General features: G+C 64.9%; 39 protein-coding genes, 1 tRNA gene and 1 pseudogene (1 of these 41 running past the window's edge). 21 read left to right on the top strand and 20 right to left on the bottom strand.

The features are described 5' to 3' along the window. On the top strand, positions 1-347 hold the end of the coding sequence (gene hutC / locus A0U87_RS01240; RefSeq protein WP_048936533.1) for a histidine utilization repressor. The gene continues 364 nt to the left of window position 1, outside the view; the window shows 347 of its 711 coding nt (coding positions 365-711); its start codon lies off the left edge, out of view; the stop codon is at positions 345-347. A gap of 126 nt (positions 348-473) precedes the next feature. On the opposite strand, the gene A0U87_RS01235 is transcribed toward hutC, so the two are convergent. Both A0U87_RS01235 and A0U87_RS01230 read right to left on the bottom strand, forming a co-directional pair. Further along, positions 474-2,120 carry an amidohydrolase family protein gene (locus A0U87_RS01235; protein WP_048936532.1) on the bottom strand — a complete coding sequence of 549 codons (1,647 nt, stop codon included), beginning with the start codon at positions 2,118-2,120 and terminating at the stop codon, positions 474-476. Between the two features lie 72 nt (positions 2,121-2,192). Further along, complete coding sequence (locus A0U87_RS01230; RefSeq protein ID WP_048936531.1) at positions 2,193-5,111, bottom strand: TonB-dependent receptor; 2,919 nt, start codon at positions 5,109-5,111, stop codon at positions 2,193-2,195. Positions 5,112-5,557: 446 nt separating this feature from the next. On the opposite strand from A0U87_RS01230, the gene A0U87_RS01225 reads away from it, so the two are divergent. After that, the gene (locus A0U87_RS01225) at positions 5,558-6,880 is read left to right on the top strand and encodes an amidohydrolase family protein (protein ID WP_048936678.1); all 1,323 of its coding nucleotides are present in this window, start codon (positions 5,558-5,560) and stop codon (positions 6,878-6,880) included. A gap of 42 nt (positions 6,881-6,922) precedes the next feature. Here A0U87_RS01225 and A0U87_RS01220 read toward each other — a convergent pair whose 3' ends face one another. After that, a complete protein-coding gene (locus A0U87_RS01220) occupies positions 6,923-8,476 on the bottom strand; it encodes a peptidase S10 (protein WP_048936530.1) in 1,554 nt (517 codons plus the stop codon). A gap of 105 nt (positions 8,477-8,581) precedes the next feature. Between A0U87_RS01220 and A0U87_RS01215 the strand changes: the two genes are divergently transcribed. After that, entirely contained in the window at positions 8,582-9,661 is a 1,080-nt protein-coding gene (locus tag A0U87_RS01215) for an alpha/beta fold hydrolase (protein WP_048936529.1), read from the top strand. 72 nt (positions 9,662-9,733) lie between these two features. Here A0U87_RS01215 and A0U87_RS01210 read toward each other — a convergent pair whose 3' ends face one another. The 4 genes from A0U87_RS01210 to A0U87_RS01195 all read right to left on the bottom strand — a co-directional run bounded on the left by A0U87_RS01210 (position 9,734) and on the right by A0U87_RS01195 (position 15,998). Continuing rightward, a complete protein-coding gene (locus tag A0U87_RS01210; protein WP_048936528.1) occupies positions 9,734-11,236 on the bottom strand; it encodes an oligopeptide:H+ symporter in 1,503 nt (500 codons plus the stop codon). After that, positions 11,233-11,664: a nuclear transport factor 2 family protein gene (locus A0U87_RS01205; RefSeq protein WP_048936677.1), complete on the bottom strand. Its 432-nt coding sequence runs from the start codon at positions 11,662-11,664 to the stop codon at positions 11,233-11,235. The genes A0U87_RS01210 and A0U87_RS01205 overlap by 4 nt, the downstream gene beginning before the upstream one ends. Before the next feature lie 37 nt (positions 11,665-11,701). Then, positions 11,702-13,504 carry a DUF885 family protein gene (locus tag A0U87_RS01200; RefSeq protein WP_048936527.1) on the bottom strand — a complete coding sequence of 601 codons (1,803 nt, stop codon included), beginning with the start codon at positions 13,502-13,504 and terminating at the stop codon, positions 11,702-11,704. An 85-nt stretch (positions 13,505-13,589) separates the two neighbouring features. Continuing rightward, positions 13,590-15,998, bottom strand: coding sequence for a glycoside hydrolase family 127 protein (locus A0U87_RS01195; RefSeq protein ID WP_234415556.1), 2,409 nt, complete (start codon positions 15,996-15,998; stop codon positions 13,590-13,592). A 115-nt stretch (positions 15,999-16,113) separates the two neighbouring features. Between A0U87_RS01195 and A0U87_RS01190 the strand changes: the two genes are divergently transcribed. Continuing rightward, on the top strand, positions 16,114-17,130 hold the full coding sequence (locus tag A0U87_RS01190; RefSeq protein WP_170978338.1) for an Ldh family oxidoreductase: 1,017 nt from the start codon (positions 16,114-16,116) through the stop codon (positions 17,128-17,130). A 15-nt stretch (positions 17,131-17,145) separates the two neighbouring features. Here the strand turns inward: A0U87_RS01190 and A0U87_RS01185 are convergent, their stop codons facing one another. Both A0U87_RS01185 and A0U87_RS01180 read right to left on the bottom strand, forming a co-directional pair. Then, a complete protein-coding gene (locus A0U87_RS01185; RefSeq protein ID WP_048936524.1) occupies positions 17,146-18,348 on the bottom strand; it encodes a Xaa-Pro peptidase family protein in 1,203 nt (400 codons plus the stop codon). A gap of 3 nt (positions 18,349-18,351) precedes the next feature. Then, entirely contained in the window at positions 18,352-19,602 is a 1,251-nt protein-coding gene (locus A0U87_RS01180) for an FAD-binding oxidoreductase (RefSeq protein ID WP_170978337.1), read from the bottom strand. Positions 19,603-19,671: 69 nt separating this feature from the next. Here A0U87_RS01180 and A0U87_RS01175 point away from each other — a divergent pair, with 69 nt between their 5' ends. From A0U87_RS01175 to A0U87_RS01160, 4 genes are all read left to right on the top strand, one after another. After that, complete coding sequence (locus tag A0U87_RS01175; protein ID WP_122928039.1) at positions 19,672-20,586, top strand: dihydrodipicolinate synthase family protein; 915 nt, start codon at positions 19,672-19,674, stop codon at positions 20,584-20,586. Continuing rightward, entirely contained in the window at positions 20,586-21,593 is a 1,008-nt protein-coding gene (locus A0U87_RS01170; protein ID WP_048936521.1) for a 4-hydroxyproline epimerase, read from the top strand. The genes A0U87_RS01175 and A0U87_RS01170 overlap by 1 nt, the downstream gene beginning before the upstream one ends. Positions 21,594-21,678: 85 nt before the next feature. Beyond that, positions 21,679-22,329: a GntR family transcriptional regulator gene (locus tag A0U87_RS01165; RefSeq protein WP_048936520.1), complete on the top strand. Its 651-nt coding sequence runs from the start codon at positions 21,679-21,681 to the stop codon at positions 22,327-22,329. 51 nt (positions 22,330-22,380) lie between these two features. Further along, the gene (locus A0U87_RS01160) at positions 22,381-23,826 is read left to right on the top strand and encodes an amino acid permease (protein ID WP_048936519.1); all 1,446 of its coding nucleotides are present in this window, start codon (positions 22,381-22,383) and stop codon (positions 23,824-23,826) included. Positions 23,827-23,878: 52 nt separating this feature from the next. Here the strand turns inward: A0U87_RS01160 and A0U87_RS01155 are convergent, their stop codons facing one another. Beyond that, complete coding sequence (locus A0U87_RS01155; protein ID WP_048936518.1) at positions 23,879-25,744, bottom strand: gamma-glutamyltransferase; 1,866 nt, start codon at positions 25,742-25,744, stop codon at positions 23,879-23,881. 80 nt (positions 25,745-25,824) lie between these two features. Then, entirely contained in the window at positions 25,825-28,884 is a 3,060-nt protein-coding gene (locus tag A0U87_RS01150) for a TonB-dependent receptor (RefSeq protein ID WP_234415760.1), read from the bottom strand. 529 nt (positions 28,885-29,413) lie between these two features. Between A0U87_RS01150 and A0U87_RS01145 the strand changes: the two genes are divergently transcribed. From A0U87_RS01145 to cobA, 10 genes are all read left to right on the top strand, one after another. Beyond that, the gene (locus A0U87_RS01145) at positions 29,414-31,303 is read left to right on the top strand and encodes a gamma-glutamyltransferase (RefSeq protein ID WP_122928042.1); all 1,890 of its coding nucleotides are present in this window, start codon (positions 29,414-29,416) and stop codon (positions 31,301-31,303) included. A 13-nt stretch (positions 31,304-31,316) separates the two neighbouring features. Continuing rightward, on the top strand, positions 31,317-34,271 hold the full coding sequence (locus tag A0U87_RS01140) for an amidohydrolase family protein (protein ID WP_048936515.1): 2,955 nt from the start codon (positions 31,317-31,319) through the stop codon (positions 34,269-34,271). Between the two features lie 74 nt (positions 34,272-34,345). Continuing rightward, positions 34,346-34,927, top strand: coding sequence for an ANTAR domain-containing protein (locus A0U87_RS01135; RefSeq protein WP_010339138.1), 582 nt, complete (start codon positions 34,346-34,348; stop codon positions 34,925-34,927). Next, the gene (locus A0U87_RS01130; protein WP_048936514.1) at positions 34,924-36,138 is read left to right on the top strand and encodes a CmpA/NrtA family ABC transporter substrate-binding protein; all 1,215 of its coding nucleotides are present in this window, start codon (positions 34,924-34,926) and stop codon (positions 36,136-36,138) included. The genes A0U87_RS01135 and A0U87_RS01130 overlap by 4 nt, the downstream gene beginning before the upstream one ends. A 219-nt stretch (positions 36,139-36,357) precedes the next feature. After that, positions 36,358-37,602, top strand: coding sequence for a nitrate/nitrite transporter (locus A0U87_RS01125; protein ID WP_048936513.1), 1,245 nt, complete (start codon positions 36,358-36,360; stop codon positions 37,600-37,602). 82 nt (positions 37,603-37,684) lie between these two features. Beyond that, a complete protein-coding gene (locus A0U87_RS01120; protein ID WP_048936512.1) occupies positions 37,685-38,890 on the top strand; it encodes a hypothetical protein in 1,206 nt (401 codons plus the stop codon). A gap of 211 nt (positions 38,891-39,101) precedes the next feature. Continuing rightward, on the top strand, positions 39,102-41,615 hold the full coding sequence (gene nirB / locus A0U87_RS01115) for a nitrite reductase large subunit NirB (protein ID WP_048936511.1): 2,514 nt from the start codon (positions 39,102-39,104) through the stop codon (positions 41,613-41,615). Then, positions 41,612-41,980: a nitrite reductase small subunit NirD gene (nirD, locus tag A0U87_RS01110; protein WP_004212514.1), complete on the top strand. Its 369-nt coding sequence runs from the start codon at positions 41,612-41,614 to the stop codon at positions 41,978-41,980. Before nirB ends, nirD begins: the two co-directional genes overlap by 4 nt. Continuing rightward, positions 41,980-44,589, top strand: coding sequence for a nitrate reductase (locus tag A0U87_RS01105; RefSeq protein ID WP_137405186.1), 2,610 nt, complete (start codon positions 41,980-41,982; stop codon positions 44,587-44,589). Before nirD ends, A0U87_RS01105 begins: the two co-directional genes overlap by 1 nt. Then, positions 44,576-45,370 (top strand): uroporphyrinogen-III C-methyltransferase, encoded by a 795-nt coding sequence (gene cobA / locus A0U87_RS01100; RefSeq protein WP_048936509.1) that lies wholly within the window; start codon positions 44,576-44,578, stop codon positions 45,368-45,370. The genes A0U87_RS01105 and cobA overlap by 14 nt, the downstream gene beginning before the upstream one ends. A 45-nt stretch (positions 45,371-45,415) precedes the next feature. Here cobA and A0U87_RS01095 read toward each other — a convergent pair. From A0U87_RS01095 to A0U87_RS01085, 3 genes are all read right to left on the bottom strand, one after another. Then, positions 45,416-45,492 (bottom strand) — tRNA-Pro (locus tag A0U87_RS01095). Positions 45,493-45,627: 135 nt separating this feature from the next. Continuing rightward, positions 45,628-45,840 carry a hypothetical protein gene (locus tag A0U87_RS01090; RefSeq protein ID WP_004212530.1) on the bottom strand — a complete coding sequence of 71 codons (213 nt, stop codon included), beginning with the start codon at positions 45,838-45,840 and terminating at the stop codon, positions 45,628-45,630. 158 nt (positions 45,841-45,998) lie between these two features. Further along, entirely contained in the window at positions 45,999-47,372 is a 1,374-nt protein-coding gene (locus A0U87_RS01085) for a M20/M25/M40 family metallo-hydrolase (protein WP_048936508.1), read from the bottom strand. A gap of 102 nt (positions 47,373-47,474) precedes the next feature. On the opposite strand from A0U87_RS01085, the gene ettA reads away from it, so the two are divergent. Continuing rightward, entirely contained in the window at positions 47,475-49,160 is a 1,686-nt protein-coding gene (gene ettA, locus A0U87_RS01080) for an energy-dependent translational throttle protein EttA (protein WP_048936676.1), read from the top strand. A 288-nt stretch (positions 49,161-49,448) separates the two neighbouring features. Here the strand turns inward: ettA and A0U87_RS01075 are convergent, their stop codons facing one another. The 5 genes from A0U87_RS01075 to A0U87_RS01055 form a co-directional block, all read right to left on the bottom strand. Further along, complete coding sequence (locus A0U87_RS01075; protein ID WP_048936507.1) at positions 49,449-50,450, bottom strand: cytochrome-c peroxidase; 1,002 nt, start codon at positions 50,448-50,450, stop codon at positions 49,449-49,451. Between the two features lie 225 nt (positions 50,451-50,675). After that, the gene (locus A0U87_RS01070; protein WP_048936506.1) at positions 50,676-51,074 is read right to left on the bottom strand and encodes a hypothetical protein; all 399 of its coding nucleotides are present in this window, start codon (positions 51,072-51,074) and stop codon (positions 50,676-50,678) included. An 88-nt stretch (positions 51,075-51,162) separates the two neighbouring features. Beyond that, positions 51,163-52,173 carry an SMP-30/gluconolactonase/LRE family protein gene (locus A0U87_RS01065; protein WP_048936505.1) on the bottom strand — a complete coding sequence of 337 codons (1,011 nt, stop codon included), beginning with the start codon at positions 52,171-52,173 and terminating at the stop codon, positions 51,163-51,165. Further along, the gene (locus tag A0U87_RS01060) at positions 52,170-53,273 is read right to left on the bottom strand and encodes a Gfo/Idh/MocA family oxidoreductase (RefSeq protein ID WP_048936504.1); all 1,104 of its coding nucleotides are present in this window, start codon (positions 53,271-53,273) and stop codon (positions 52,170-52,172) included. The genes A0U87_RS01065 and A0U87_RS01060 overlap by 4 nt, the downstream gene beginning before the upstream one ends. Positions 53,274-53,301: 28 nt before the next feature. Further along, positions 53,302-53,571 carry a LuxR C-terminal-related transcriptional regulator gene (locus tag A0U87_RS01055; RefSeq protein ID WP_004211034.1) on the bottom strand — a complete coding sequence of 90 codons (270 nt, stop codon included), beginning with the start codon at positions 53,569-53,571 and terminating at the stop codon, positions 53,302-53,304. Positions 53,572-53,867: 296 nt separating this feature from the next. Here A0U87_RS01055 and A0U87_RS01050 point away from each other — a divergent pair, with 296 nt between their 5' ends. After that, entirely contained in the window at positions 53,868-55,214 is a 1,347-nt protein-coding gene (locus tag A0U87_RS01050; protein ID WP_048936503.1) for a gluconate:H+ symporter, read from the top strand. An 83-nt stretch (positions 55,215-55,297) separates the two neighbouring features. Beyond that, positions 55,298-55,975, top strand: a complete 678-nt coding sequence (locus A0U87_RS01045) for an FCD domain-containing protein (RefSeq protein WP_017501752.1) — start codon at positions 55,298-55,300, stop codon at positions 55,973-55,975. Positions 55,976-56,549: 574 nt separating this feature from the next. Here the strand turns inward: A0U87_RS01045 and A0U87_RS01040 are convergent. Beyond that, a pseudogene (locus A0U87_RS01040) lies at positions 56,550-57,671 on the bottom strand (IS1182 family transposase); the annotation flags it as partial.

Genomic DNA, 57,671 nt, shown 5'->3' with positions numbered 1-57,671 from the left:
TGCTGGAACTGGATGGCATTCATTGCGCCGATGATCGGCCGCTCGCGGTGGAGCATCGGCTGATCGCGACCCGCGCCGTGCCCGCGATCGTCGATGGCGATTTCGACAGCATCTCGCCGGGCACCTGGCTGTTGCAGCATGTGCCCTGGACCGAGGCGGAAAACCGGATTTCGGCCGTGGGGGCGACGCGGGAGGAGGCCGCCCAGCTCGGCATCGCGCCCGGTGCGCCCTGCCTGTGCGTCGAGCGCCATACCTGGCGCGGCGGCGACCCGATCACCTATGTCCGCCAGGTCTTCCTGGCTGACGCCTATGACATGGTGGCCCGCTTCGGGCCGGCGGGCGGTTGATGGGGTAAAGGCAAATCGGCGCTCTTCCCCGCTGCTGACAAGGGCTGTCGGCGACAGGAAAGAGCGCCCGTCGACAGGCTCCGGTCAGGCCTCAAAGGCCGCCTTCTGCCTGTCGCTGCGAAGACCTCATGGTAGCGTAGAGGCCTCCGCATTCTCGATCGTCATGATGCCCGGTGGCATGTCGCGCTCGGCCTTCTGCCGGGCGACCATGGCGCGGATTTCCGCGCGCAACGCCTTTGCATCATAGATGATGCCGTCCTTGATCGTGTAATCGACGCCGCCGACCCGATCGACCTTGCCGGTCGCATCATTGAGCCTGATCGATCCGGTGCCGAACAGCAATTTCATGTTGGCCAGCGGGTTGCCCTTGATGACCACCAGGTCGGCCTTGCGGCCGACCCGGATGGTGCCGATCTGGTCCTCATGGCCGAGCAGCCGGGCGCCTTCCTGCGTCGCGGCGTGGATCACTTCCAGCGGGCTGAACCCCGCCTCGCGCAGCAACTCCATCTCCTGAATATAGCCGAAGCCATAGAGATTGTAGATATAGCCGGAATCGCTGCCCACGGTGACGCGGCCGCCACGGTTCTTGTAGTCGTTCACGAACCGCATCCAGCGGCGATAATTGTCCTTCCACGCCATTTCATGCTCGGTGGTCCAGTCGAACCAATAGGCGCCATGATTGGTGCGGCTCGGGCGATAATAGTCCCACAGCGCCGGCAGGGTGTAGTCGGCATGCCATTGCGCCCGGCTCATCCGCATGAAGTCCCGGCTGGTGAGATAGGCGGTGAAGGTCGGGTCCAGGGTGAAACCGCGTTCCAACAGCGTGTCCATCACCTTGTTCCACTGGTCCGACCCCGGTTCGGCCGCCTGCGCCCACAGCCGCCCGGCCTCGCCGAAGCGCATCTGCTCGTCATTGTTGATGAAGTCGGTGGGAAAGGCCTGGATACGCTGGTCGGTGAACATCGCTTCGGGCAGGCCATACCAATGTTCCATGCTTTCGAGGCCCGCGCCCGACGTGCCCAGCACATTAGCATAGGCGACCAGTTGCTGGGCATGGTGCATGGTGCTGTGCAGGCCGAGCTTCTTCGTCTCGTCGAGTGCGGCATAGAGCACATCCTCCGGCGCGCCGCCGATGAACTTGATGCCGTCGGCGCCGCGCTTCTTGGCTTCCTGGATCACCGCGCGAGCGGTGGCGGCGTCGTTCACCGGGCCGCGTATCTGGTGGAACATCGGATAGATGTCGATGCGTGGGGCGACGATCTCGTTGCGGGCACTGCGGGCCTTGATGTCGGCCAGCCATTCGATCGGATGGCCGCTGCCCAGGTCGCGGACGGAGGTGATGCCATGCGCCATCCAGAGCTTGAGGATATAGTCGGACGGCACTTTCTGCGCGTCGCTCAGCGAATGGAGATGGACATGGGCATCGACGAAGCCGGGCATGACATAGGCGCCGGCCAGGTCGATCTCATGGTCGCCGGGCGCGGCGCGCAGCGCCGGATTGATCGCGCCGGGCGCGCCGATCGACTTGATTTCGGCGATGCGGTCGTTCGACAGGACGATGTCGAACGGCCCCTGGGCCGGGGCGCCGGTGCCGTCGATCATATAGACATGGCGCAGCACCGTGCGCTGAAACGGGCCTACGCCCTGGTTGCGGGCGGGAATGGGATCGGCCGCCTTTGCCGCCGGCGCATTGGATGCTTCGGGCGCCGCGAGCGCGCTGCCGCTCAGGAGCAGCGCCGCCAGGGCGAGAATGGGACGGGACCGGACGGCCATGCGACGCTCTCCTCTATCGCTGTTGTGAAAGGCGGGCCGGAGCGCCACGGCCCCGGCCCGCCTGCTCGTCGGTCAGAACTTCATCCGCGCGCCGACGAAGTAGCGGCGACCCAGCGTGTCATAGAGCGACACGTCGGTATTGGCGTCGCCGACCAGCGTCGTGCCCAGGATCGGCGGCTGCCGGTCGAGCAGGTTGTTGACGCCGCCGAAGAAGGAGAAGGTCTCCGTCGCGTCGATCGAGAAGCTGGTGTCGAGATACCAGACCGGGTCGACCGACTTCACCACATTGGTTGCGGTCGGATAGAGCTTCAGGTCGCCGATCATCCGGCCCTGCAGGCGGAAGCTCAGCGGGCCGCTGGCATAGGTGGCGCCCAGGTTCAGCTTGAAGTCCGGGGTGATGAAGCCGCCGGTGCCGACCGAACAGCCCGCGCCATAATAGCCGGCGCAATCCTGCGGGGCGGAGGTGGCGAGCACCTGCGTCGTACGCTCGAACAGCCAGCTGGCGATCGCCTGCAGCGACAGGCTGGCGTCGTCGCCCAGCGACAGCGCACCGGGCAGCGGCACGCGATAATCGACCTGCGCGTCGATACCGTTGACCTTGAGCGAGCCGATATTGTTGCTCGACACGCTGACATAGTCGAGCTGACCATTGCCCAGGCGCGTGATCGCCCGGCAGGTGGCGCTGCCGGCATCCATCATCGTGTAGCAGTCGTTCATCGTCTGCTGCGCGTTGACGGTCATGATCGCGTCGTCGACCTTCACGTTGAAATAGTCGACCGTGATGTTGAGGCGCGGGATGAAGGGCGGCGAGATGACGGCGCCGATCGTGTAGGTCTTCGACTTTTCCTCATGCAGGTTCGGATTACCGCCGCTGTCCTGGTTGAGGCCGAGCGTCGCCTGGGTGAAGTTGGCGATCTCGCCTGCGGGCACGCCGGTGGCGACGCAGAAATTCTTGAGCGCGTCGCTGCGGCTGTCGCCGCCCGAGGTCGGGATGGCGCAGGGATCGGTGCCGCTGGAATAGCCGCGCGTCACCGCCGTATAGAGTTCGGCGATATTGGGCGCGCGGATCGCGCTGTTATAGGCGCCACGGATGCGGATCCAGCTGACCGGGGCATATTCGCCGCCCAGCTTCCAGGTGAAGACCTTGCCGACCGAGCTGTAATCCGAATAGCGGGCCGCGCCTTCGATCGCGAGCGTATCGAAGAAGGGCATGTCCGCCAGGATTGGAATGCGCAGTTCGCCGAACAGTTCCTTGACGTCATAGGCACCGGCCAGCGCCTTTTGCGACACCGCGCCATATTCATTGGCAAGGTCGAGCGGGCTGGGGCTGAACGTGTATTTGTCCTTGCGATACTCCGCGCCCAGCGCGACCGAAACCGGGCCGGCCGGCAGTTCGAACAGGGTGCCGGCGATGCTGGCGCCCGCGACCTGGCGGGTGAAGATGTCATGGCTTTCGCGCACCGGAGTCAGGAAGGCGCCGGCTTCCGGGCTGATCGAATTGAGACCCAGGATCGACACGGGGACGCAGCCCAGCGACTGGTTGCGACAGACGACATTGCCCGAGGAATCGATGACCGCGTCCAGGCCCATCGACAGGCGGGTCTGCGAGATCAGACCCTCGTTGCGGGTGTCGGTGCGGTTGCGCATATATTGGTAGAAGGCGTCCCACTTCCAGTCGTTGCCCAGCAGCGATACGTCGCCGCGCAGGCCGGTGGTGATCTGGTAGGATTGCCGTTCGTAGCGATAGTTGCGCGTGCCAAGTTCGTCGGCGCGGCGGCCGCCGCCGACGATTTCTGCCGTGCCGTCACCATTGGTGTCGAAGATGGCGGCATTGTTGGTGAAGAACTGGCGCAGGCTTTCGGGCAGCACTGGATTGTTGGCATAATTGGGGATCAGCAATGTCGAGGAGGCGGCGCCGGGCGTCAGCGGGGTGAAGCTGTCGGGCGCCAGGATCATGTCATTCTTGGCGTTGACGAAGTAAGCCTCGGCATAGGCGGTGATCTTGTCGGCCACCTCATAATGGGCGTTGGCGGCGACGTTGAAGCGATCGAGCGGACGCTGCAGCAGATTATAGGGCGCGTAGTTGTAGGTATCTTCCGGCTGGCAATAGGGCAGGACGGTGCCATTCTCGCCAAAACGAATGCCGGTGACGGACGTGCAGCTGCCACCGGGGGTCAGGTTGACGCCGGTCAGGGCGGCGCGCTGCGCCGCGCTCAGCGGCACGCGGGTGCCGGGGATGCTGCCCGAACCCGAATAGACCAGCTGGCCGTTGACTTCGCCCAGCGGCGTGCGGCTGAAACCACGATCATTCTGGGTGATCGACGACTGGCGCGTCCAGCTGCCCGACAGGGTGACATTGCCCCGGCCATCGGCGGTGCTGGTGCCGAACGTCAGGTCGAGCTTCTTCGATTCGGCGTCGCCGCGGTCGCTGATGCCATATTGGGCGCTGGCTTCGACGCCCTCGAACTTGTCGTCGAGGATGAAGTTGACCGCGCCGGCGATCGCATCGGAGCCATAGACGGCCGATGCGCCGCCGGTGATGATCTCGACCCGCTTGATGAGAGCGTCGGGAATGGAGGCAAGGTCGACATTGCCGTTGGAATCGGCGGGGATGAAGCGGCGGCCATTGACCAGCACCAGCGTGCGGGTGTTGCCCAGGCCGCGCAGATTGGCGGTCAGCACGCCCGACCCGCCGCCATTATTGACGGTGGAGGTGTTGCCCGACGCCAGCTGCGGCATTTCGTTCAGGGTCTTTTCCAGCGTGACGTTGCCCGACAGCTTCACATCCTCGCTGCCCATGACCGAGATCGGGCTGGGCGCGGTCAGATCGGTGCGGACCAGGCGCGAGCCGGTGACGACGATATCGGTGGAGGGCTGGGCCGCCTCCTGGGCCTGGGCAGCAGAACCCAAGCCGCCGCCGGCCAGGATGGTCGACAGCAACAGCAAGGCATTGCGGCGGCCGTACAGGCCCGCCGGTCGGATCGTCATCATTAGTCTATCCCCTTGTAATCGCTAGGATTCAATTCATTCGACACAGATTATGATTTTGCATGCGCAGCAATGTGGATGCTGCGCCGATGTCGGCTCCTGCGTACCGGACCGCCTGATGGTCCCCCGGACGGGTTTTCAGCTCCTCTCTCTGTCTTTGCGGCTCTTTGACCGTTTCAATGTATATTGAATATCGTATACTTTAATCATGCTGAGGCTGCAGGAGGCTGTCAAGATTGCAGTTAAGTGTCAGTCCGCAGTCGCCGGCGAAAAGCGTCGAATGGGGAGTTAGTATTATGAAAATAAATAGAAAAATTGTTCGTTCCCTGCTGCTTTCTGGAGCGGCTCTGGGCCTGCTTCGGCCCGATATTGTTGCGGCTGAAACAATCTGGATACGCGACGTAACCGTCATCGACGGCACCGGGGCCGCAGCAAAGGCGGCGCAGGACGTGCTCGTTGCGGATGGGCGCATCGCAGCGATCGGCGCAAAGCTGAAGGCGCCGGCCTCGGCCCGGCAGGTCGACGGCCGCGGGCGCTATCTGCTGCCCGGCTTCATCGACTCCAATGTTCATGCGACCGTCTATGGCAACCCGGCGCGCCGCGACACCTCATCGCGCTATGCCGACCGGAACGAGGAACTGGCGCTCGAATTTGCCCAGCGCCAGCTACGCGCGGGCGTCACCACCATGCGTGACAGCTATGGCGTGCTGCCGCCGCTGCTTGCGGTGCGCGACCGGATCGCCAGCGGCCAGGCGATCGGCGCGCGCATGCTGGTGGCGGGCAATATATTGGGTTGGGGCGGGCCATTTTCGCTGACCTATTCGCTGACCGGCGATCGCGACCTGATCCTGTTCCAGGAACAGTGGAACGACATGCTGGCCCAGGGCATGGGCGAGGAATTGATGGACATGACGCCGGAACAATTGCGCGCCGCCGTCAGCGCCTATCTCGATCGGGGCGTCGATTTCCTCAAATATGGCGGCACCAGCCATTTCATGATGCCCTCGCTGATCGGCTTCTCGCCGCGCCAGCAGGCGGTGATCGTGGCGGAGGCGCATAAGCGCGGCAAGATGGCCGAAACCCATGCCACCAGTTCGGAAGGGCTGCGCCTGGCGGTCGAGGCGGGGATCGACCTGATCCAGCATCCCGAGATATTGAGCCGCGACTATCCCGACGATCTGATCGCGCTGATCCTGTCAAAGGGGACGCTGTGCGCGATGCGGTCCAACATGGTCACCGGCGCGGTGCGACAGAAGCAGATCGCCAGGCGCGCCAGGGCGGTGGCGGACATTGCGCAGATGCCGCCGGCGCTGACCAGCACCGAACTGCGCCGCCGGGCGACGATGCGCGGCGACGATGCGGAGATCGAGCGGCGCAATGCCGAGCGACTGGTCGCGGCCGGATGCCCGGTCACGATCGCGACCGACAATTATCTGGGTGATGCGCCCGAATTTCGCCGCGGCCCCAAATCGCCGGAGCAGGAGCCGGGCGAGGGGAGCCTGCTGGCGATCGAAGGGCTGGTGGAACTGGGCATGACGCCGATGCAGGCGATCGTCGCGGCAACCCGCAACGGCGCGCGGGCGGCGGGCCGGCTCCAGGATCTGGGCACGGTGGAGCCGGGCAAGATCGCCGACCTGCTATTGCTCGATGCCGATCCGCTAGCCGACATCCATAATATCCGGCGCCTCGGCCGGCTGTTCGTTGCGGGGCAGGAGGTCGATCTTCAGACCCTGCCGCAGACGCACCTGTTCATGGTCGCGGACAAGCGCTGAGCATAATCGGCGCCGCATCCTCATGGACGCGGCGCCCATAGATCACATGGCGCTGTTGTAGAAGGCCAGCAGGTCGCGGCGCAGGCCCTTCATCGACTCCGGGTGGATGTAGATCATGTGCCCGGATTCATAATAGCGATAGCTGATATTGGCCTGCAGCGCCTTGTCGAGCTGCATATGCTTCAGGTCATATTCGGCGCCGGCAAAGGGCGTCGCCATGTCATAATAGCCGTTGAGCGACAGCACTTTGAGATGACTGTTGGTGCGCATCGCGCGGGCCAGGTCCAGCGCGGTGTCCGCCGCCGGCATCGGCCGGCCGCCGCCGCCCGGCGCGCGATGGCGCTGGTCCCAGGCCGGGCTGATCTCCTTGTAGAAATTCGGGCGGTAGCTGAGCGGCGTCTTGTAGCCGAGCGTGCCGAACAGATAGGAATTGAGCGCGGCGATATAGGCGCCGCTGATCGATGTGTCGGCCGCGTCAAATTCGGGGTCGGCGGCGCTGTCGTCGACATCGATGCCGACGAAGCGGGAATCGAGCCGTCCGACGGTGCGGCTGCTGTCGCGCATCAGCTCCTTGCGGAACCGGCCGAGGTCGATGCGCAGCTTGTTCTGCAGGATGAACCCCTTGGACAGGCCGGTATAGGCGGCGAGCTGGGTGGCGATCGCATCGCGCTCACCATCGGGCAGGTCGTCGCCCTTGGCCAGTGCGGACAGATAGGGGCCCAGGGCAAAGGCGCGCACTTCGCTCAGGAACGGCTCCAGCGTCGCCGGCCGGTTGGGCAGGCGGTTATGATACCAGGCGGTGGCGGCATAGCTGGGCAGATAGGTGACGTTGATCTGGTCATAGCCCGGATTGCGGATGCCATAGTTCAGGATCGACGACAGCAGCACCACGCCGTTCATCTGCACGCCGCGTTCCTGCAGCGTGTTGACCAGGCCCGCCGCGCGCAGCGTGCCATAGCTTTCGCCGAGCAGGAATTTGGGCGCGTTCCAGCGATTGTTGATCGTCAGATAGCGCTGGATGGCGCTGGCAAAGGCATCGATGTCCGGATCGACGCCCCAGAAATCCTTGCCCTGTGCCTTGCCGAGCGGGCGCGACAGGCCGGTGCCGATCGCGTCGATGAAGACCAGGTCGCTGCGGTCGATCAGGCTGTCGGGATTGGGGCCGATGGCGAAGGGTGCGGGGCGGGCGGTATCGGGCGTGGGCGTATCCACCCGGACGGGGCCAAAGGAGCCGACGTGCAGCCACATGGTCGACGAACCCGGACCGCCGTTGAACAGGAAGGTAACGGGGCGTTCCTTCGCGCCCTTGGCCCGATCGGCGACATAGGCGGTGTAGAACATGCTCGCGATAGGCTCGCCGGCATCGTTGCGGATCGTCAGCGTGCCGGGCGTGGCGGTATAGTGGATCAGCTTGCCGGCGACCGTCACCGACGCGCGGCTGGGCATCGCCTGTTCCTCGACCGGGGCGACGGCGCTATCGTCCTTCTTGGCCTCTTCCTTCTCCGCCGGAGCGGGCTTGTCGGCGGCGATCGACGGAGCAGCCAGTGCCGTCAGCAGCAGGGGAAGGGCGGAATATGCGATGTTTTTCGGGATCATGACTCTGCCTGTTGCCTAAATTTGCGGCGAACCGTACATCGTATACCAAATCTGTCAAATGCGCATATGCATCATCTTCGTAAAGTTCCAAGGGAGGACCAGAACATGAAGAACCGATGGCCCCGGCTCGCCGCCGCTGCCGCACTGTTGCTCGCCACGCCGGCACTGGCGCAGGGCTTCGATGCCGCGCAGGTCAAGCAGGGCGACCATGTCATTCGCGACTTTGCTTTCCGTTCGGGTGAGAAGCTGCCCGAACTGCGGATGCATTATCGCACCATCGGCACGCCGCATCGCGACGCCAAGGGGCGGATCGACAATGCGGTGATGATCCTGCACGGCACCGGCGGATCGGGCGCGCAATTCCTGCAGCCGCAATTTGCCGACGAACTTTATGGTCCCGGCCAGCCGCTCGACGTCAGCCGCTATTTCATCATCCTGCCCGACAATATCGGCCATGGCGATTCTTCCAAGCCCAGCGACGGCCTGCGCATGGCCTTTCCCCATTATGATTATGACGACATGGTCGAGGCGCAGCGCCGCATGCTGGTCGACGGGCTGAAGGTCGATCATCTGCGGCTGACCTTCGGCACCTCGATGGGGTGCATGCACATCTTCGTCTGGGGCGAGAAACATCCCGGCTTTGCCAGTGCGCTGATGCCGATGGCGTGCCAGGCAGCGCCGATCGCCGGGCGCAACCGGATGTGGCGCAAGGCGGCTATGGACGGCATCCGCGCCGATCCCGCCTGGCAGGACGGTAATTACAAGGCGCAGCCGCTGCTCGGTCTGCGTACGGCATCCAGCCTGTCGCAGATTGCCGGTGCCGCTGCCTGGTACATGCAGGTGCAATTCCCCACGCGCGACGCGGTCGACGCCTATTGGAAGGAGCGGTTCGATCGCGACATCGCCAGCCGCGACGCCAATGATTATCTCTACCAGCTCGATTCCTCGCGCGATTATGATCCGTCCGCGGATCTGGAGAAGATCAGCGCGCCGATGACCTGGATCAATTCCTCCGACGACTTCATCAATCCGCCGGAAATGGGCATGGCCGAAACGGCGGCCAAGCGGCTGAAGACCACCCGCTACAAGCTGATCCCCTATTCGCCCGAGACGCGGGGGCACAGCACCCACACTTGGGCGAAATTCTGGAAGGATGAACTGGTCGCGCTGCTGGCGCGCAGCTGATCCTTGATGCGCCTGTCGGCGCATGGCGGTAAGGAATGGAAATGCGCTCTTCCGCGCATTTCCCAAAAGACGCTATCGGCCGCCTTGCTTCATGAGGCGGCCGATCCACGGAGAAAGTGCCAGGACGGCAAGGCCGATCAGCATGGCAAGGCCGCCGATCCGGCCATAGGCGGCAAGCACCGTGCTGGCCTGGTCTGCCCCTGCCGATGCGCCGATGGCGGCGGCGATCACGCCCGACATGAAATTGCCGCCCGCCGTCGCCAGGAACCAGGTGCCCATCATCAGCCCCAGCATATGGGGCGGCGACAGGCGCGACATCGCTGCCAGCCCGACCGGCGACAGGCACAACTCGCCCATGGTGTGGAGCAGGTAGAGCAGCAGGATGAAGAGCATCGGCATCTTCGCCCCCGGCAGCATCATGCCCGCGCCGACCAGCAGCAGGAAACCGGCGCCGACCTGGATGATGGCCAGGCCGAACTTGGCGGGGGCGGACGGCTCCAGCCCGCGCCGGCCGAGCTTCAGCCATAGCCAGGCGAAGAAGGGCGCGAGCAGGAAGATGGAGAAGGGACCGACCGCCTGGAACAGCGAGGCCGGCACGGTGATGCCGAACATGGTGCGGTCGACATGCCGATCGATGAACAGGTTGAGCGAGGAGCCGGTCTGTTCGAACAGACCCCAGAAGACGGGCTGCACCACCAGCAGGAAGATCGCCACCAGCAATCGCCCGCGCGCCGCCGGATCGAGCTTCAGGCAGGCATAGGCGACCAGGCCGATGCCCATGGCAAAGCCGCTGGCGCTCAGCAGATAGCCGACCGTCGCGGGGCTGGCGAGCAGGGCGAGCATCGCCGCGGTGAAGGGCAGGGCGCTGGCATAGAGCCAATATTCGCGGGGGATGCCGAACAGCGGGCTGGCCAGCCAGGCCGGGTCGGGTGCCTCGCCCTGGCCCTGCAACAATGGCCTGCCCATGACGAAGACGATGATGCCCAGGATCATGCCCAGCGCCGCCGCGCCAAAGCCCCAGGACCAGCCGATCGTTTCGCCCAGCAGGCCACAGACGAGCGGGCCGAGTGCGCCGCCAAGGTTAATACCCATGTAGAATATGGTGTAGGCCGGATCGCGACGCATGTCGTCGCGGGGATAGAGTTGACCGACCAGCACCGAGACATTGGCCTTGAGGAAGCCGGTGCCGACCACGATCACCGCCATGCCGGCGAGGAAGATGCGGGTCGCGCTCTCGCGATCGCCGCCCAGCGCATCGAGGCCGAGCAGGACATGGCCGCAGGCGATGACGATGCCGCCGAACAGCACCGCCTTGCGCGCGCCGAGGTAGCGATCGGCCAGCCAGCCGCCGACCAGCGGGCTGACGAACACCAGCGCGATATAGGCGCCATAGAGCATGCCCGCGCGCTCGTCGGAAAAGAGGAACTGCTTGGTCAGGTAGAAGATCAGCAGCGCCCTCATGCCGTAGAAGGAGAAACGCTCCCACAATTCGGTGAAGAAGAGGATGAACAGGCCGCGCGGATGGCCGAGGAAGGTGGCGGTGGCGTGATGATCGGCTGGGGGCATGGCGCTCATTGGCAATAGGCGGGGTGGGTCGCGTCCGGCTCGAACGCGGACACATGGTTGAGGGCGATCACCCAGCGGCCCTCGACCTTGCGCATCAGCCGCGTGTTGATGCCGGACTGGCCGGGTTTGGCGGCAAGGCGGAAGCGGCTGATCAGCTGGGCCGCGTCGGGTGCCAGCATCTCGATCCTGATGTCGCAGAAATGGAGCGTGCCGCGCGTCTCGGGCGAGGCGCCATAGTCGCGGACATAATGATCGAGCGTCCCCTGCCAGTCGCGCTGGAACTGGCCGCGCGACACGAAGATGACGCCGGGGTTGAGGAAGCCCGCCATATAGCCGCGAAAATCACCCCGGTTCCAGGCGGCTTCCATGTCGGCGATCACCTGGCGGATCGCCGCCTTCTCCGTCTCCGCCGAAGGGGGGATCGGCGCAGCACCCATGCAGAGCGCCGCGCCGATCAGGGGGAGGAGAATGCGCTTACTGCGCCGCACCGGAAGCCCCGGCTGCGGCCTTGGCCTTTTCCGCCTGGATGAAGCGGTCAAGCTCCGCCTCCATCACCGGCAGCGGCACCGATCCCATGGTCAGCAGCGTGTCGTGGAACGGGCGCTGGTCGAACTTGTCGCCCAGTTCCGCCTCGGCCTTGGCGCGCATCTTGCGGATCGACAATTCGCCCAGCTTGTAGGCCAGCGCCTGCGCTGGCCAGGCGATATAGCGATCGACCTCGTTGGTGATGTCGAGCTTCGCAAGCGCGGTGTGGCTGGCCATATAGTCGATCGCCTGCTGGCGCGTCCAACCCATGGAGTGCATGCCGGTGTCGATCACCAGCCGCACCGCGCGCCACATCTCGAATGTCTCGCGGCCGAATTCCTCATAGGGCGTCTCATACATGCCCAGCTTGGTGCCCAGCCATTCGGTATAGAGGCCCCAGCCTTCGCCATAACCCGAGAAATAGGTCTGGCCGCGGAAGGCCGGGCGATTGGGGGCTTCCAGCGCATAGGCCGCCTGGAAGCTGTGGCCCGGATTGCATTCGTGCAAGGTCAGCGCGGTCAGATTGTAGAGCGGGCGCGAGGGCAGGTCATAGGTGTTCATCAGGCAGGATTCGAGCCCGCCGCGACCCGAGGTATAGATGGGCGCGATCTCGTCCGGCACCGGCAGGATGGTGAAGCGATAGCGTGGCAGGTTGTTGAACGTGTCCTTCAGCTTGCCGTCCATCTTCTTGGTGACATAGGCGGAATAGGAGAGCAGCTCGCGCGGCGTCTTGGCATAGAATTGCGGGTCTGTGCGCATGAACTCCAGAAACTCGGCAAAGCTGCCCTGGAATTTCGCATCCGCCATCGTCTTCTTCATGTCCGCATCGATGCGCGCGACTTCCTTCAGGCCGATCTCGTGGATCTGCTGCGGCGTCAGGTCCAGCGTCGTATATTCGCGGATCTGGTCCTGGTAGAAGGCCTTGCCGTCGGGCAGCGAATAGGCATCGATCGTCTTGCGCGCCTTGGGCATATATTCGCCACGCATGAAGGTCAGCAGCTTCTGATAGCTGGGCGCGATGGCGTCGCGGATCAGTGCCTGGGCCTGCGACTGCATCGCCTGGCGCTGGTCGGCTGGAATGGTGTCCGGCATCGCGGCGAACGCCTTGTAGAAGGGATTGTCGGTGCCGGCGGCCAGGAACGGCTCGATCGTCTTATCACGTCCCTCGATCGACACGCGCGGCACGGTATAGCCGCGCTTCAGGCCCGCCTGCATGTTGGCGATCTGCTCGTCGAAATAGCGCGGGATATCCTTCATCCGGCCGAGATAGCGGCGATAATTGTCGGCGCTGGAAAAGGGCGTGCGCGGGTTGAGGCCGGTCCAGAAGAAGGTATCGCTGTTGAACGGCGCCTCATAGGTCTTGTACTTGATCTTGGTCGCATTCTCCCAGACCGACGTCTTGAACACCGCCTTGTTGATATATTCCTCATGCGACAGCTGGGCGTCGGGAATCTGGTCGAGCTGTTTGAGGATGTCGCTCCAATAGGCATAGCGGTGCTGCTGGGTGGCGGCGGTCACGCTGGGCAGATGATCGTCGGCGCCGCCTTCGGTCCGGCCGCTGCCGGGCAGGCGGGCGAATTCTTTCTGGCGCCAGCTCCATTCGGCGTCATACAACGCCTTGAGTTTCAGGTCGGCGGCGGTCGGCTGTGTGGCCGGTGCATTGGTGGTCGGCGCCGTCTGGGCGAGGACAACCGGGGCCGTGCCGGCGAGCCAGGCGATGGCGAGCAAGGATGCGGCGTGGGGCATTTTCATGAATGTCTCTCTTCCCTGTTCGGCGAAGCGATCCGGCGCCCCGCTCCTATCAATAATGTATACGATATACCTTGGTTAAGGCGGGTCAAGTGCGTGTTTCGCCCGCGGGCGTGAAAATGCGCGCGCCGAACATCGGGCCGGCGCGCGTCATTCCGGGGGCCGGCTGGACGCGGATCATCACCGTGCTCTTGCCGCGCGTCAGTGCCTCGGGAATGGCGTAGGTGACGTCGAAAAATTCGCCGGGCCGGTCGGCATCCAGCTTTTGCGTCGCGATCTTCTGGCCGTCGACCAATATGTCGAACAGCCGGTTTCGCTCCTCGCCCCAATAAGTGGCCTGCAGGATCAGCGGGCCGGGCTTCACCTTCATGCGGAACTGGAAATGGCCGTCGGTGCGCGCATCGCGCCCATGCCGTCCGCGATAGGTGGTGGTGTAGGAGAGTTTGGCTTCCAGCCCATGGTCGCGCTCGGGCTGCATCTCGCCCAGATGCATAACGTCGACCGAGCGCCGCTCCAAATCACGGAGGCGCGCCTGCTCGATGGCAAAGGCCTGCTGCTCGACGCCCCATTCGTCTTGGGTGAAGCGCTTGAAATAGACGGCGGTGCGGCGATCACGCTGCTGGAAGAAGGGCGCGAAGCTGAGGTCGGCGGGCTTGCCGATGCCGGCGGTGCGATAGGCGGGGACGGCGCCGGGGGTGGCGGCAAAGCCCTGCGTCACATCGGCGGCGACCAGCGCCGGAGATGGACCGTCAAAGGGCTGGTCGGCCGCGCCCAGATCGGCCGCCAGCACGACCGGGCCGTGCAGCAGCGCGATGGTGCGGGCATCATCCGGCGTCGCTTCGATCCGCAATGCCATCGGCAGGTCCAGCGTCACCTGATCGCCGGCCTTCCACTTGCGATCGATCAGGGCATAGCCATCGGCGATGCGCGGGGCGGGCAGGGGCGTGCCGTTGACGGCGATACGCGCGCCCTGGCACCATCCGGGGATGCGCAGCGCCAGGGTGAAGCGGCCGGCCCGCGCCAGTTTCGGGATCGACATCGCGATGTGCCCGTCGAACGGATAGCCGGTCTCGATCCGCAGCTTCGCGCCCCGCGCCGCCCAGTCGGCTTCGCTGGGGATATAGAGATTGGCGATCAGCATGTCGGCCGGCCGGTCGGCATCTTCCCACCAGATGGATTCGCCATGCTTGGCATGGCTTTCCATGCCGCTGCCGACGCAGCACCAGAAATCGTCGAACGGTTCGGACCAGACGCGGTGCGCCCCCGACATCAGCGGCACCATATAGGCGAACATGCCGGTCGCCGGGTTCTGGTGCGCCAGGATATGGTTGATATGGGCGCGCTCATAATAGTCGAACAGGCGCGCTTCGGGCTTCCACGCATAGAGATGCCGGGTCAGCTTCAGCATGTTGTAGCTGTTGCAGCTTTCGCAGGTCTGTTCGGTGATATGCTTGGAAATGGTGCCGGGATCAGGGAAATATTCCCGGTCGGCATTGCCGCCGATGACATAGCTATATTGCCCGACCACGGTCTCCCAGAAGAAGTTGGCGGCAATCGCGTCGGCGGCATTGCCGGTGATCTCGTGCAGGCGCGCAAGGCCGATCAGCTTGGGAATCTGGGTATTGGCGTGGATCCAGGGCAGGCTGTTCTGCCGCTGGGCCAGCGGATCGAGCACCTTGCGATGGCGCAACCGCGTCGCCAGCGCCAGCCAGCGCGGATCGCCGGTGCGGGCGTGAAGTTCGGCGAAGCTTTCATTGATGCCGCCATGCTCGCAGTCCAGCACCTGCTGCACCTGTGCATCGTCCAGTTTCACGAACACGCCGTCGATATAGGCAGCCAGGGCCAGTGCAACGCCACGCGCCTGGCTGTTGCCCAGATGGGTTTCGGCGTCGAACAGGCCGGCGAACAGCTTGTGCCAATTATAGAAGGGCACCCAGCAGCCGTTGAGGTCAAAGCCGGCCGATCGGATGTCGCCGCGCATGATCTCCGGAAAGATCAGCCTGCCATCCTCGATCACATCGTCGCGACGGCGGGTGAAGCCCGCGACATAGCCATCGCCGGCCGCCGCCTGGCACTCGGCCAGTTCGGCGATGATATAGGCGGCGCGGCGGGCGCATTCGGTGTCGCCGGTCTGGGCGTGCATCAGCGCCAACGCGGTCAGATAATGGCCCAGCGTATGGCCGGCGATGGTATCATTTTCCCAGCCGCCATAGATGGCGCCCTTGGGCGTCAGGCCGGCATGTTTGCGGAAATTGTGCAACAGCCGGTCCGGCTCCAGCCGCAGCAGATAGAGGCGATTGCCCTCGACCGCGTCGGCAAAGGGGGAGGGGAGAAGCCGGGTTGCCTGCAGCGGCAAGGCGCGCGCCGATTCGGGCAGCGCACTGCCGGTCGCGGCATGGGCGACGCTGCTCCATCCCTGCCAGGCGGGCGCCGTCGCGGCGGCGGTTGCGGCCAGCAACATGGCCCTGCGGCTGAGGGGCGTGTGACGGTGGGACATGGCGGCTCCGGCTTGTCTATAATCGTTATACCGTATACGATATTGCGATTATGGTTCGGGATCAAGACGGAGGATGCATGTCTATCTTCAACGCCGCGGCATGGGCAATAAAGGCATGAGCGCGGACGAAAGCGTCACGCTGACGCTGCAGCAGGTCGCGGATCTGGCCCATGCCGTGCTGCGCCGCCATGGTCTGGCGGAGGCGCATGTCGGCCCAGTTGCCGCGACGATCATCGCTGGCGAGCGCGACGAATGTGCGTCGCATGGGGTCTATCGCCTGCTCAACTGCGTCCATACGCTGAACAGCGGCAAGGTCGTGCCGGACGCTGTGCCGGTGGTCGACCCTGTCTCGCCCGCGCTGCTGCGCGTGGATGCGGCCGGCGGCTTTGCCCAACTGGCTTTCGCTACGGGATTGCCTTTGCTGGTGGAAAAGGCGCGGACGATGGGCATCGCCGCCATGGGCATCAATCGCTGCGTCCATTTCGCCGCGCTCTGGCCGGAGATCGAGGCGCTGACCGATCAGGGGCTGGTCGCCTTCGCCTGTACCCCCAGCCATGCCTGGGTCGCGCCGGCCGGCGGCACCTCGCCGCTGTTCGGCACCAACCCGATCGCCTTTGGCTGGCCGCGCCCCGGCGGCGATCCCTTTGTCTTCGATTTCGCCACCAGCGCGGTCGCGCGCGGCGAGATCGAACTGCATCGCCGTGCCGGCAAGCCGATCCCGGAAGGCTGGACGATCGATGCCCAGGGCCATCCGACCACCGACGCGGAAGCGGGCCTGGCCGGAGCGCTGCTGACCTTTGGCGGGCACAAGGGATCGGCCCTGTCGGCGATGGTCGAACTGATTGCCGGGCCGCTGATCGGCGATATGACCAGTGCGGAATCGCTGGCGCATGACGATGGCGCCAAGGCATCGCCCTATGGCGGCGAACTCATCATCGCCATCGATCCCGCCGGCTTCCTGGGCGCGGCGGCCGCCGAGCATATGCAGCGGGCCGAGGCGCTGTTCGACGGCATTACCGGCCAAGGCGCGCGCCTGCCATCGCAGCGGCGCTTCGCGGCGCGTCTGCGCACCCCCGATCAGGGCTGCCGCATTCCCCGTGCGCTCTATGAGGAACTGGCGGCGCTCAGCTGAGCGCCGCCAGCGATTTCAGGCGAAAGGCTGGTCGATCGCGACCGAGGGCGGGGTGAACCAGGCCGCCCCGGTCTCGGTCACGTAAAAATGATCCTCCAGCCGCACGCCGAAGCGATCCGGCACGACGATCATCGGCTCGTTGGAGAAGCACATGCCCGGTTCCAGCGGGGTCATGTCGCCGCGTACCAGATAGGGCGCCTCATGGATCGACAGGCCGATGCCATGACCGGTGCGATGCGGCAGGCCGGGCAGGCGATAGTCCGGGCCCAGGTCCGCTGCCTCCAGCACGCGCCGCGCCGCCGCGTCGATCGCGCCGCAGGGGACGCCCGGCTTGACCGCGTCGAACGCGGCCTGCTGCGCTTCCTTTTCCAGTGCCCAGATGCGGCGCTGCTCGGCATCGGCCTCGCCATAGACATAGGATCGGGTGATGTCGCTATGATAGCCGCCGATGGTGCAGCCGGTATCGATCAGCACCATGTCGCCTTCGGCCAGCACGCTCTCGCCCGGCAGGCCGTGGGGATAGGCGGTCGATCGGCCGAACTGGACGATGCAGAAGCTGCTGCCCGAGGCGCCGAGCGCCCGGTGTGCGGCCTCGATGAAGCGGCGCACCTCGGTCGCGGTGATGCCGGGGCGCAGGATGCGGGCGGCGCGGCGATGCACCTCCAGCGTCATCGACTTGGCCTGCTGCATCAGCGCCAGTTCGGCGGCCGACTTGCGGCTGCGGCAACCGTCGATCACGGCCGAGGCGGCGATCAGCGTCACATCCGGCGCGGCGGCACGAATGCGCTCGACGAACAGGAAGGCCATGGCCGGATCGATCCCCAGCCGGGCGACGCCCAGCGTCTTGAGCGCGTCGGCGACGAGGGCGGACGGGCTTTCATCCTCTTCCCACAGGCGCAGGTCGCCGGCGTCGATCTTGAGGTCGGCTTCCAGCGATCCGCGTTCGAAGCGCGGGCAGATCAGGATCGGCTCGCCGGTGAGCGGCAGCAGCATCGCCACCAGTCGCTCGCTTGCGCCCCAGGGCACGCCAGCGAAATAGGCAAGACTGGTCCCGGCATCGATCAACAGCGCGTCGAGCCCTTCCTGCGCCATCAAGGCGCGAGCCTTGGCAATGCGTGCCTGATATTCGGCGGCGGCGATGGCTGGCGCGCGATCGAGCCAGGGCTGGAGGCTGGCCAGTTCGGTGGCGGCGTCGGAGCCGCCGATCTGCTGTGTCATAATCTATCCTTCAAAGCGGCGGAGCGAAAAGGGCGTGGCGTCGACCGGCGGCGGTGCGCCGGTGGCAAGCGCGGCGATGATTTCCCCGGTCAGTGGTCCCAATGTCAGCCCCAGATGCTGGTGGCCGAACGCATAGAGCAGGTTTTCCGCCCGGTCACTCCGGCCGATCGCGGGCAGATAATCGGGCAGGGTCGGGCGCGCGCCGATCCAGGGCCTGGCATCCACCTCGATCGGTAGGCCCAGTGCCGCGGCATGGGTGCGCAGCCGCTGCCATTTACGCGGGTCGGGCGGGGCGGAGAGGCTGGAAAATTCGACGAAGCTCGCCGCGCGGAGCCCACTCTCGAACCGGGTGACGATCATCGATCGATCCTCGAACACCACCGGCGGCATGTCCATCGGCCAGCCTTTGGGCGCGGTTGGCGTCTGCAGATGATAGCCGCGTTCGGCGATGATCGGCACCTTGTGGCCCATCGGGCGTAGCAGGACATCCGATGCTGCGCCGGTCGCGACGATGATATGGTCCGCGTCCAGCGTCTGGCCGTCGGCCAGCTGCACCTGCGCCTGTCCATCACGGGTGGTAAGCGCGCTAACCTCCGCCTGCTCGATCCGCCCGCCTGCCGCCAGCAGCGCATCCCTCAGATCCTGCGCCAGCCGGGTCGGGTCGGCAATGCGGCCACTGCCCTCGCAGCGAATCGCGCCGATGATCGGATGGGGGAACAGAGCTTCGAGCAGGGCAAGCTCACGCGCCGTCGCATCGCGGAAGCGCGCCGTGCCGCAATCGGCGGCCATCCAGGCACGGCGCCCGGCCAGCGCGCTCGCCTCGCTTTCCCAGACGATGAAATGCCCATCCTCAATCAGGCGGCTCGGCCCCGCGCACAACGCGTCGATCCGATGCCAGGCCGGCATCGCCTGACCCAGCATGGCTTTCAACGCCTTGCGTCCTGCCGCAAAGCGCGACGGGCGCGCGGCATTCAACAGGCGCAGTGAAAAGGGCACCCAGCGGCCGACGTCGCGCCAGGGCAGGCCGAGGGCGCCGCCGCGCCAGAACAGTCGCCGGGGGAAGCTCTTCACCGTTGCCATCGATGCGAGCGGATCGATCTGCTCGACCGCGACATGGCCTGCATTGCCCCAGGATGCACCGCGCAGCGGGTTTTCCCGTTCGATCAGCAGTGTTGAAATTCCCTTTTCCTGCAATCGGATAGCGCAGGATGTTCCGACGATGCCGCCGCCGATGATGATCGCTTGTTGGGTCAATTGACTTCTTTTCACTTGGCGTTGACGATTAGATACCGTATACGATCCTCAGTTTCAACGGAGGCTTATGTGAATTCCTCAAAATTGACGTGGCGTGGTGTCTACCCTGCCGCCACCACCCAGTTCACCCCCGATCTGGACGTTGATATCCCCGCTACCCAGGCTGTCCTGGATGCGTTGGTGAAGGATGGCGTCGACGGTCTCATCATCGCCGGCACCTGTGGTGAGAACAACTCGCTGGAGCCGGAAGAAAAGCGCGCAATCGTCCAGGCGGCGGTCGAGGTCGTGGACGGCCGCGTGCCGATCCTGGTCGGCGTGTCCGAATTCACCACCCGTCGTGCCGCTGCCTTCGCGCAGGACGCCGAAAAGCTGGGCGTCGACGGGCTGATGGTGCTGCCTGCCATGGTCTATGTGCCGACCGTGGGCGAACTTTGCACCCATTTCGAGACGGTGGCCAAGGCGACGTCGCTGCCGATCATGCTCTACAACAACCCGCCGGCCTATCGGGTGAATATCGGCATCGACGCGCTCACCCGCCTCGCCGACACGCCCAACATCGTCGCGGTCAAGGAAAGCGCGCCCGATCCGCGTCGCTTCACCGACCTGATCAACGCCTTTGGCGACCGCTATATCCTGATGGCGGGCCTGGACGATGTTGCGTTCGAGGGCCTGTTGCTGGGCGCGCATGGCTGGATTTCCGGTCTCACCAGCGCCTTCCCGCGCGAATCCGTGGCGCTGGTCGCGGCGATCAACCGGGGCGATCTGGAAGAAGCACTGCGCATCTATCGCTGGTTCATGCCGCTGCTGCACCTCGATGCCGATCATGATCTGGTCCAGTCGATCAAGCTGGCCGAAAGCATCATGGGACGCGGCACCGAGCATGTTCGCCTGCCGCGCATGCCGCTGGAAGGCCAGCGCCGCGCCGACGTCATCCGCTGGGTCGAGCAGTGCGCTGCCACCCAGCCCAGCCTGACGGCGGTCTGATGTCCGCGGTGCGCCACACCTTCTTCTGCATAGACGGCCATACGGCGGGCAATCCCGTCCGTCTGGTCGCGGGCGGCGCGCCGCTGCTCAAGGGAAAGTCCATGGCGGAACGCCGCCTGGACTTTCTCGACCGCTTCGACTGGATCCGCACCAGTCTCTGCTTCGAGCCGCGCGGCCATGACATGATGTCGGGCGGCTTTCTCTATCCGCCGACGCGCGACGATACCGACATCGGTATTCTCTTCATCGAGACCAGCGGCTGCCTGCCGATGTGCGGCCATGGCACCATCGGCATGGTGACGTTCGGCCTGGAAAATGGCCTGATCCAGCCGGCGACGCCGGGCAGGCTGCGGGTCGAAGTGCCAGCCGGCGTCATCGACATCGATTACACGACCGACGGCAAGCGCGTGACATCGGTCAAGATCCGCAATGTCCCCGCCTATCTGGCGGCGGAGGGGATCGCAATCGATGTGCCGGGCTTCGGTCCGCTCAGCGTCGATGTCTCCTATGGCGGCAATTATTACGCGATCGTCGAACCGCAGGGCGCCTATGCCGGCCTCGACGACCTCGGTGCATCGCGCATCGTGGAACTGAGCCGCACCATTCGCGAACTGGTGCGCGCGCAATATCAGCCGGTCCATCCGCTCGAACCCAGCATCAAGGGGGTGAGCCATGTCCTGTGGGCCGACCAGCCCAAGGGCGAGGGTGCGGACGGTCGCAACGCCGTCTTCTATGGCGAGCGGGCGATCGACCGCAGCCCCTGCGGCACCGGAACGTCGGCGCGGCTGGCGCATCTGGCGGCCAAGGGCAAGCTGAAGGTCGGCGACCGGTTCGTGCATGAAAGCTATATTTGCAGCCGCTTCATCGGTCGGGTCGAGGCCGAGACGATGATCGGGGACCAGAAGGCGATCATTCCCTCGATCGAAGGATCGGCGATCGCCACCGGCTTCAACACCATCTGGGTCGATCGCGAAGACCCGTTCTGGGCCGGCTTCACGGTCGTATGAGACGGTCATTGCAGAGCGGACGGAAGGGATCGTCCATCATATACGAAGTTGTATTCCGCCATCCGCTCTGTGCTATGTTCGCCGCATGAGCCTAGTCATCCGAAACCTGTCCGACCAGCTGGTCGATCTTGTCCGTGAGCGCATATTGTCCGGCCGGGTGCCGCCCGACGGGCCGATCCGTCAGGACGCGCTGGCCGCCGAACTGGGGATCAGCAAGATTCCGCTGCGCGAGGCACTCGCCCGACTGGAGCAGGAAGGGCTGCTCAAGTCGCAGGCCAATCGCGGTTTCTTCGTGCGCAGCCTCAACCGGGTGGAGGCGGACGAAGTCTATGCGCTGCGCCTGAAGCTGGAGCCCGATGTGATGGCGTTGGCCGCCGAACGGGCGGACGAGGCGGAGCATCAGGCGGCGATCAACACGCTGGCCACCCTCTATCAGGTCACCGACGAAGGTGGCGACGGGGTGGGGGCGTTCAACCGCGCCTTCCACATGGCGTTGCTGCGTCCCAGCAGCCAGCCGCTGTCGGTCAATATTCTCGAACGGCTCCATATCCTGTCGGAACGCTATGTCCGCAAGCATCTGGAGCCGCTTGGCCGCGACGAACGCGCCAATGACGAACATCGCGAGATGCTCGACGCCTGGCTCGCCCGCGACGGCCAACTGATCCGCGAACTCACGGTCGCACATATCCGCAAAACCATGGACGATCTCATGGTTCAGCTCGACGCCGACGACTGAACCATAACCGAGCAACCGGAACGTCCATAAGAACAGGGAAGGAAATTTCGGTTGAGCACTGGATTTTGGGGACCGATCAAGCCGATCGGCGCCGGTCATCACGCGCAGCATCAGCAGTTGCGCAAGACATTGTCCTGGCCGCATCTGATCGCGCTGGGGGTCGGGGCGATCGTCGGCACCGGCATCTATACGCTGACCGGCGTGGGCGCCGACCGGGCGGGGCCGGCGGTGATCCTGGCCTTCGCCATTGCAGGGGCCGTGTGCGCCTGCGCGGCGCTGGCCTATGCCGAACTGGCCACGCTGATCCCGACCGCAGGCAGTGCCTATACCTACACCTATTCGGTGCTGGGCGAGACGCTGGCCTGGGTCGTGGGATGGAGCCTGATCCTGGAATATTCGCTGGCGTGCAGCACGGTGGCGGTCGGCTGGTCGGGCTATCTGGTCGGCTGGATCCAGCAGGCGGGGATCAGTCTGCCGCCGATGCTGCTGGCCGGGCCGCATGGCGGCGGCATCGTCAACCTGCCCGCCGTGCTTGTGGCACTGGCGATCGCGGGCATGCTGATCGCCGGCACGCGGGAAAGCGCGACGCTCAACATCGTTCTGGTCGTCATCAAGCTGACCGCGCTCGCCGCCTTCGTCGCGCTGGCGCTGCCCGCCTTCCAGTCCGACCATCTCCAGCCCTTCATGCCCTATGGCTTCGTCAGCCATGTGGAAGATGGCATGACCCGCGGCGTGATGGCGGCGGCGGCGATCGTCTTCTTCGCCTTCTACGGTTTCGATGCGGTCGCGACCTCGGCGGAGGAAGCGCGTAATCCCGGCCGTGACCTCACCATCGGCATCGTCGGATCGATGGCGGTCTGCACCCTCATCTATATGGCGGTCGCGGTCGCCGCGATCGGCGCGCTCGACTATCGGGCGCTGGCCGGTTCGTCCGAACCACTGGCGCTGGTGCTGCGCACGCTGGAGCATCCGGTCGCCGCCTGGCTGGTGGCGGGCGCTGCGCTGGTCGCGCTGCCCTCCGTCATCCTGGTCATGATGTATGGCCAGAGCCGCATCTTTTTCGTCATGGCGCGCGACGGCCTGCTGCCGCGTTCGCTCAGCAAGGTGTCGGAAAAGACCGGATCGCCCGCCCGCATCACCGCGATCACCGGTGTCTTCGTCGCGGCCGTTGCCGGCTTCTTCCGCCTCGACGAGATCGCCGAACTGGCCAATGCCGGCACGCTGATCGCCTTCATCGCGGTCGCCGGCTGCATGATGGCGCTGCGCCGCAAGGCGCCGGAAATGCCGCGCGTCTTCCGCTGCCCGCAGCCCTATCTGGTCGGTACGCTGGCGATTATCGGCTGCATCTATCTGCTGATCAGCCTGCCGGAAAAGACGCTGCTGCGTTTCGGCCTGTGGAACCTCGTCGGCCTGGCCCTCTATTTTGCCTATAGTCGGGGTCGCAGCCTGCTGCGCACCACCGGCCATGCGGCCAGCGAGGAAGGCTTGCCGGAATAGGACAACCGTAACGCAAGCCGGTCAGCCGCGTCGCCGCGACTGGCCGGCTTGCTCAATAGCCCACAGCATAGCCCATGCGTCGGGGATCGGCGCCGGCCATGCGGGCGCCCGACGCATCGGCCAATATGCCCTGCACGCTGCCGATCGCATAGGGGCCGACCAGTTCGATGTTGTGCCCCATCGCGGTCAGGCGCTGGATCGTGGCGTCCGGGAAGCGCCGTTCTGCCTGAACGGTGATCGCCGCGCCGGGCCTGTAGAAATTGGGATCGGCGTCGAGCGCGAAGCGTGGCGCCTCGATCGCGGCCTGGATCGGCAGGCCGCGATCGACGACATTGACCAGGAACTGGAACTGGGTCTGGCCAATCGTCTCGCCGCCGGGCGATCCGAAGACCAGCTTCAGCCGGCCCTTGTCGAGGAGGATGGTCGGGCCATTGCCGAGCAGGGCGATCTTGCCCGGCGCGACCTTGTTGGGATGGCCGGCATAGGGGGCGGATGACCCCAGGCGCAGGCCGTTGTTGAACAATATGCCGGTATTGCCCATCACCAGGAAGGTGCCGAAGCCGCCGCCGACCGTCGTCGTGACCGCGATGGCATTGCCGTCGGCATCGACCGTCGACAGGCTGGTGGTGTCGCCGCCGCGCGTATGGTCGTCGCCCTGATGGGCGAAATCCTGCCGTGCCCGCTCCAGCGCGGCCCGGTCGAAGGCGGCGGCATTGCCGCCATCGGGATAGAGGCCCGCACGGGCGGCATCGATCAGCTTGCGTCGCTCGGCGGCGAAACGCTTGGACAGCAGTCCCTCGACCGGCGTCTGCGCGAATTTGGGATCGGCGGCATATTTATAGACATCGGCCTTCGCGACCTTGATCGCCTCGATCAGATAATGGGTGAAGAGCGGATCGTCGGCGGGCAGTGCGGCGAGGTCGAACCCCTCGACCAGATTGAGTTGCTCGCACAATTCCAGCCCCGTGCGCGAGGTCAGCGGGCTGCAATAGACGTCCAGTCCGCGATAATTGGTCGTCACCGGATCGTCCCAGCGCGGCTGATAGGCCTTGAGGTCATCGAGCCGCAGGCAGCCGCCGGTCTCCTTCGAGAAGCGGGCAAATTCCTGCGCGATCGGGCCGGTGTAGAAATAGTCATGCGCCGCCTGCAAGGCGCGATCCCGATCGGCGCCACCCTTGAGCGCCTGGCTCTCCGCATCGGCAAGGGCCTGAAAGCTACGGGCGAGATCGGGATTGCGGAAGATTGATCGCGGGGCCGGGGGCTGGCCACCGGGCAGGAAGATCGCCGCACTGGTCGGGTAGAGCGCCAATGTCTTTTGCGCGCGCGTGATGAACATTGCGATGGATGCATCGAGCGGATGGCCGTCGCGGGCATAGCCGATCGCCGGTTCGAGCAGGGTCGAAAGCGGCAATTTGCCGAACCGGCGGGCCAGCGCGATCCAGCCGCCAAAGGCGCCCGGCACGGTCAGTGCCTTGGGGCCATGGTCCAGCGCCTTGGGATCGCCATCGGGATCGAGCAGGCGCGGCGCGCCGCCGGTGAAGGCCAGCGACTGGACTTTGCCGGTCTTGCGATCGAGGCAGGTGGCAAAGCCGTTGCCGCCCGCGCTGGATGCCCAGGGTTCGACCACGTTCATGACCGCCATCGCCGCGACCACGGCATCGGCGGCGGTGCCGCCCTGCATCAGCATGCGGGTGCCGGCCATGGCGGCCAGCGGATGACCTGCCGTCACGCCGCCATGCGGCATGGGCACTTCGACCCGGTGCGCGGCGACGCTGGCGCTGCCGGTGCGGGGCGCGTCGGGCGCGCGTGCGCCCGATTGGGCCAAAGCGCGGCCGGGCAGGGTGGAGAGCGCCATGCCGGCAAGGCCGGCGGCCAGCATTTCGCGGCGATCCAGGAAGGATGGGGGCGTATCGGACATGGCGGAGCGACCTTGCAGGGGAAGGGAAAAGGAGAAAATGGGCACGGCAGCATCGCGCCGTGCCCATGTCTTGCAAGCCTTTAGAAGACCTTCTTCAGGCTGGTGTACCAGTAGCGCGCCTGCGGCTGGTAGAGGTTCGACAGATAGCCGCCCGATGCCAGTGGCGGATCCTTGTCGAAGATGTTGCGCGCGCCGATCTGGACGGTGGTGCCGTTCAATGGGCCGTCATTCTTGAACGTATATTGGCCATAGAGATTGACCGTCGTCTGGCCCTTCACCGTCCAGGGATTGGCGGACGCATCGCGCACGCCATTTTCATAGACGCTGTCGATATATTGGGTGAAGGCGCCGATCTTCCACGGGCCGAGCGACCAGTCGAAGGTTGCCGAAAGCCGCCAGCGCGGCTGGCCATCGCGGCCGATCACGTCGCCGCCGCCCTGGATCGGCACGCCGGCATTGATCTCGCCAGCGGCCTGCCCTGCGATCACCTGCTGCACGCCCGCCGGGGCGTCGACATAATAGCTGATCAGGCGCGAGGCATTCACGTTGAGCGAGAAGGTGCCGACCGACGTCGTGGGCAGGAAATAGTCCAGATTGAAGTCGATGCCCTGAACGGTGACCGGCAGCAGATTCTGGAAATTGGCGACGACGTAGAGCAGTTCGCCGACCGGCGCGAGGCCGGTGCCGGCGACGCGGGCGATATCGTCCGCCGTGGGATCGCGGCGGATGACGTTGGGGTTGCTGCTGCCCTGGGTGCGCAGCAGATAGTCGAGGTTGAGCGCATTCTGATAGTCGAGCAGGCCCACGACATTCTTCTGCTGGATCTTCCAGCGGTCGACGGTGAAGGTGACCTTGCCCAGGCCATCGCCCAGTTTCGGCGACAGCACGGCGCCGAAGCTCCAGCTGGTCGATTCTTCCGGCTTCAGGTTCGGGTTGCCGCCGCTGCGACGCAGCACCGACACGTTGCAGACCGCGCTGGAGAAGTTGGTCGCGCGCCCGGAGCGGGCATCGGCGTCGCACAGCACATAGTCGAAGCCGCCATTGACGCGGTCGAGCGTGGAGGTGTTGATGACCTCCAGGTTCGGCGCACGGAAGCCCTGTGACCAGGAGCCGCGCAGCATCATGCCCTCCAGCAATTCCCACGATCCCGCGATCTTGGGCTTCGCCACAGACCCGACGTCGCTATAATCCTCGTAACGGCCCGCGACCTGGAAGTTCAGGCGACGGAACATGGGGATTTCCATTTCCGGGCTGAAGATCGGGATAGCGAGTTCGGCATAGGCGGACTTCACGTTGCGCTTGCCGCGCACGTCGGGGCTGGGGCTGGCACCGCCAAGGTCGGAGCCATAGAAGACGCCGGTGACCGCGTCGGTATAGGTGGTGTCGACCCCGGCAATGCCGCCCTGATAGGTGGAGCGATTGTCATGATAGGTCTCGCGCCGCCATTCGATGCCGGCCGCGACGCCGATGCTGTTGTCGGCCCACAGGCCCAGCAGATTGGCGTTCGACACCTTGAAGTCCCACAAGGCCAGCGAGGTGCGGGTCTTGCGGGTTGCCTCGATCATGAAGCTGTCGATCGTGGACTGGCTGTTGGGCGTGCAGTCGCCGATCGAGGGCGTATCGACACAGCCGCCGTTGAACGGATTATAGGCGTCGGGCGTGGTCTTGTTGATCGCCTGTTGCAGCAGCGTGTTGGAGAAATTCTCCTGCGTGTCCTTGGCCGTGGCCCAGGTGTAGAGGCCGGCCGATTCCCAGTCGAAATCGCCGATACTGCCGCGCAGGCCGCCCAGGAAACGATATTGGTAATTGGTCACGTCGACCTTGCGCGATCCCACGTCGACATAGCTGAGCGAGGTGATCTGGACCGGCAGGCCCTCGGTCGGGACCACCGAAAGGTCGAGGCCGGGCAGGCGGTTGGGCGATCCGACCGGGCCGAGCGGGTTCCAATAGGCATTGGCCGCCACGGTGATCGGGATGTTGGCGAGCGAGCCGGGCGCGCCGATCGTCGAACTGGTCTTGCCGCGATAGAAGCCGACCTCGCCGAAGAAGGAGAGGGCGTCCGACAGTTCATAGTTGATGTAGGAGAAGATGTTGATGCGCTTGACCGAAGGCTGGGCGGTCAGGTCGTCGAAGGTCGCCGGCGAATTGAAGCGCAGGTTAGAATCCGCGCCCGACATTTCCGTGGCGCCATTGCCGTCATCATAGCAGGTGTCGGGCGTGCCCGAAGCGATCCGGCAACCGGCATTGGCGCTGGGCTGGATGTGGAACTGACCCGAACTGTTGGTGAAGGCAGTGCCGTTGCTGGTGAGCGTCTGGTTGAGGAAATTGGCGCCGCCGCCGGGACGGACGACGCGGAAGGTGCCCCAGGGCGTGCTGGTGCTGGTGCCGTTCCAGGCCGCGACATTGGCGAAGGAGGTGCCGGCGACATAGCCGCGCCGATCGACGCTGGCGGTATAATCCTGGTCGCTGAGATAGAGTTTCGATTTCTGGGCATAGCCGCCGAAGATCGAGATATTGCCGCGGCCTTCGTTGAAGTCGAAGCCGACCAGGCCATTGGCGGCAAATTCGCGCAGATTGGTGCCTTCCGCGCCGCCATATTGGACGTCGAACTTGGCGCCCTTGTAATCGGACTGGAGCACATTGTTGACGACGCCGGCGACCGCGTCAGAGCCATAGAGCGCCGCCGCGCCGTCGCGCAGCACTTCGACGCGCTCGATATTGCCGACGGGAATGGTGTTGGCGTTGTAGCCGAAGGTCGGGACGCCGGAATCGACCACGCCGGTGATCGCCTGGGATGTCGGATGCAGCACGGTGCGGCGGCCGTTGATCAGCAGCAGCGTGTTGCCCTGGCCCAGGCCACGCAGCGAAACGGTCGATACGTCGCCGCGCGCGGCGTTGGCGTTGCCGCCGCCCAACACCTGTTCGTTGAAGGTGACGCCGCCCAGTTGCGGGATGGAGCGATAGAGGTCGGCGCCCGAAACGGCGGCCACGGCCTCGATCTGCTCTTCGCCGACCAGGCTGACCGGCAGCGCGCCGGCGGTATTGGCGCCCTTGATCTGGGAACCGATGACGACAATTTCCGCAGAGGCCGGTTCACCGGCCTGCGGGGCGGCTTCTGTGCTGGACTGGGCCTGGGCCATGCCGGCCGTCAACGCCCAGAGACTGGCACTGGTTAGGGCGGTGGTTAAGGCGAAAAGCGTCTTTCCTCTTTCTCTCGTCATTATTGTTCCCCTGTGTTGAAGCCTGAAGCTTCGCGCCGTTAGGCAAAGGTGCCTTTCCGGTTCAGAGATTGGGGAGGTCGGCAAATGTCGGCGCCGCACGACGCGTGCAGCGACCCATGCTTATTGATGACCGTTCAGATAGTGCATTTGCAGGCCCTCCCGAAAAACTGGAGTTCCGGCATCATCCCTTGCGTGGGAAATCGTTGCTGCTGTCGCCCTCACGACGGCAAGGCTTTTTCCGGGCACAACACCCACCATTGTGCGCGTTCATTGCGCTAGAACTGATGGGCGTGAAATTTCCACCATATGTTTCGAAATATTTTTGAAATAAAATCGGATTTACCGGCATATAGCGGAAAAATCGGGTTGGCTCGTTGTTGCGCGTATCGGCCGGCAAACGCCTTCCCTCGGGTGATGCCGGACAGGCCGAAAACAGGGGATTCCATCGATGAGCGATAACGCAAAGCAGGGGGTGACCCGGCGGGAGTTCGCGGCGTCGGCCATGGCCGGTGCGGCCTTGGTCGCGGGTGCCGGGCCGGCCTCCGCCCAGGCGGGCAATGCGCCGGCAAAGCCCGGCAAGGCGGCGATCGAGCCAACCAGATTGGTTAGCACGGGCGAAACGCTGCGGCCTGAAATCGTCGGCCAGTTCGGCATCGTCGCGGCCGGGCGTCATTATGCCGTGGCGGCGGGGACGCGAATCCTGCTGGCCGGCGGCAATGCGACCGACGCGGGCGTGGCGGCGGTCTTTGCCGCGGCCGTGACCGAGATTTCGCATTTCGGCTTTGGCGGCGAAGCGCCGACCATCATCTATGACGGCAAGACGAAGAAGGTGTCGCTGATCAGCGGCCAGGGCGTCGCGCCGGGGCTGGCCACGCCCGACAAGTTCGCCGATGCCGGCGTCATTCCGGGCAATGGCCCAAATGGCGGCACCGTGCCGGCGATGGTCGATGCGATGGCGCTCGCGCTCCAGCTCAACGGCACGATGGGGCTGCATGAAGTGATGCAGCCCGCCATCGAGCTGGCCGACGGTTTCGTCATGTATAATTTCCTGGCCGAAGTGTTCGTCAGCCAGCAGAAGGCGACGTCCAAATATAAGGACGCCTACGACGCCTATTATCCCGGTGGCCAATTGCCCAAGACCGGGGAGATTTTCCGCCAGCCCAACCTCGCCCGCACGATGCGGATCATTGCCGACGCCGATGCCGCCGCGTTCAAGAAGAGCGGCGATCGCAAGGCGGCGATCCAGGCCGGGCGCGATGCCTTCTACAAGGGGGACATCGCCCGCCGGATCGGCGCCGCGATGGAGCGGGACGGCGGCCTGATGCGCTACGAGGATCTGGCCAAGTACAAGGGCAAGGTCGAGGCGCCGGCGATGACCAGCGTCTTTGGCTATCAGGTCTGCAAGGCGGGTTTCTGGAGCCAGGGGCCGGCCATGCTGATGGCGCTCAACATTGCCGAGGCGGCCGGGATCGCGACCATGGAGCCGGGCTCCGCGCCCTATCTCCACACCGTTGCCGAGGCGATCAAGCTCGCCTTCGACGATCGCAACATGTATTTTGGCGACCCCGAGTTCGCGACGGTGCCGATGAAGGGGTTGTTGTCGAAGGACTATGCGGCGCAGCGGGCGAAGCAGATCGGCCCGCGTGCCTCGCTGGAGCATCGCTTCGGCAATCCCTGGGCATTCGAGGGCAGGGCGCGGACCACGCCCCAATTCACGCCGCATATGCTGAAAGCCCCGCCCAAGCCGACCGCCGACACGACCGCGATCGAAGTGGTGGACAAGGATGGCAACCTCTTTTCCTGCACGCCCAGTTCCGGCTGGATGCTGGGCGGCGCCTATATTGCGGGCGACACCGGCGTGCCGATGAGCAACCGCCTGACCGTGTTCGATCTTGATCCGGAAAGCCCCAATGTCCTGGTGCCGGGCAAGCGGCCGCGCACGACCCTGTCGCCATCGATGGTGCTCAAGGACGGCCAGCCCTATCTGGCGATCGGCACGCCGGGCGGCGACAATCAGGATCAGCAGATCATGAATGTGCTGCTGCGGGTGCTGGCCTTTAACCAGCCGCTCCAGGCCGCGATCGAGGCGCCGCGGATCAATTCCAATCATTTCCACGGCTCCTTCGGCATCAAGAAGGATGAGCCGGGCGTGCTGGAAATCGAGGATCGCGTGCCAGAGGCGGTGCGCGACGATCTGGCCGCGCGCGGTCACAAGCTGGACGTGCTGGGGCCGTTCGCGGTGTCGACCGGCATCGTCGCTACCGGCGTGGTGCCGGGCAGCGGTACGCTGCGCGGTGGCGCGGATGTGCGCCGCGAACGCTATATATTTGGTTGGTAAGGGGATCGATCCGATGAAATCTGCCTTCAAGCTTCTGTCGCTGGCCCTGTTGTCGGCCGGCGCCGTCCAGGCCTATGCCCAGCCCGCCAATCTGCCCCCGCCCGGCGGTGAGACCCCGATCGCCTTCGATGTGCATGAAGGCACGTCCATGGCGGTGTCGGTATCGCCCGACGGCAAATGGCTGGCGGTCGACCTTCAGGGGAGCCTCTGGATCATCCCGACCAGCGGCGGCAAGGCGAAGCGGATCACCGACTATTTCAACGATGCCCGCCAGCCGGTCTGGTCGCCCGACGGTTCGCGCCTCGCCTATTTTTCCTATCGCGACGGCAATTATGATCTCTGGACGATCAAGCCGGACGGCAGCGACATGCGCAAGCTGACCGAGGGCGCCTATGATGATCGCGAGCCGGTCTGGTCGCCCGACGGCCGGACGATCGCCTTCTCGTCCGACCGCAGCGGCAATTACGACATCTGGACGCTCGACATCGCCAGCGGCGCGATGAAGCAGGTCAGCAGCAACGGGCGCGAGGATCGCATGCCCAGCTGGTCGCCCGACGGCGCGCGCATCGCCTATTCCGGGACGGATGGCGCCAAGACCGCCCTTTATGTCACGGCCCTCGCCGATGGGCAGGAAAGCCTGTTGAAGCAGGTGCAGGGCAAGATAGATGCGCCGTCCTTCGGCCCCGGCGGCGAGCTTGCCTATGTGGTGCAGGATGCGCAGGGGAGCCGTCTCGAAGTCGATGGCAAGGCCGTCAGCGGCGCCGAGAATGTCTTCCCCTTCCGTGTATCCTGGGGGAAGGGCAGTTACTATTATGTGTCCGACGGTAAGATCCGCAGCCGCAAGGGCACCAGCCTGTCGACCGTCAACTTCGCTGCCACGCTGGAGGTGGTGAAGCCCAGCTACGCCCGCGCCAAGCGCGACTGGGATTCGACTGCGCCGCGCAAGGCGCTGGGCATTGTCCACCCGACCCTGTCGCCAGATGGCAGCCGCATCGCCTTTGCCGCGCTCGGCGATCTCTATGTCATGTCGTCCAAGGGCGGGGTGCCGGAGAATCTGACCAAGGATGGCGCGCTCGACACTGATCCGGCCTGGTCGCCCGATGGCCAGAGCCTGGTCTATACCTCCGACAAGGGCGGCGGCCTGCCACAGCTGTGGATCCGCGACATGAAGACCGGCAAGGATCGCCGGCTGACCGACATCGACACCCAGCCGCTGGGTGCCGCCTGGTCGCATGACGGCACGCGGATCGCCTATATCGATGTCGACGGGCGCTGGGGCGTTGCCGGCCTGTGCGTGGTCGATGTCGCGACCGGCAAGATCACCCGCCTTCAGGGATCGCTGGGCCAGCCCGGCAGCCCCAGCTGGTCGCCCGACGGCAAATATGTTGCCATCCCGCTATCCTACAAATATTCCAACAGCTTCCGCGAGGGCACCAACCAGGTCTACATGGTGCCGACCGATGGCGTGGGCAAACCCTTCTGGCAACTGCCCGAACCCAATATGTCGATGGATACCCGCGCCGGCGGCGGCCCTGCCTGGTCGCCCGACGGGACGAAGATGGCCGCCATCTATGAGGGGCTGCTGAAGATCTGGCCGGTGGCCGCCGACGGCAAGCCGCTGGGGCCGCCGCGCTCCTACACCTCCGACATCTCCTATTTCCCGAGCTGGGCCGGCGATAACAAGACGATCCTGTTTCAGTCGGCCGACAAGCTGAAGTCGCTCGACACCGAAACCGGTGCGATCACCGACATTCCGCTGGACCTGACCTATCGCATCGCCAACCCGACCGGGCGCACCGTCATTCATGTCAGCAATCTGGTCGACTCCGTCCATGACGTGACCCAGCATGACAAGGATATCATCGTCGACGGCCATCGCATCGCCGAAATCCGCGACCATGATCCCGCGCTTCATCAGGCGGAGCATTTCGTCGACGGCACCGGCCTCACCGCCATTCCCGGCCTGATCGAACATCATTCCCATGCCCAGAAGGATTTCGGCTCCAATCTGGAACGGGCCTGGCTTGCCTATGGCATCACCACGGTGCGCGATCCGGGTACGCAGATCTATGATGCGGTGGAGGATCGCGAGGCGGCGGAATCGGGCGTGCGCCTGTCGCCGCGCCTTTATGTCGCCGGGCCGCTGCTCGAATGGCAGCGCGTCTATTACAAGATGGGCGTGGCGGTCTCCAGCCCGGCCCATCTGGAGCGGGAATTCACCCGCATGCGCGCGCTCCATTATGACATGATCAAGAGCTATGTGCGCATGCCCGACCTGTTCCAGCGCCAGATCGTGCGTGCCGCCCATGAGATGGGCATACCGGTCAGCGGCCATGAAATCTTCCCGGCCGCCTTTTCCGGCGTGGATGGCACCGAGCATATGGGCGCGACCAGCCGGCGCGGCTATTCGCCCAAGCAGGGGCCGCAGGGCATGGCCTATGAAGATGTGATCCAGCTTTTCGGCCGCAGCGGCCGGACCCTGACGCCGACCCATTTCGGTGCGATGACGCCCTATCTGGCCAAGCATCCCGGCTACAAGGACGACCCGCGCCTCAATCTCTATCCGGTCTGGGCACGCGAAACGATCACCGAAGCCGATCCGATGGCCAGCATGCTGCGCCCGTTGCTGGAGGGGCAATATAAGAGCCTGAAGAAGATGTATGATGCCGGCACGCTGGTGACGGCTGGCACCGACACGATGATCGCCAACAATCTCCATGCGGAGATTTCCTCCTATGTCGACGCGGGGCTGACGCCGTTCCAGGCGCTCCAGACCGCGACCGTCAATTCGGCGAAGGATCTGAACCTGGATGCGGGCACGCTGGAGGCCGGGAAGCTGGCCGACATCGTGCTGGTCGACGGCGATCCGCGCGCCGACATTGCCAACACCTTCAAGGTGAAGAAGGTGATGATGAACGGCGTCATCCATGACGTGGACGACATCGTCGCCGGCGGCATGCGGAAATGATCCGGCGATTGCCGTTCGCTTTCGATTGACCTGAGCCGTCGGACTGCTGCTATGGGCGTATCCAAAGGGGCGCCATGCGAATTGTCATCATCGACGACAGCGGATTGAGAGCGACGGTCCTGGAAGAAGGGCTGCGTGAGGCGGGCTATGACGATATTCATATCGTCCCGCCCCGCGGCGCCTTCGTTGCCCGGCTGGAGCGGATGGCGCCCGATGTGGTGCTGATGGATCTGGGCAGCCCCAGTCGCGACACGCTGGAGGAGATGCTGACGGTCAGTCGTGCGCTTGCCCGGCCGATCGCGATGTTCGTCGATCAGTCCGATGATGCGATGATCGGCGCGGCGATCGATGCGGGCGTATCCGCCTATGTCGTCGATGGCCTGCGCAAGGAACGGGTGAAGCCAGTGCTGGAACTGGCGGTACGGCGCTTCAATGCCTTCGCCCGCATGCAGTCGGAACTGGACGAGGCGCGCACCGCGCTGGCCGACCGCAAGGTCATCGACCGGGCGAAATCGATCCTGATGAACCAGCGCAGCCTGTCCGAGCAGGATGCCTATGCGCTGCTGCGGTCGAGCGCGATGAACCAGGGCAAGAAGATCGTGGATGTGGCGCAGGCGCTGATTACCGCCAGCGACCTGTTGGGAGGGGGCATATGAGCGAGTTGCTGCGGATAGCCTTTCTGCCGCTGACGGACGTGGCCGTGCTGGCGGTCGCGCGCGAACGGGGCTTTGCCGAGGAAGAGGGGATCGCGCTCGATCTGGTGCGGACCACCAGCTGGGCGACGCTGCGCGACCGGCTGGTCTATGGCCAGGTGCAGGGCGCGCAGATGCTGGCGCCGCTGGCCGTGGCGGTGACGCTTGGCCTCAGCCAGCAGCCCGCCGCACTGGCCGCGCCTTACAAGCTCAACGTCAACGGCAATATGCTGGTGATGGCACCGGACTTCGCCAAGGCACTGGAACCGGACATCGCCCGGCGGCTCGCTGATCCGCTGGGCACAGCCCATGATTTCGCCGCCGCGATCGGGCTGTGGCGGCGCAAGCCGGTGATCGGTGTCGTCCACCGCTTTTCCAGCCATGCGATCATGTTGCGCTATTGGCTGGCGAGCGCGGGCATCGATCCCGATCGGGATGTCGTGCTGCGCGTGCTGCCGCCCTCGCTGACGGTCGAGGCGATGCGGGCGGGTGAAATTGACGGCTTCATCGCCGGCGAACCTTGGGGCAGCGCGGCGATCGAGGCCGGGCTGGCTGAAACCGTCGCGATCGGCGAACGCATCTGGCAGCGCGGCGTGGAAAAGGTTCTGGCCTTTCGTCAGGACTGGCTGGAGGCGAACCCGGAAACGGTCGATCGCTTGCTGCGCGCGCTCGCCCGGTCGGCCGCCTGGTGCGACGATCCGGCGCATCATGAGGCGCTTGCCGATCTCCTGTCCGACCCCCGCTATGTCGATCAACCGGCCGAGTTGATCTTGCGCGCACTGTCGGGGCGGATCGTGGCGCGCCGCGGCGACGTGCCAATCGCCAATCCCGACTTCATGCTGTTCGCGCGCGAAGCCACCGCCTTCCCCTGGCGCAGCCAGGCGCTGTGGATCTATTCGCAGCTGGTCCGCTGGGGCATGGTGGCCCATGATGCCGAAACTGCGGCGCGCGCCGCCGCCGTCTTCCGACCGGACATCTTCCGCCGGGCGCTGGCCGATAGCGGCCTGCCGATGCCCGGCGCGAGCATGAAGCTGGAAGGGGCGGTCACGACCCCGATGCCGGTCGGGGCGCATCGCGGCGACCTGACGCTTGGCCCGGATCGCTTTTTCGACGGGCGAATCTTCGACCCCGAACGGATCGAGGATTTCCTGCGGGATTCTGCGCCGCTCCGTTGAAATGAAGGGCGAATTTGTGCCTTGCAACATAATGCATTCTACGGGATAAGATAAGCGATCGCGCGACGAGGCGCGTCCAGACGAATGCGCCGTCCCAAGGGTGGGATCGCCATTCCATCCATTTTTCGCAGCAAAGCCGCTGACCGGACCACGCCATGAGTGCGCGCGTCCGGCCTGCGGCTTTTTTCGTTTCCAGTTCCATTGGTTGGGGGACGCATCATGGCTACTGCTTATTGGGACCGCGAAGGGGAGGCCGCATCGGGCCCCGCCACGACAAGCTTCTGGAAGGCCGGCCACGCGCCGACCCTGATTGCCGCCTTTCTCTATTTCGATCTCGCCTTCATGGTCTGGGTCTTGCTGGGGCCGCTGGCGCCGATGATCGCCAAGACGCTGGCGCTGACGCCCGCGGAAAAGGGGCTGATGGTGGCGACACCGACGCTCGCCGGCGCGCTGCTTCGCGTCGTCAACGGCCTGCTGGTCGATCGCATCGGCCCGAAGCGGTCCGGCGCGATCAGCCAGATCATCGTCATCGCCGGCCTGTTCCTGGCCTGGCTGATGGGCGTCAACAGCTTCGGCGGCACATTGGTTCTGGGCGTGATCCTGGGCTTTGCCGGCGCCAGCTTCGCGATCGCGCTGCCGCTCGCCAGCCGCTGGTATCCGCCCGAGCATCAGGGCAAGGCGATGGGCCTTGCCGGCATGGGCAATTCGGGCACGGTGCTGGCCTCGCTGTTCGCGCCGATGCTGGCCAAGGCATTTGGCTGGAATGCGGTGCTGGGTCTTGCCTGCATCCCGCTGTCGATCGTTTTCGTCGCCTATATGATCATGGCCAAGGATGCGCCCAATGCGCCGCCGGCCAAACGGCTGGTCGATTATTTCGAGCCGCTCAAGACGGCGGACGCCTGGTGGCTGATGGCCTTCTATGCCGTGACCTTCGGTGGCTTCGTCGGGCTGGCGGCATCGCTGCCCATCTATTTCACCGACCAGTTCGGACTGACCCCGATCATCGCGGGCTATTGCACCGCAGCCTGCGTCTTCGCCGGGTCGCTGGTACGGCCGATGGGCGGCGCGCTGGCGGATCGGATTGGCGGCGTGAAGGCGCTGATGATCGTCTATGTCGTCGCGGCGCTGGCGCTGGCCGGCGTGTCGCAGGCGACGACACTGGCCAGCGCGCTGGCCCTGTTCGTCCTGGCCATGCTGGCGCTGGGCACCGGCAACGGTTCGGTCTTCCAACTGGTGCCGCAGCGTTTCCAGGCGGAAATCGGCGTGATGACCGGCCTTGTCGGCATGGCCGGCGGCATTGGTGGCTTCTACCTCGCCAGTTCGCTCGGCCTTGCCAAGCAACTGACCGGCAGCTTCGCGCCCGGCTTCCTGATCTTCGCCGGTCTTGCCGTGCTGGCCCTGCTGGGCGTGGCGCTGGTCAAGGCGAAGTGGCGCGCCAACTGGACCAGCGGCGCCCGCATCTGAGTTGGAGAGGAGGGCGGCGGCCTCCTTCTGAGGACTGCCGCCCCGAACCACGCTCTTTCCGTCCGAGGGGGGACGATCATCCATGAAATATCTTCTCGCAACGACGGCCGCGCTGGCCGTCGCCGGGCCTGCTTGTGCCCAGCAGATCGAGCTGAAACCCGTCGCCGAGGCGCGGCTGCGCTACGAACATGTCGATCAGGATGGCCTGGCGCAGCAGGCCGATGCGCTCACCGTCCGGGCCCGCGCCGGCCTGACGGCCAGCAGCGGCGCGCTGTCGGCGACATTGGTGGGGCAGGGGACATTGGCGGTCATCGACCGTTATTTCGACGGTTTCGACAATGCAGCGACCAAGCCGCTGGTGGCCGATCCGCAGAATGTCGCCCTCTATATCGCCCAGTTGCAATATCGGACCAAGTGGCTGACCCTGACCGGCGGACGGCAGAAGATCGTGCTGGATGATGAGCGCTTCGTCGGCAATGTCGCCTTCCGCGACAATGGCCAGACCTTCGACGCGGTGCGTGCCGAACTGACCCCGGCCCAGGGGCTGAAACTGGATGTTTCCTATGCCTGGAGCGTACGCACCATCTGGGGCTTTCAGGGCAAGGGCGCGCGCCAGCAGGCGATCAGCGGCGACAATATCCTCGCCAATCTCTCCTATGCCACGCCGCTGGGTATGCTCAGCGGCTTTGCCTATCTGGTCGATCAGGACGAGGCGGCGGTGCAGGCCTATCGCCTGTCGAGCCAGACCTATGGCGTGCGCCTGGCGGGCAACCAGCCGCTCTCCAAATTTGCGAAGTTCGCCTATCAGCTCAGCTATGCCCGCCAGTTGGATTATCACCGCAATCCCAATGACTATGCCGCCGATTACTGGCTGGCCGACGCCACGCTCGACCTGCACGGCTGGAAGCTCAATGCCGGCTATGAGGTGCTGGGCGCCAGCCATGGCGCTGCGCTCACCAGCTTCCAGACGCCGCTCGGCACCAATTTCAAGTTCCAGGGCTGGGCCGACAAGTTCCTGACCACGCCCGCCAACGGCATGCGCGACCTCTATGTCGGTACCGGCTATGGCTGGAAGCAGGTAGGGCCGCTGTCGGGGGTCGCGCTAGCCGCGACCTGGCACCGGTTCGAAAGCGATCGGCTCGACCAGCATTATGGTAATGAGTGGGATCTGATCGCATCTGCGAAGCTGCGCAGGACCGCCCTGTCGGTGCGCTACGCCCATTATGATGCGCGGGCGATGGCGAGCGATACCGAGAAATTGTGGCTTCAGGCCGACTGGAGCATCTGATTGAAAAGCCATGAGAGGAATCGCTTGAGCGTTCGGGCGATTCCCCATATGCTGCACTGCAAGGGACAAGGATGTCCCGCTTCACATCGCTGCGACGGTTCAGGGTAGGATCGGCAAGGCACTAGATGATGGCAAAGCCGCCATCCAGACTCTCGGGTTTCAATCCCCGAGGGTCTGGATGGCGGCTTTTTTCTTTTCTGGAGTAACGGGGATGGACTTTCAGGACGGGATCGACCCGGTCACGCAGGATGAGGACAATGTCCTGCCGCCTTTGGGGCAAGCACGCGAGCATCTGGTCGTCATCGGCAACGGCATGGCCGGCTGCCGCGCGGTCGAGGAATTGCTGGCGCGGGATGCGGGACGCTATCGCGTCACCATCTTCGGTGCGGAACCCTATGTGAACTATAACCGCATCATGCTCTCGCCGGTGCTGGCAGGTGAAAAGACGTTCGAGCAGATCGTCATCAACGACGCCGCCTGGTATGCCGACAATGGCATCGAACTGATCGCCGGCGATCCGGTAAAGGCCATCGATCGCGCCACGAAGACCGTTTCCAGCCAGTCGGGCCGCACCATCGGCTATGACAAGCTGCTGATCGCGACCGGCTCCGATCCGTTCATTATTCCCGTGCCCGGCAAGGATCTGCCCGGCGTCATCAGCTTCCGCGACATGAAGGATGTCGACACCATGCTCGCCGCCGCTGCCGATGGCGGCAGCGCGGTGGTCATCGGCGGCGGCCTGCTCGGCCTCGAAGCCGCCCATGGCCTGACCCTGCGCGGCATGAAGGTGACCGTCATCCATCTGATGGACACGCTGATGGAGCGGCAGCTGGACGAGGCGGCCGGCTGGCTGCTCAAGACCGCACTCGAAGGACGTGGCCAGACCATCCTGACCGGCGCCAATACCGAAGCCATTTATGGCGATGGCAAGGTCGAGGGTGTGCGGCTGAAGGACGGCCGCGAAATCCCGGCCAGTCTGGTGGTGATGGCGGTCGGCATCCGCCCCGCGACCGCGCTGGCCCGCGACGCCGGCCTGGCCGTCAATCGCGGCATCCAGGTCGACGATCATATGGTCACCAGCGATCCCGACGTGCTGGCGGTCGGCGAATGCGTCGAACATGACGGCAATGTCTATGGTCTGGTCGCGCCGCTGTGGGACATGTGCCGCAGCCTCGCCGACGGCCTGACCGACCAGCCTTCGGGCTATAAGGGCTCGGTCACTTCGACCAAGCTCAAGGTCGCGGGGCTGGACGTCTTCTCCGCCGGTGACTTTTCCGGCGGCGAGGGGTGTGAGGATATCGTCCTGCGCGACGCCTCGCGCGGCGTCTACAAGCGGGTCATCGTCAAGGACGACAAGCTGATCGGCGCGGTGCTCTATGGCGATACCGTCGATGGCGGCTGGTATTTCGATCTCCTCAAGCGCGAGGAAAATGTCGCCGACATGCGCGACATGCTGATCTTCGGCCAGGCCTTCGCCTCGGGAGGGGGCGCGCTGGACCCTAAGGCGGCCGTTGCGGCGCTCTCGGACGAAGCCGAGATTTGCGGCTGCAACGGCGTCAGCAAGGGCCAGGTCGTTTCCTGCATCGCCAAGGGCGCGCACAGCCTGGATACGGTCCGCGCCACCTGCAAGGCGTCGGCCAGCTGCGGTAGCTGCACCGGCCTGGTCGAAACCCTGCTCGCGCTGACGCTGGGCGACGATGTCCAGTCGGGGCCGAAGACGATGTGCAAATGCACCAGCTTCACCCATGATGATGTCCGTCGCGAGATCGTCGCGCAGGACATGCGCTCGATCCCCGAAGTCATGCAGAAATTGAACTGGTCGACGCCGGAGGGCTGCTCCTCCTGCCGCCCCGCGCTCAATTATTATCTGCTCTGCGCGCTGCCGGGCGACTATCAGGACGACCAGCGCAGCCGCTTCGTCAACGAACGGATGCACGCCAATATCCAGAAGGACGGCACCTATTCGGTCGTGCCGCGCATGTGGGGCGGGCTGACCAACCCCAGGGAACTGCGCGCGATCGCCGATGTTGTCGAGAAGTACAACGCCCCGATGGTCAAGGTGACCGGCGGCCAGCGGCTCGATATTTTCGGCATCAGGAAGGAAGACCTGCCCGCCGTCTGGGCCGATCTCAATGCCGCCGGCATGGTGTCGGGCCATGCCTATGGCAAGTCGCTGCGCACGGTGAAGACCTGCGTGGGGTCGGAATGGTGCCGCTTCGGCACGCAGGATTCGACCGGCCTTGGCGTCAAGATCGAGCATATGACCTGGGGCTCGTGGATGCCCCACAAGTTCAAGATCGCGGCGTCGGGCTGCCCCCGCAATTGTGCGGAGGCGACGATCAAGGATTTCGGCGTGGTCTGTGTCGACAGCGGCTACGAACTGCATGTCGGCGGCAATGGCGGCATCCATGTCCGGGCCACCGACCTGCTCTGCAAGGTCGCGACCGAGCAGGAGGCGCTCGATTATTGCGCCGCCTTCATCCAGCTCTATCGCGAGGAAGCCCGCTATCTGGAGCGCACCGCGCCTTGGATCGAGCGCGTCGGCGTCGATTATGTGAAGGGCCGCATCGTCGCGGATGATGTCGGCCGAGAAGCGCTGCGCGCCCGTTTCCTCTTCTCGCAGCAGTTCATGCAGGACGATCCCTGGGCGCGTCGCGCCGCCGGCGAGGACGCCGAACTGCACCAGCATCTGGCCGAAGTCCGCCCAATGGAGACGCTCGCATGATCCCGAACACCCAAGTCGGCACCTGGCTGGACATCGGCCCCGTCGATCAGATCTCGCCCGGCAATGCCCGCACCCTGCCGGTGCGCGGCGGCGAGGAAATCGCCATCTTTCACACGCAGGACAATCAGTTCTACGCGCTGGTCAACAAGTGCCCGCACAAGCAGGGGCCGCTGAGCCAGGGCATCGTCCATGGTTCGGTCGTTGCCTGCCCGCTGCACAATTGGAACATCTCGCTCAAGACCGGCAAGGCGCTGGGCAGCGATGAAGGCTGCGTGCCCACCATCCCGCTCAAGGTGGAGGCGGGCCGCATCTTCCTGCTGCGCGAGGCGGTCATTCCCGTGCCCAGCGCGGCAAAGGCGGCCTGATGGCACAGGCGATCCGCACCACCTGCGCCTATTGCGGCGTCGGCTGCGGCATCGCCGCCACGCCGACCGGGCCGCGCTCGGTGATCATCAAGGGGGACGAGGCGCATCCGGCCAATGGCGGACGCCTCTGTTCCAAGGGCACGCATCTGGGTGAGACAGTGGCGCTGACCGGCCGCCTGCTCCACCCGATGATCGGCAAGCGCCGCGCCAATTGGGACAAGGCGCTGGATCTGGTCGCGAAGAAATTTCGCGAGACGATCGAGCGCCATGGCCCGGACAGCGTGGCCTTCTATGTCTCGGGCCAGTTGCTGACCGAGGATTATTATGTCGCCAACAAGCTGATGAAGGGCTTCATCGGGTCGGCGAACATCGACACCAACAGCCGCCTGTGCATGTCGAGCGCGGTCGCCGGCCATAATCGCGCCTTTGGCGAGGATGTGGTGCCGGCCAGCTATGACGATCTCGAGGAAGCGGACCTCATCATCCTTGTCGGCTCCAACACCGCCTGGTGCCACCCGATCGTCTACCAGCGTATTCAGGCGGCGCGGGCCGACCGCGGCACCAAGCTGGTCGTGATTGATCCGCGCCGCACCGAAACCTGCGAAGGCGCTGACCTTCATCTGCCGATCCGGCCCGGCAGCGACGTCGCGCTGATGACCGGGCTGCTCGCCTGGTGCGACGCACAGGGCGTGACTGATCCGACCTATCTGGCCGATCATGTGAACGCGCCCGACGGATTCTGGGATCATGTCCGCACCGGCCATGACCTGTGGACGACGGCCCAGGCCTGCGACCTCGACCCGGCGCTGCTGAAGGCCTTTTTCGAGCTGTTCGCGGCGATCCCGCGCACCGTCACGCTGTTCAGCCAGGGCATCAACCAGTCGATCCGCGGCACCGATCAAGTCAATGCGATCATCAATGTCCATCTCGCCACCGGTCGCATCGGCAAGCCGGGCGCGGCGCCCTTTTCCATCACCGGCCAGCCCAATGCCATGGGCGGGCGCGAGGTTGGCGGGCTGGCGTCCACGCTCGCCGCGCATATGGACTTTGCGCCGGAAAATGTCGCCCGCGTCGGCCGCTTCTGGGCTGCGCCACAGATGGCGAGCAAGCCGGGGCTGAAGGCCGTCGACCTGTTCCGCGCCATCGATGAAGGCCGGATCAAGGCCCTCTGGATCATGGCGACCAATCCCGCCGTCTCGCTGCCCGATGCCGGCCGGGTGCGTGATGCGCTGGAGGCGATCCCCTTCCTCGTCGTGTCGGACATCATCGCCGACACCGACAGCAGCGCCCATGCCCATGTCCGCCTGCCGGCCGCCGGCTGGGGCGAAAAGGATGGCACGGTCACCAATTCGGACCGCACCATCAGCCGCCAGCGCCCGTTCATGGCATTGCCCGGCGAGGCCCGGCCCGACTGGTGGATCATCACCCAGGTCGCCCGCCGCATGGGCTGGAAAAACGCCTTTGCCTATGATCGGCCGGCTGACATCTGGCGCGAACATGCGCGCCTGACCGCCTATCAGAATGAGGGGCAGCGGCTGCTCAACCTGCGCGCGCAGGCGGCGATCGGCAACGATGGCTATGACGCGATGGACAGTTTCCGCTGGGGCGAAGCGCCCTTTGCCGACGGGCATTTTCCGACCCCGGACGGCAAGGCGCGGCTGGTGCTGACGAAGCAGATGGATTTGCAGGGGCCGCTGCGTGACTGGCCGCTGACGCTCAACACCGGCCGCTATCGCGATCAATGGCACACGATGACCCGTACGGGTCTGGCGCCCAAGCTGGCGCGCCATCGTGAGGAGCCGCAGGTCGAAATCCACCCGCAGGATGCCGATGCGCTGGGCCTGGCCGATCGCGATCTGGCGCGGGTGTCGACCGCGCAGGGCAACAGCCTTTTCCGCGTCAGCATCAGCGACAGCCAGCGGCCGGGCGAAATCTTCACCCCGATCCACTGGACCGATCAGATATCGAGTGGCGGGCGTACCGGCCTGCTACCGCGTCCGCTGGTCGATCCGCATTCGGGCCAGCCCGGCTTCAAGTCGACCCCGGCCGCGGTCGAGAAGGTCTCGACCCAATGGCAGGGCTTCCTGATCCTGCGTGGGCAGGAGCCCGCAAAGCTGCCCTGCCTCTGGGCGACGCGGGTCGCGGTGCCGGGCGGGGCGCTCTATGAACTGGCCGGCAATGGCGATGCCGCCCGACTGGAAGCCTGCCTGCCCAGGGGCGAGCGGGTCGAGGCGATCGATCATGTGCGCGGCAGCCGACGGGTCGCGATCATCCAGGACGGCCGGCTGGCCGGCGTGCTGTTCGTCACCCGCACCGGCCTGTTGCCCTCGCGCGACTGGCTGATCGGCCAGTTGGCGGCCGACGATGTAGGCGCCACCGTGCTGGCCGCCCGCGGGCCGGGTAGCCAGCCGGACAAGGGCGCCACCATCTGCGTCTGCTTCGATATCGGCCTCAACCAGATCGTCGCGGCGATCCGCGATCAGAAGCTGGTCGACGTGCCTGCCATCGGCAAGGCGCTGGGCGCGGGCACCAATTGCGGTTCCTGCCGCCCCGCCATCGCCAATATCCTGGCCCAGACCTCGCAGGAGACATTGCATGCAGCCGAATGACCTCATCGCGCCGGGTGACGTCTGGCTGGTCGGTGCCGGGCCGGGCGATCCCGACCTGCTGACGCGCAAGGCCGAAAGGCTGATCCGCGCGGCGGACATCATCTTCCACGACGCGCTCGTCGGGCCGGGCATATTGGACCTCATTTCCGATCATGCCGAACGGGTCAGCGTCGGCAAGCGGTCGGGCCGCCATTCGAAGGATCAGCAGACGATCGACGAGATGCTGGTGGAGGCGGCGCTGGCGGGCAAGCGGGTGGTTCGGCTGAAGGGCGGCGACCCGGCGATGTTCGCCCGTTCGACCGAGGAAATGACGGCGCTGCGCGCGGTCGGCGTTCGCGTTCGGATCTGCCCCGGCATCACGGCGGCCAGCGCCGTCGCGGCGTCGGCGGGCATTTCCCTGTCGCTGCGCGGCATTGCGCGCCGGGTCCAGTTCGTGACGGCGCACAGCCGCCGGGGCCAGGCGCTGGATCTGGATTGGGATGCCCTGGCCGATCCGGCCTGCACCCTGGCCGTCTATATGGGACGCGAGGCCGCCCCGGAACTCAGTCGCGCGCTGATCGCTGCGGGCCTGCCGGGCGCGACCCCGGCGCTCATCACCTGCGATGCTTCGCTGCCGCAGGAACAGCAGTTGCGCACGCGCCTCGATCTCCTGCCGCTGGTGACGCAGGCTTTTGCCGATGATCGCCCGACCCTGATCCTGATCGGCGAGGCGGTGGCTCAGGCCGACATGGCCATGGCTGGCGGGACAGAGGATGTCCGACGATCGATGCTGTCGCGCTGAAGCAGTAACAGCGACGCCGTATATCCAACTGATAATATTTGGAAATGGTCGGGGAGACAGGATTCGAACCTGCGACATCCTGCTCCCAAAGCAGGCGCGCTACCAGACTGCGCTACTCCCCGATGCACGCGCGCCTTAGCGTTCGAGCGCCGCCGGCGTCAATGCCCGAAAATCATGTCGAGCCACATATATTGCGCGGACAAATAAAAAGGGCGGACCATATAGGCCCGCCCTTCGAAATCTCGCCGTGGCAGAGATTAGTGCGCGTTCGCAACGTTCTCAGCAACGTTAGCGGCGTTAGCAGCTTCGTTGGCGGCGTTCGCGGCGTTGTCAGCAGCGTTGGCGGCGTTCTCGACAACGTTCTCGACGACGGCGTTCGAAGCGTTCGCGGTTTCGTTGGCCGGCTTCTCACCGCAAGCGGCGAGGGCCATCAGGCTGGCCGAAGCGAAAACAACAGCGATCTTCTTCATTGTGTACGGCTCCCATAGCATTATGCCGCGTCTGGCACGTTACAAATGTGACCCTACGCGAGCGACCCGCATTAACGTGTGCGCTGCACAAATCAATGCTTTTCTGACGTCGGTGAAACGGCAGAATCACGCGACGGGGCGTTCTCTACTATAAAAGTTCAGTTAATGCCCAATGTTTCTGGCGCATTCGCAGCAATGTTCAGCGTGACCGCCCAGGCGGCGACATTCTGGCGCAGCTGCGCGGGATCGATCTTATCCAGCGTGTCGTCAGGCGTGTGGTGAATATCGAAATAGCGGGTCCCGTCCTGCTGCAGGTCGATCACCGGAATGCCGGCCTCGACCAGCGGTTCGATGTCCGATCCGCCATGCGCCTTGTCACGGCTCGGCACGATGCCCAGCGGCGCCAGCCCCTGCGCGATCCTGGCCGAAAGCGCTTCATGGCCGGCGGGCAGGGTGAAGTCGACTTTCCACACCTTGTCGGCGCCGAAGTCCGATTCCAGCACCAGCGCATGCGGCTCCTTGCCATGGGCGGCATAATAGGCGCGGCCGCCATTGCCGCCCACTTCCTCGGCGCCGGCGAACAGGACGCGGATCGTGCGGCGCGGCGTGCCGGCCTTGGCCACCTGCAACGCGGCGGCGGCCACGATGCCACAGCCCGACGCATCGTCGATCGCGCCGGTGCCCTGGTCCCAGCTGTCGAGGTGACAGGCGGCGATAATGACGCCGGCCTTGGGATCGCTGCCGGAGATTTCGGCGATGACATTGCCCGACGGCTGGTCCTTGGCGGTCTTCGACACGGCGGTCAGGTGGACGCGGATCGGTTGGCCGCGCGACACGATGCGCGCCATCTGCTCGGCATCGGGTACGCTGACGGCCACGGCCGGGATCGGCGTCACGCCATCGGCCCACATCTGCACGCCGGTATGGGCAATGCGGTGATGATCGGTGCCGATCGACTTCACCAGGATCGCGATCGCGCCCTTCTTGGCGGCGATGCTGGGGCCCTGGCGGCGCGCGGCGCCATAATAGCCATAGCCCGACCCGTCCTGGGCGGCGACCATGTCATGGCTGACGAACACGATCTTGCCCTTCACCGCGCTGTCCGGCGCGGCCTGCAGGTCGGCGATGGTCGGGAAATAGGCGATTTCACCCTCGATCCCCTGGGCCGGGGTCGATCCGCTGTTGCCCAGCGCCGCGACGACCAGCTTCTGCGGGAAGGGGGCGATGATCGCCGCTTCGTCATGGACGCGTTCCCACAGCGGCATCTTATAGGGTTCGATGCGGACATTGGCGAAGCCCAATGCCTTGAGCTTGGCGGCGGCCCATTCGCGCCCGCGCGCTTCGAGCGGCGTGGCGGCCGGGCGCGGGCCGACTTCGGTCGTCAGCCCTTCGGTAATGTCCCAGGCGACATCATCCTTCAGGGCGGCTTCGCGAATCGCGGCGTCGCTGGCCGGAGCGGCCTGGACCAGAGCGGGAGTGAAGATGCTGCCAAGGAGCAGGGCGGCGAGCGGGCCCGATCGGATTTTCTGCATGGCTGAAGGCTTACTGAGACATACCCCATTTGCCAATGGCTTCCGCCTTCGCTAATTCGGCGCAAATTTTCCTGTCCATACCCTTTGGAGCTGCGCGAACCCATGTCCGCCTCATCGCAATATGCCTATGTCATGAAGAACATGACAAAGACCTTCCCCGGCGCGCCCAAGCCGGTGTTGAACAACATCAATCTGCAATTCTATCGCGGGTCCAAGATCGGCATCGTCGGCCCGAACGGTGCGGGCAAGTCGACCCTGATCAAGATCATGGCCGGCATCGACACCGACATCAGCGGCGAAGCCTGGCCGGGCGAGAATGTCACCGTCGGCTATCTGCCCCAGGAGCCGCAGCTCGACCCGACCAAGAATGTGCTGGAAAACGTCAAGGACGGCGCCCGCGAGATGGCGGACAAGCTGGACCGCTTCAACGAGATCAGCATGATCATGGCCGATCCGCCGGAAGACGTCGATTTCGACGCGCTGATGGAGGAAATGGGCACGCTGCAGGAACAGATCGACGCCGCCGATGGCTGGACGCTCGACAACCAGCTCGAAATCGCGATGGAAGCGCTGCGCTGCCCGCCGTCGGACTGGTCGGTGGAAAGCCTGTCAGGCGGTGAAAAGCGCCGCATCGCGCTCACCCGCCTGCTGATCCAGAAGCCGGACATCCTGCTGCTCGACGAACCGACCAACCATCTTGACGCCGAAAGCGTCACCTGGCTGGAAAACCACCTCAAGGAATATGCCGGGTCGGTGCTGATGATCACCCACGACCGCTACTTCCTCGACAATGTCGTCGGCTGGATCCTGGAGCTCGATCGCGGGAAATATTTCCCCTATGAAGGTAACTACTCCACCTATCTGGAGAAGAAGGCCAAGCGCCTGGAGCAGGAAGACCGCGAGGCGACCGGCCGTCAGAAGGCGATCAACGACGAGCTGGAGTGGATTCGTCAGGGCCCCAAGGGCCGCCAGACCAAGTCCAAGGCGCGTATCGCCAAGTTCGAGCAGCTGGTTGCATCCCAGGAAAATCGTGCGCCCGGCAAGGCGCAGATCGTCATCCAGGTGCCTGAGCGCCTGGGCGGCAAGGTGATCGAGGCCAAGGGCATTTCCAAGGCCTATGGCGACAAGCTGCTGTTCGAGGATCTGTCCTTCATGCTGCCGCCCGGAGGCATCGTTGGCGTCATCGGTCCGAACGGCGCGGGTAAATCGACCCTGTTCCGTCTGATCACCGGTCAGGAAACCCCCGATTCGGGCGAGATCGACATCGGCTCGACCGTGCGTCTGGGCTATGTCGACCAGAGCCGCGACCATCTCGATCCGTCGAAGAATGTCTGGGAAGAAGTCTCGGATGGCCTCGATTACGTCAAGGTCAACGGCCATGACATGTCGACCCGTGCCTATGTCGGCGCCTTCAACTTCAAGGGCCAGGACCAGCAGAAGAATGTCGGCAAGCTGTCGGGTGGTGAGCGCAACCGCGTCCACATAGCCAAGATGCTGAAGCGCGGCGGCAACGTGCTGCTGCTCGACGAACCGACCAACGACCTTGACGTCGAAACGCTGGCGGCCCTGGAAGAGGCGATCGAGAATTTCGCCGGTTGCGCCGTGGTCATCAGCCATGACCGCTTCTTCCTCGACCGTCTGGCGACCCACATCCTCGCCTTCGAAGGCGACAGCCATGTCGAATGGTTCGAAGGCAATTTCGAGGCCTATGAGGAAGACAAGCGCCGTCGCCTGGGCGATGCCGCCGATCGTCCGACGCGCCTTGCCTATAAGAAGCTGACGCGCTGATCTGATCGGGAGGCTGGAAACGGCCTCTCGCTAAATGGCGTCAGAACAATGACTTGAAACGCCCGGTGCCCCTCGGGACACCGGGCGTTTTGTCGTTCCATCGCGCTGGCGGTAACGAAGTTGCAATATCTGCAACGACGGTGCCGCCCTTCGCAATTGCGAAAGAACGCGCTGCGCTGCACATAGGAGAGGCCTTTCAGGCATCCTCTCCTAAAACTTATCAAGGCTGGCCTTTCGGGGCTGGCCCTTTTTTTGTCCTTCGAACGGGCGTTTTCAGGCAGGGCCAACTCACGCGGGAATCGGGCAGGTCGCGGCCGGCCGGGCCAACGCGGCATTCTTCAGGAAATCATGGTCCGTCAGCGCGTCGAGAAAGGCGAGCAGAGCAGGCATGTCGACATCGATCAGCATCGGCGCGGCGTGGCGGCGGATCGCCGATTCGATCGTCGGCGACTGGCCATCGTGCAGCCAGGGGCCAGTGACGGCGACATTGCGCAACGACGGCGTGCGGAACTGCTCGGGCGGCGGCTCGAAGCCCGGCGGCAGGGGCTTGCCGCCATAGGCCGCCGCATCGACCTCCTGCGGCGCAGCGGTGCCGACATAATGGGTCTTGCTGTCGGTGAAGTCCGGCCCGGAATGGCAGCTGCCACAGCCCGCTGCGGCAAATTGCCTGGCCCCACGCTGCGCCAGTGGCGACAATTTGCCGCGATCATGGGCGCTGCCGAAGGAGATCATCGTCCGCTGGAACGCCGCAAGAGCCGCGGTCACCCTTGCGAAGCCCAGGTCATCCGGTGCGTCGGGGAAGGCGGCCGCAAACATCCGGCGATAGCAGGGATCGGCGCCGATCCGCCGGGCCAGCCCGACATCGTCCTGCGCCAGCCCCATCTCGACCGGCTTGGTCCCGGTCATCGGCACCATCGCCTGCTGCTCCAGCGTCGAAAGGCCAGCCTCAGTCCAGGTCAGGCCGCTGCGCCACGCGACATTGGCAAGGCCGGGCACATTGCGCACGCCTATCTCGCCCATCACACCCCTATGGGTGGCCAGGCCATCGGCAAAGCCCTTCTCCTGCTGGTGGCAATCGGCGCAGGCCATGCTGTCATCGGCCGACAGGGTGCGATCATAAAAGAGCCGGCGGCCAAGCGCCACCTTGGCCGCGCTCATGCCGTTGTCGGACGGTATGGCGGGCGCTGCAACGCCAGCGGGCAGGGCAGGCCAGCGCCAGGCGGGGCGCGCAGCCCCCAGTCCCGTCGCCAGCAACGCCGCCCCGATGATCGCCGCTCCACCCACTCGCATCCGCTGTCCCCTTCCCCGCGCATGACGAACCAAGGCTGACCGATCCGCAGGCCGAGGTAAAGGGGGAGGGGGCGAGCGTACTCGATGGGAGTGGAGGATGATGGTCGTCGCCAGATGCTATTACTTCGGGCGACGTCGGAGGCTCTCTGTCGACCGAACGGCTGCTGAGGGTGGATAGCGGAATGTCGGCTATTGGGTATGTGGCAGCGCCTTGCTGACATGTCGCTATGAGCCAAGATCGTGTAACGCGAGAGCCAAAGATGGTGCCTTGATGATGGCGAAAGTCGCCACGCCGCTGCGCCAGAGGCGTTTTGGATACCCGGCCGGCGAAGGTGAGAAAGCCTCGAACCCGGCGACCTCGCAAAGGTGATTTTTCGGATCAGCGTCGATGACGGCGATGAGAATGTCGCCGTGGAGCGGATGTGGGTTCTCGTCAGTGAGCATATAGATGGCGGGTATATGGGTATGCTCGACAATGAACCCGGTGCCATCGCAGAGAACGATGAATTTTGGCTCGGAAAAGAGCTTCCATTTCCCGCGAGACGTGTCATCGATATCGAAGGAAAAGACGAGAAAGCTGTTGCACTTGCACGTCAGGAACCGCTTCGGCGTTGGTCGCCACAATAATTATATCCGATCTGCGAGAGCAAGGGCCGTGACTGACGTGGCGAATTGGTTGTCAGCTGTCAAAGCCCGACATCGTCATTGCTCGCTAGCCACTGCTCGATATCAGCGGCACCGCCGCCAGCCGGTCGGCCGACGTCAGGAACAATGTCTTGCGGTCCTCGCCGATACAGCAATTGGCGATCGCCTTGCCGGTGCGGATCTTGCCGAGCAGCCTGCCGTCCGGCGCGCAGACATGAACGCCGCCGGGGCCGGTGGCAAAGACCGTGCCGTCGGGCGCGGTCTTGATGCCGTCGGGCAGGCCCGGCTCGCCCGCGGCCAGTTCGCTGGCCATGTCGCGGAACAGGCGCTGCCCTGTGGGCATGCCGTCCGCGCCCAGGCTGTAGGCCAGAACCTGTGGCCGCTTCTCGTCCGACAGTGCCAGATACAGCGTGCGGCCGTCGGGCGAGAGGGTGACGCCATTGGGCCGGCGATGGCTGCCGTCGATCAGGGTCACCGTGCCGTCGGGCGTCAATCGATAGAGGCCGTTGAAGCCAATCTCGCGCAGCGAGGACGTGTCGCCATCGGTCAGGCCATAGGGCGGGTCGCTGAAATAGATGCTGCCATCGGCCGCGATGGTCAGGTCATTAGGGCTGTTGAAGCGCTTGCCCTGATAGCGGTCGGCCAGGATGGTCCGCGCCCTGGTCTTGAGGTCCACGCGCACGATCGCGCGCGTGCCGCTGTCGGCGCCGACCAGATGGCCGTCCCGGTCGATCGCGATGCCGTTGAGGCCGGCTTCGCGTATCTCCTTGGGGATCGCGGTCTGCAGGCCCGATGGCGAGAGGAAGGGCGACACGCCATCCTTGCGGGTCCAGCGATAGACGATGTTGGACGGCGGATCGCCGAACAGCAGCGCGTCGATCGGCGCGGCCCAGGTCGGCCCCTCGGCCCAGCGATAGCCCTGCGCCAATATTGCCACCTGCGCGCCGGGCGCGATGATGCGGTCCAGCGCCGGGTCGATCCGATCGATCCGCGCGGCGGGCAGGTCGGCAGCATGTGCGAAGGCGTGGGTCAGCGGCAGGGCGGCCATCCCGGCCAGCAGGGTGCGACGATCGATCATGCAGACAGGCTAACCGAACGATGCTCCGCCGCCGAGCGATAGATCGCCTCGATCACGCGCAGGTCGGCCAGCCCCTCCTCACCCGCGACGATCGGCGCGGTGCCGTTCGCGATGCATTCGGGCAGATGGTCGAGCTGGGCGGCAAACTGGTTCTTCGCCGGCGTCGGCAGGCTGCGCGGCGCGGTCACGCCATCCTTGCGGATCGTCATTGTCTGGCCGCTATATTGGGTCGCGGGTTCCATATCGATCCAGCCCTGGGTGCCGATCACCCGATAGCCATTATGGGCCGAACTGTAGCTCGACACGCAATTGGCGATGATGCCCGACGGAAAGCGCAGCATGAAGTCGATCCGGTCCTCCACGGTGGCAAAGCGCGGATCGCCGCGGTCGGTGCTGGCGATGGCGCTCACCTCCACCGGCTCCTCGCCGGTCAGGTAGCGCGCGGCGTTGAGGCTGTAGATGCCGATGTCCATCATCGATCCGCCGCCCGACAGGGGCCTGTCGAGCCGCCATTGCCCGGCCTTGATCGGGAAGCCATGTTCGGCGGTGATGATCCGCGTCGGCCCGACATGGCCGCCGCGCGCCAGCTCGATCGCCAGCTTGTTATAGGGCTCGAAGCGCGAGCGATAGCCGATCATCAGCTTGCGGCCGGCCTTGGCGCAGGCGGCGATCATCGCCTGGCATTCGGCCACCGACACCGCCATCGGCTTCTCGCACATCACATGCTTGCCCGCCTGCGCAGCGCGGATGCTATATTCGGCATGCAGGCTGTTGGGCAGGACGATATAGACGATGTCGATATCGGGATTGTCGCGGATGCGGTCGAACTCGGCATAGCTGTAGCGATGCGTTTTCGGGATGCCATATTGGTCGCCATATTGCGCCAGCTTGGCCGGCGTGCCGCTGACCAGCGCGACCAGCTTCGCATGCTCGCAGCCGGCGAAATTGGGCATGATCTGCTGCGTGGCATAATAGCCCAGGCCGACAATGGCATAGCCCAGCTTGCGCTGTGGCGCGGCGCAGGCGGCCGTGCTGCCCATGCCGGCCAGCACCAGCCCGGCGCCGATGCCCCCCATCAACTCCCGTCGCGAACGATCCATGCGGCGTCTCCCGCCAAGAGGGTGGTGTTCAGTCCGCGGCGCGGCTCAGGGCCGGGCGCATCCAGCCGAAATGGCTGGCGGCGATGGCGACCTGGGTGCGGTTGCGGACGTTGAGCTTGCGCATCAGCGCGGTCATATGGACCTTCACCGTCGCCTCGGCCATGCCCAGCTCATAGGCGATCTGCTTGTTGAGCAGGCCGGAGTGGACGCAGCGCATCACCTTCATCTGGGTTGGCGTGAGATGTGGGGCTTCGGGGACCATCTGGTCCTGGCGATCGAGAATGTGCAGATCCTGCATCCTGCCTCTCCCTCTGATTGATCCGCGTTGAGGCCTTGTTCGGCCCAAGGATTCGTTAGCGCTAACGATACTGGAATCAGTCAGACAGGTTCAAGCGAAAATTTGCAATATTCGGGAAATAACCTAGCGCATGGCCGAAATGCGGCTATAACCTGTCTAACAGATTTTCGGGATTCGTCCAGCGAATGACCGGCTACGCATAGGAAAGAGAGGGTGGGGATGGCGTTACCATATCGTCGATCGGTGCCATGTGGCCGGGCGTTCAGCCAGGGCGAACTACAGGGAGGCATTGGCCGATGACCCCCGCCGATTATCGCCTGCTGATCGCCGCCGTCATCGGCATCGCCCTTTCCATCGCCCTCATCATCCGGGGCCGGCTCCATCCTTTTGTCGGCCTGCTCTGCGGTGCCTTCACCGTCGGCCTGATCGCCGGCCTGCCGATGGAGGAAACCGCCAAGGCGGTCGAAAAGGGCGCGGGCACCATATTGGGCGGCACCGGCCTGGTCGTGGCGCTGGGCCTGGGCCTCGGCGCGATGCTGCAATTGTCGGACGGCGCCGGCGGCCTTGCCCGCTCGGCGTTGCGCATCTCCGGCGTGAAGGGCGCGCCCTGGGCCAGCCTGTTCACCGCCATCGTCATCGGCCTGCCGCTCTTCTTCGAAACCGGCCTCGTCCTGCTGCTGCCGATCGTCGCGTCGGCCGCCGCCGCGCTGCCCGCCGGGCAGAATGGCGATACCGCCAAGCTCAAGCTGATGCTGCCCGCGCTGTCGGGCCTGTCGGTCGTCCATGCGCTGGTGCCGCCGCATCCCGGCCCGCTGCTCGCGGTCAATGCGCTTGGCGCCAATCTCGGCCTCACCCTTCTCTATGGCCTGATCGTCGGCATCCCGACCGCGATCATCGCCGGCCCGCTGCTGGCCCGCTTCACCGCGCCCGGCGTGAAATTGAACCCGCCGCTGCTCGATCCGGTCAAGGTCGATGTCGCTACCCCCTCGGTCGGTCGCGCGCTCGCGGCCGTGCTGCTGCCGGTGGTGCTGATCGCCGCGGGACAGGCGGTGGCGCTGCTGCCGGCGTCGGTCGCGCCGCATTTCCACTGGCTCGGCTGGGTCAGCGATCCGGTCGTCGCACTGCTGATCGCCGTGCTGGTGGCGCTGCCCTTGCTGTTCGGCCGCCGCATCACAGACGCGAAGATCCAGAACGCGATCTGGACCGAAGCAATGATCCCGGCCGGCGGCATCATCCTGGCGATCGGCGCGGGCGGCGCTCTCAAGCAGGTCCTGGTCACGGCCGGGCTTTCCGATCTGCTGGTCCGCTTTGCCGCCGGCGGCGCCATTTCGCCGATCCTGCTCGCCTGGGGCGTGTCGGTCTGCATCCGCCTCGCCACCGGCTCCGCCACCGTAGCCACCATCACCACCGCCGGCGTGATGCAGGGCCTCGTCGCGGCCTCAGGCGTGGAGCCCGAATGGATGGTGCTGGCGATCGGCGCGGGCTCGCTTTTCTTCTCCCACGTCAATGATCCCGGCTTCTGGCTCGTCAAATCCTATCTCGGCACCGACATGCCGGGCACGTTCAAGACCTGGTCGATCATGGAAACCGTGGTCGCGGTGGTCGGCCTGCTGCTGGTGCTGGTCGCGAGCAGCATCTTCTGACCAGAGCGCTGCTGACGCTTGTCGTCGGCAGCCTCTCATGACTAGGAGGCAGCGATGCGGAAAATCGATCCACAGGTGCGCCGATGAACCAGGCCCGATTGTCCGACCATGCCTATGCCGGCATTGTCGAGATCATCAACGACCAGGATCTGGCGGTCGGCGATCGCCTGCCGTCGGAAGCGGCGCTGGCGGAGCGGTTCGGCGTCTCCCGCGCGATCGTGCGCGAGGCGCTGGTCCGCCTCGCCTCGGACGGCATTACCGAGGCGCGGCGGGGTGCCGGCTCCTTCGTGAAAAGCCGCCCGTCGCAGCGGCTCGCCGCCTTCATGCCGGCGACCGAACTGCCCGCGACGCTCGGCAGTTACGAGGTCCGCTTCGTGCTGGAGGCGGAGGCTGCGCGCCTCGCCGCCACCCGCCGCAGTCCGATCGAAATGGCGCATGTCGAGGAAGGGATGGAGATGCTGCGCACCGCCCTGCTGTCGAGCGAGCCGGCCCATGCCGAGGATATGGAACTGCACCGCCGCATTGCCGAGGCGACCGGCAACCCGGCCTTCCTGATCGCCTTCGACGCGCTCCATGCCGATGTCGACAAGGTGATGCGCGCCGGCGTCGACATCAGCCGATCGCGCCCGCCCGAGGTGATCGCGACGATGCTGCGCGAACATGAACAGATCGTCGCCGCCATCCGCGCCCAGGACGCCGAAGGCGCGGCCCTCGCGATGCGCTGGCATTTGTGGGAAGGGCGGCGCCGGCTGATGCCGTGAGGGTGGGCGGATAGCGGGCCTCTACCCTCGCCTGCTCGGAGGAAGAGAGTTTGCGACATTCGCTGAGGTGGCGGCGTTGGGTAGATAGCGAAAGGACGGTGTTGGAGTTAAACAGCTGAATTAACGCTCATTGCGCTATCGTCTGCTCCGATAAGCTGTAGTTATGGAGATAGACGAGCTACGCGGATGCTTGGTAACCATCTTGGCTGTTGAAGAGCGAGAAGCTACTGACTGGGTTGAAGTGGAGCGGCTGCCTATCGAGCTTCTGCGGGAACTGCCAATCGACGCCACGCCAGAAGCTGTTCATCGCTACCTTGATGACGCGGATATTCGCTCCCGTAAAAGCGCATGCGCAGCACATTAGAGGCAGGAGGTGCGTCGATACGTCGATTTCGGAGAGTGTGATGACAGCATTCCTGGTCCTTGGTAGGGATGTGCTCTATTCCTTCCGGCTGGCGCAGGCATTGTTCAATGGTTGTTGCTGTAGTGACGTGAATGTCTGCAAGTGATGGATAGTGTTGAAGAAGTCGGTGATTGTCAGTTTCTGACGTTGGGGTGAAATCGGTTCCCGGTGTCACGCTGGGGCAATGGCCGACTGGATCGGGATGAGTTTCGCGAGCTTGCGTAGGTTCTGGGCTGTGGCTGCGAGGTGGAACTCATCTTTTGCGCCATTTGGTCCTCGTAGGCGCAAGCGATCGAGCTTCAGGATACGCTTGAGATGGGCGAACAGCATTCTCGACCTTCTTTCGCTCACGCCGGAATGTGACATAGGCGTCGGTCTGGGACCGATCCCTCGCCAGATCGCGCGCGCCTTCATGGACTGATCGCATCACCTTGCGCGCGGGATGGCCGGGACAGCATTTGGGCTTGAGGGCGCAGGATTGGCAGTCGTGCTGACTGGCGCGGTAGCGCATGAAGCTATCCTTATCGACGCCGGGCCGTGGGCTGGCATAGTTCCTGCAGTGCTTGCCGCTGGGACAGGCATAGAGATCGTTCCGGTGGTCATAGCGGAACGCGGTGCGCTGGAAGCTGTCGGTCCTGCGGCTTGCATGGTTGAGGAGGCTCGATGCCGCGTTCATAGACGAGCCAGGCAAGATTAGCCGCATCGCCATAGCCGGTATCGGCAGCTAACCGCTGGGGCCAGATGCCGAAGCGCTCCTGTGTCCTGTCGATCATCGTTCGCTGCGCCGTTACCTCAGCCTGACGGATCGCGGTGCTGGCCTCCACATCTACGATCACGGCATTAGCCAGATCGATGAGGTAGTTGGTACTGTAGGCGAAGAAAGCCTGCCCACCATGGGCACCCGTCCAGCGTGCTGCCGGATCAGCCGGCCACAGATATTTGGGCGTGACGGGCGACGCCCTCCGAACGCAGCTTCGTCGAGCACCTCCAGATACTTACTCCCGAACAGCATGATTGATGATATCCGGCGGTAGCCCCTCTGCGACGGGAACGCCGCACTGGCGATTGGCGTCGGCCTTGATCAGACTGGCGTCCACAGCAAAGCCTTCGCCATCAGCCAGTTCTTCCTGGATGCAGCGCGAGACGGTCATCTCGAACAGCTGCCGTAACAGATCACTGTCCTGGAAGCGGCCGTGCCGGTTCTTCGAGAATGTTGAGTGATCGGGCACGGATCCGTCGAGACCGAGGCGGCAGAACCAGCAAGAGGCCAGATTGAGATGCACTTCCTCGCAC

The organism is Sphingobium sp. MP9-4 (assembly GCF_005281675.1).
Lineage (GTDB): Bacteria > Pseudomonadota > Alphaproteobacteria > Sphingomonadales > Sphingomonadaceae > Sphingobium > Sphingobium yanoikuyae.
The sequence above is the reverse complement of the archived record's forward strand: the minus strand, read 5'-3'. Positions and strand labels throughout refer to the sequence as shown.

What these genes read in the sequence shown, in the direction of transcription:
- A0U87_RS01235 (WP_048936532.1), bottom strand. Translation starts at nt 2,120, where the DNA reads ATGGCCGTCCGGTCCCGTCCCATTCTCGCCCTGGCGGCGCTGCTCCTG.
- A0U87_RS01230 (WP_048936531.1), bottom strand. Translation starts at nt 5,111, where the DNA reads ATGATGACGATCCGACCGGCGGGCCTGTACGGCCGCCGCAATGCCTTG.
- A0U87_RS01220 (WP_048936530.1), bottom strand. Translation starts at nt 8,476, where the DNA reads ATGATCCCGAAAAACATCGCATATTCCGCCCTTCCCCTGCTGCTGACG.
- A0U87_RS01215 (WP_048936529.1), top strand. Translation starts at nt 8,582, where the DNA reads ATGAAGAACCGATGGCCCCGGCTCGCCGCCGCTGCCGCACTGTTGCTC.
- A0U87_RS01210 (WP_048936528.1), bottom strand. Translation starts at nt 11,236, where the DNA reads ATGAGCGCCATGCCCCCAGCCGATCATCACGCCACCGCCACCTTCCTC.
- A0U87_RS01205 (WP_048936677.1), bottom strand. Translation starts at nt 11,664, where the DNA reads ATGGGTGCTGCGCCGATCCCCCCTTCGGCGGAGACGGAGAAGGCGGCG.
- A0U87_RS01200 (WP_048936527.1), bottom strand. Translation starts at nt 13,504, where the DNA reads ATGAAAATGCCCCACGCCGCATCCTTGCTCGCCATCGCCTGGCTCGCC.
- A0U87_RS01195 (WP_234415556.1), bottom strand. Translation starts at nt 15,998, where the DNA reads ATGTCCCACCGTCACACGCCCCTCAGCCGCAGGGCCATGTTGCTGGCC.
- A0U87_RS01190 (WP_170978338.1), top strand. Translation starts at nt 16,114, where the DNA reads ATGAGCGCGGACGAAAGCGTCACGCTGACGCTGCAGCAGGTCGCGGAT.
- A0U87_RS01185 (WP_048936524.1), bottom strand. Translation starts at nt 18,348, where the DNA reads ATGACACAGCAGATCGGCGGCTCCGACGCCGCCACCGAACTGGCCAGC.
- A0U87_RS01170 (WP_048936521.1), top strand. Translation starts at nt 20,586, where the DNA reads ATGTCCGCGGTGCGCCACACCTTCTTCTGCATAGACGGCCATACGGCG.
- A0U87_RS01165 (WP_048936520.1), top strand. Translation starts at nt 21,679, where the DNA reads ATGAGCCTAGTCATCCGAAACCTGTCCGACCAGCTGGTCGATCTTGTC.
- A0U87_RS01155 (WP_048936518.1), bottom strand. Translation starts at nt 25,744, where the DNA reads ATGTCCGATACGCCCCCATCCTTCCTGGATCGCCGCGAAATGCTGGCC.
- A0U87_RS01150 (WP_234415760.1), bottom strand. Translation starts at nt 28,884, where the DNA reads ATGGCCCAGGCCCAGTCCAGCACAGAAGCCGCCCCGCAGGCCGGTGAA.
- A0U87_RS01145 (WP_122928042.1), top strand. Translation starts at nt 29,414, where the DNA reads ATGAGCGATAACGCAAAGCAGGGGGTGACCCGGCGGGAGTTCGCGGCG.
- A0U87_RS01140 (WP_048936515.1), top strand. Translation starts at nt 31,317, where the DNA reads ATGAAATCTGCCTTCAAGCTTCTGTCGCTGGCCCTGTTGTCGGCCGGC.
- A0U87_RS01135 (WP_010339138.1), top strand. Translation starts at nt 34,346, where the DNA reads ATGCGAATTGTCATCATCGACGACAGCGGATTGAGAGCGACGGTCCTG.
- A0U87_RS01130 (WP_048936514.1), top strand. Translation starts at nt 34,924, where the DNA reads ATGAGCGAGTTGCTGCGGATAGCCTTTCTGCCGCTGACGGACGTGGCC.
- A0U87_RS01125 (WP_048936513.1), top strand. Translation starts at nt 36,358, where the DNA reads ATGGCTACTGCTTATTGGGACCGCGAAGGGGAGGCCGCATCGGGCCCC.
- A0U87_RS01120 (WP_048936512.1), top strand. Translation starts at nt 37,685, where the DNA reads ATGAAATATCTTCTCGCAACGACGGCCGCGCTGGCCGTCGCCGGGCCT.
- nirB (WP_048936511.1), top strand. Translation starts at nt 39,102, where the DNA reads ATGGACTTTCAGGACGGGATCGACCCGGTCACGCAGGATGAGGACAAT.
- nirD (WP_004212514.1), top strand. Translation starts at nt 41,612, where the DNA reads ATGATCCCGAACACCCAAGTCGGCACCTGGCTGGACATCGGCCCCGTC.
- A0U87_RS01105 (WP_137405186.1), top strand. Translation starts at nt 41,980, where the DNA reads ATGGCACAGGCGATCCGCACCACCTGCGCCTATTGCGGCGTCGGCTGC.
- cobA (WP_048936509.1), top strand. Translation starts at nt 44,576, where the DNA reads ATGCAGCCGAATGACCTCATCGCGCCGGGTGACGTCTGGCTGGTCGGT.
- A0U87_RS01090 (WP_004212530.1), bottom strand. Translation starts at nt 45,840, where the DNA reads ATGAAGAAGATCGCTGTTGTTTTCGCTTCGGCCAGCCTGATGGCCCTC.
- A0U87_RS01085 (WP_048936508.1), bottom strand. Translation starts at nt 47,372, where the DNA reads ATGCAGAAAATCCGATCGGGCCCGCTCGCCGCCCTGCTCCTTGGCAGC.
- ettA (WP_048936676.1), top strand. Translation starts at nt 47,475, where the DNA reads ATGTCCGCCTCATCGCAATATGCCTATGTCATGAAGAACATGACAAAG.
- A0U87_RS01075 (WP_048936507.1), bottom strand. Translation starts at nt 50,450, where the DNA reads ATGCGAGTGGGTGGAGCGGCGATCATCGGGGCGGCGTTGCTGGCGACG.
- A0U87_RS01065 (WP_048936505.1), bottom strand. Translation starts at nt 52,173, where the DNA reads ATGATCGATCGTCGCACCCTGCTGGCCGGGATGGCCGCCCTGCCGCTG.
- A0U87_RS01060 (WP_048936504.1), bottom strand. Translation starts at nt 53,273, where the DNA reads ATGGATCGTTCGCGACGGGAGTTGATGGGGGGCATCGGCGCCGGGCTG.
- A0U87_RS01055 (WP_004211034.1), bottom strand. Translation starts at nt 53,571, where the DNA reads ATGCAGGATCTGCACATTCTCGATCGCCAGGACCAGATGGTCCCCGAA.
- A0U87_RS01050 (WP_048936503.1), top strand. Translation starts at nt 53,868, where the DNA reads ATGACCCCCGCCGATTATCGCCTGCTGATCGCCGCCGTCATCGGCATC.
- A0U87_RS01045 (WP_017501752.1), top strand. Translation starts at nt 55,298, where the DNA reads ATGAACCAGGCCCGATTGTCCGACCATGCCTATGCCGGCATTGTCGAG.